47 protein-coding genes (1 of these 47 running past the window's edge) are annotated in these 51,246 nt (G+C 68.2%); 22 read left to right on the forward strand and 25 right to left on the reverse strand.

The genetic code is table 11. The features are described 5' to 3' along the window. Together PHN62_RS08155 and PHN62_RS08160 are read right to left on the reverse strand one after the other, a co-directional pair. Window positions 1-224, reverse strand: the 5' end (the start) of a protein-coding gene (locus PHN62_RS08155; RefSeq protein ID WP_300148858.1) for a branched-chain amino acid ABC transporter permease. 649 nt of this gene lie to the left of the window's left edge; 224 of the gene's 873 nt are visible here — the first part of the coding sequence; it begins with the start codon at window positions 222-224; the stop codon falls past the left edge of the window. 106 nt (window positions 225-330) lie between these two features. Further along, on the reverse strand, window positions 331-1,476 hold the full coding sequence (locus PHN62_RS08160; RefSeq protein ID WP_300148860.1) for an ABC transporter substrate-binding protein: 1,146 nt from the start codon (window positions 1,474-1,476) through the stop codon (window positions 331-333). Between the two features lie 348 nt (window positions 1,477-1,824). On the opposite strand from PHN62_RS08160, the gene paaG reads away from it, so the two are divergent. The 4 genes from paaG to PHN62_RS08180 all read left to right on the forward strand — a co-directional run bounded on the left by paaG (window position 1,825) and on the right by PHN62_RS08180 (window position 5,271). Further along, entirely contained in the window at window positions 1,825-2,619 is a 795-nt protein-coding gene (paaG, locus tag PHN62_RS08165; protein WP_300148863.1) for a 2-(1,2-epoxy-1,2-dihydrophenyl)acetyl-CoA isomerase PaaG, read from the forward strand. Window positions 2,620-2,648: 29 nt separating this feature from the next. Further along, on the forward strand, window positions 2,649-3,080 hold the full coding sequence (paaI, locus tag PHN62_RS08170) for a hydroxyphenylacetyl-CoA thioesterase PaaI (protein ID WP_300148989.1): 432 nt from the start codon (window positions 2,649-2,651) through the stop codon (window positions 3,078-3,080). Window positions 3,081-3,122: 42 nt separating this feature from the next. Beyond that, window positions 3,123-4,436 (forward strand): phenylacetate--CoA ligase PaaK, encoded by a 1,314-nt coding sequence (gene paaK / locus PHN62_RS08175; protein WP_300148867.1) that lies wholly within the window; start codon window positions 3,123-3,125, stop codon window positions 4,434-4,436. A 235-nt stretch (window positions 4,437-4,671) separates the two neighbouring features. Beyond that, entirely contained in the window at window positions 4,672-5,271 is a 600-nt protein-coding gene (locus PHN62_RS08180) for a TetR/AcrR family transcriptional regulator (RefSeq protein ID WP_300148870.1), read from the forward strand. Here the strand turns inward: PHN62_RS08180 and PHN62_RS08185 are convergent. The 12 genes from PHN62_RS08185 to PHN62_RS08240 form a co-directional block, all read right to left on the reverse strand. Next, a complete protein-coding gene (locus tag PHN62_RS08185; protein ID WP_300148873.1) occupies window positions 5,255-5,875 on the reverse strand; it encodes a transferase hexapeptide repeat family protein in 621 nt (206 codons plus the stop codon). The two genes, PHN62_RS08180 and PHN62_RS08185, sit on opposite strands and share 17 nt — an antisense overlap. Beyond that, on the reverse strand, window positions 5,875-7,944 hold the full coding sequence (paaZ, locus tag PHN62_RS08190; RefSeq protein WP_300148876.1) for a phenylacetic acid degradation bifunctional protein PaaZ: 2,070 nt from the start codon (window positions 7,942-7,944) through the stop codon (window positions 5,875-5,877). The genes PHN62_RS08185 and paaZ overlap by 1 nt, the downstream gene beginning before the upstream one ends. A gap of 64 nt (window positions 7,945-8,008) precedes the next feature. Next, window positions 8,009-8,761 carry a Phenylacetic acid catabolic protein gene (locus tag PHN62_RS08195; protein WP_300148878.1) on the reverse strand — a complete coding sequence of 251 codons (753 nt, stop codon included), beginning with the start codon at window positions 8,759-8,761 and terminating at the stop codon, window positions 8,009-8,011. 10 nt (window positions 8,762-8,771) lie between these two features. Next, window positions 8,772-9,848, reverse strand: a complete 1,077-nt coding sequence (gene paaE, locus PHN62_RS08200; protein WP_300148881.1) for a 1,2-phenylacetyl-CoA epoxidase subunit PaaE — start codon at window positions 9,846-9,848, stop codon at window positions 8,772-8,774. A 100-nt stretch (window positions 9,849-9,948) separates the two neighbouring features. Beyond that, on the reverse strand, window positions 9,949-10,476 hold the full coding sequence (gene paaD, locus PHN62_RS08205) for a 1,2-phenylacetyl-CoA epoxidase subunit PaaD (RefSeq protein ID WP_300148992.1): 528 nt from the start codon (window positions 10,474-10,476) through the stop codon (window positions 9,949-9,951). 5 nt (window positions 10,477-10,481) lie between these two features. Then, window positions 10,482-11,276 (reverse strand): 1,2-phenylacetyl-CoA epoxidase subunit PaaC, encoded by a 795-nt coding sequence (gene paaC / locus PHN62_RS08210; protein WP_300148883.1) that lies wholly within the window; start codon window positions 11,274-11,276, stop codon window positions 10,482-10,484. Beyond that, window positions 11,276-11,560 carry a 1,2-phenylacetyl-CoA epoxidase subunit PaaB gene (gene paaB, locus PHN62_RS08215; protein WP_300148884.1) on the reverse strand — a complete coding sequence of 95 codons (285 nt, stop codon included), beginning with the start codon at window positions 11,558-11,560 and terminating at the stop codon, window positions 11,276-11,278. Before paaB ends, paaC begins: the two co-directional genes overlap by 1 nt. 107 nt (window positions 11,561-11,667) lie before the next feature. Next, window positions 11,668-12,666, reverse strand: coding sequence for a 1,2-phenylacetyl-CoA epoxidase subunit PaaA (paaA, locus tag PHN62_RS08220; RefSeq protein WP_300148886.1), 999 nt, complete (start codon window positions 12,664-12,666; stop codon window positions 11,668-11,670). Between the two features lie 29 nt (window positions 12,667-12,695). Continuing rightward, the gene (gene pcaF / locus PHN62_RS08225) at window positions 12,696-13,901 is read right to left on the reverse strand and encodes a 3-oxoadipyl-CoA thiolase (protein WP_300148888.1); all 1,206 of its coding nucleotides are present in this window, start codon (window positions 13,899-13,901) and stop codon (window positions 12,696-12,698) included. A 163-nt stretch (window positions 13,902-14,064) separates the two neighbouring features. Next, window positions 14,065-14,904 (reverse strand): PaaX family transcriptional regulator C-terminal domain-containing protein, encoded by an 840-nt coding sequence (locus PHN62_RS08230; protein WP_300148891.1) that lies wholly within the window; start codon window positions 14,902-14,904, stop codon window positions 14,065-14,067. Window positions 14,905-15,011: 107 nt separating this feature from the next. Next, the gene (locus tag PHN62_RS08235; RefSeq protein ID WP_300148894.1) at window positions 15,012-15,530 is read right to left on the reverse strand and encodes a gluconokinase; all 519 of its coding nucleotides are present in this window, start codon (window positions 15,528-15,530) and stop codon (window positions 15,012-15,014) included. Continuing rightward, window positions 15,527-17,896: a PIG-L family deacetylase gene (locus tag PHN62_RS08240; RefSeq protein WP_300148897.1), complete on the reverse strand. Its 2,370-nt coding sequence runs from the start codon at window positions 17,894-17,896 to the stop codon at window positions 15,527-15,529. The genes PHN62_RS08235 and PHN62_RS08240 overlap by 4 nt, the downstream gene beginning before the upstream one ends. A gap of 183 nt (window positions 17,897-18,079) precedes the next feature. Between PHN62_RS08240 and PHN62_RS08245 the strand changes: the two genes are divergently transcribed. From PHN62_RS08245 to PHN62_RS08300, 12 genes are all read left to right on the forward strand, one after another. Continuing rightward, a complete protein-coding gene (locus PHN62_RS08245) occupies window positions 18,080-19,318 on the forward strand; it encodes an extracellular solute-binding protein (RefSeq protein ID WP_300148900.1) in 1,239 nt (412 codons plus the stop codon). Between the two features lie 10 nt (window positions 19,319-19,328). Further along, window positions 19,329-20,273, forward strand: a complete 945-nt coding sequence (locus PHN62_RS08250) for a carbohydrate ABC transporter permease (RefSeq protein ID WP_300148902.1) — start codon at window positions 19,329-19,331, stop codon at window positions 20,271-20,273. Beyond that, window positions 20,270-21,112 (forward strand): carbohydrate ABC transporter permease, encoded by an 843-nt coding sequence (locus PHN62_RS08255; protein ID WP_300148905.1) that lies wholly within the window; start codon window positions 20,270-20,272, stop codon window positions 21,110-21,112. The genes PHN62_RS08250 and PHN62_RS08255 overlap by 4 nt, the downstream gene beginning before the upstream one ends. A 5-nt stretch (window positions 21,113-21,117) precedes the next feature. Beyond that, window positions 21,118-22,626, forward strand: a complete 1,509-nt coding sequence (gene argH, locus PHN62_RS08260) for an argininosuccinate lyase (protein ID WP_300148908.1) — start codon at window positions 21,118-21,120, stop codon at window positions 22,624-22,626. Next, complete coding sequence (locus tag PHN62_RS08265; protein ID WP_300148911.1) at window positions 22,627-23,697, forward strand: ABC transporter ATP-binding protein; 1,071 nt, start codon at window positions 22,627-22,629, stop codon at window positions 23,695-23,697. Window positions 23,698-23,711: 14 nt separating this feature from the next. Continuing rightward, window positions 23,712-25,424: an adenine deaminase gene (gene ade / locus PHN62_RS08270; protein WP_300148914.1), complete on the forward strand. Its 1,713-nt coding sequence runs from the start codon at window positions 23,712-23,714 to the stop codon at window positions 25,422-25,424. Window positions 25,425-25,656: 232 nt separating this feature from the next. Continuing rightward, window positions 25,657-27,108 carry a xanthine dehydrogenase small subunit gene (gene xdhA, locus PHN62_RS08275; RefSeq protein ID WP_300148918.1) on the forward strand — a complete coding sequence of 484 codons (1,452 nt, stop codon included), beginning with the start codon at window positions 25,657-25,659 and terminating at the stop codon, window positions 27,106-27,108. Continuing rightward, window positions 27,101-29,434, forward strand: coding sequence for a xanthine dehydrogenase molybdopterin binding subunit (gene xdhB / locus PHN62_RS08280; protein ID WP_300148921.1), 2,334 nt, complete (start codon window positions 27,101-27,103; stop codon window positions 29,432-29,434). The genes xdhA and xdhB overlap by 8 nt, the downstream gene beginning before the upstream one ends. Further along, entirely contained in the window at window positions 29,431-30,357 is a 927-nt protein-coding gene (gene xdhC / locus PHN62_RS08285) for a xanthine dehydrogenase accessory protein XdhC (RefSeq protein WP_300148924.1), read from the forward strand. The genes xdhB and xdhC overlap by 4 nt, the downstream gene beginning before the upstream one ends. Next, window positions 30,354-31,583 carry an allantoinase PuuE gene (puuE, locus tag PHN62_RS08290; protein ID WP_300148929.1) on the forward strand — a complete coding sequence of 410 codons (1,230 nt, stop codon included), beginning with the start codon at window positions 30,354-30,356 and terminating at the stop codon, window positions 31,581-31,583. The genes xdhC and puuE overlap by 4 nt, the downstream gene beginning before the upstream one ends. Window positions 31,584-31,591: 8 nt before the next feature. Then, window positions 31,592-32,425 carry a bifunctional allantoicase/(S)-ureidoglycine aminohydrolase gene (locus PHN62_RS08295; RefSeq protein WP_300148932.1) on the forward strand — a complete coding sequence of 278 codons (834 nt, stop codon included), beginning with the start codon at window positions 31,592-31,594 and terminating at the stop codon, window positions 32,423-32,425. After that, window positions 32,422-32,922 (forward strand): ureidoglycolate lyase, encoded by a 501-nt coding sequence (locus PHN62_RS08300; RefSeq protein WP_300148935.1) that lies wholly within the window; start codon window positions 32,422-32,424, stop codon window positions 32,920-32,922. The genes PHN62_RS08295 and PHN62_RS08300 overlap by 4 nt, the downstream gene beginning before the upstream one ends. Here PHN62_RS08300 and guaD read toward each other — a convergent pair. Further along, a complete protein-coding gene (gene guaD, locus PHN62_RS08305) occupies window positions 32,907-34,223 on the reverse strand; it encodes a guanine deaminase (RefSeq protein ID WP_300148938.1) in 1,317 nt (438 codons plus the stop codon). The two genes, PHN62_RS08300 and guaD, sit on opposite strands and share 16 nt — an antisense overlap. A 133-nt stretch (window positions 34,224-34,356) precedes the next feature. Here guaD and PHN62_RS08310 point away from each other — a divergent pair, with 133 nt between their 5' ends. The 4 genes from PHN62_RS08310 (at window position 34,357) to PHN62_RS08325 (ending at window position 39,078) form a co-directional block, all read left to right on the forward strand. Next, window positions 34,357-35,949: an ABC transporter ATP-binding protein gene (locus tag PHN62_RS08310; RefSeq protein WP_300148941.1), complete on the forward strand. Its 1,593-nt coding sequence runs from the start codon at window positions 34,357-34,359 to the stop codon at window positions 35,947-35,949. Further along, on the forward strand, window positions 35,946-37,013 hold the full coding sequence (locus PHN62_RS08315) for an ABC transporter permease (RefSeq protein ID WP_300148943.1): 1,068 nt from the start codon (window positions 35,946-35,948) through the stop codon (window positions 37,011-37,013). Before PHN62_RS08310 ends, PHN62_RS08315 begins: the two co-directional genes overlap by 4 nt. A gap of 14 nt (window positions 37,014-37,027) precedes the next feature. After that, entirely contained in the window at window positions 37,028-37,933 is a 906-nt protein-coding gene (locus PHN62_RS08320) for an ABC transporter permease (protein WP_300148946.1), read from the forward strand. Window positions 37,934-37,995: 62 nt separating this feature from the next. Next, the gene (locus PHN62_RS08325) at window positions 37,996-39,078 is read left to right on the forward strand and encodes a BMP family ABC transporter substrate-binding protein (RefSeq protein WP_300148948.1); all 1,083 of its coding nucleotides are present in this window, start codon (window positions 37,996-37,998) and stop codon (window positions 39,076-39,078) included. 62 nt (window positions 39,079-39,140) lie between these two features. Here the strand turns inward: PHN62_RS08325 and PHN62_RS08330 are convergent, their stop codons facing one another. Next, a complete protein-coding gene (locus PHN62_RS08330) occupies window positions 39,141-40,571 on the reverse strand; it encodes a coniferyl aldehyde dehydrogenase (RefSeq protein ID WP_300148952.1) in 1,431 nt (476 codons plus the stop codon). A gap of 295 nt (window positions 40,572-40,866) precedes the next feature. Between PHN62_RS08330 and PHN62_RS08335 the strand changes: the two genes are divergently transcribed. Further along, window positions 40,867-41,673 carry a DUF6683 family protein gene (locus tag PHN62_RS08335; RefSeq protein ID WP_300148954.1) on the forward strand — a complete coding sequence of 269 codons (807 nt, stop codon included), beginning with the start codon at window positions 40,867-40,869 and terminating at the stop codon, window positions 41,671-41,673. Window positions 41,674-41,767: 94 nt separating this feature from the next. Here PHN62_RS08335 and PHN62_RS08340 read toward each other — a convergent pair whose 3' ends face one another. From PHN62_RS08340 to PHN62_RS08375, 8 genes are all read right to left on the reverse strand, one after another. Then, a complete protein-coding gene (locus PHN62_RS08340; RefSeq protein ID WP_300148956.1) occupies window positions 41,768-42,784 on the reverse strand; it encodes an NAD-dependent epimerase/dehydratase family protein in 1,017 nt (338 codons plus the stop codon). Then, window positions 42,708-44,093 carry a UDP-glucose/GDP-mannose dehydrogenase family protein gene (locus PHN62_RS08345; protein WP_300148959.1) on the reverse strand — a complete coding sequence of 462 codons (1,386 nt, stop codon included), beginning with the start codon at window positions 44,091-44,093 and terminating at the stop codon, window positions 42,708-42,710. The genes PHN62_RS08340 and PHN62_RS08345 overlap by 77 nt, the downstream gene beginning before the upstream one ends. A gap of 154 nt (window positions 44,094-44,247) precedes the next feature. Then, complete coding sequence (locus tag PHN62_RS08350) at window positions 44,248-44,655, reverse strand: thioesterase family protein (RefSeq protein WP_300148962.1); 408 nt, start codon at window positions 44,653-44,655, stop codon at window positions 44,248-44,250. A 9-nt stretch (window positions 44,656-44,664) separates the two neighbouring features. Next, window positions 44,665-45,351 (reverse strand): ABC transporter ATP-binding protein, encoded by a 687-nt coding sequence (locus PHN62_RS08355; protein WP_300148965.1) that lies wholly within the window; start codon window positions 45,349-45,351, stop codon window positions 44,665-44,667. Next, a complete protein-coding gene (locus tag PHN62_RS08360; RefSeq protein ID WP_300148968.1) occupies window positions 45,348-46,097 on the reverse strand; it encodes an ABC transporter ATP-binding protein in 750 nt (249 codons plus the stop codon). The genes PHN62_RS08355 and PHN62_RS08360 overlap by 4 nt, the downstream gene beginning before the upstream one ends. Further along, window positions 46,090-47,079, reverse strand: coding sequence for a branched-chain amino acid ABC transporter permease (locus PHN62_RS08365; protein WP_300148970.1), 990 nt, complete (start codon window positions 47,077-47,079; stop codon window positions 46,090-46,092). The genes PHN62_RS08360 and PHN62_RS08365 overlap by 8 nt, the downstream gene beginning before the upstream one ends. Further along, window positions 47,076-47,999, reverse strand: a complete 924-nt coding sequence (locus tag PHN62_RS08370; RefSeq protein ID WP_300148995.1) for a branched-chain amino acid ABC transporter permease — start codon at window positions 47,997-47,999, stop codon at window positions 47,076-47,078. Before PHN62_RS08370 ends, PHN62_RS08365 begins: the two co-directional genes overlap by 4 nt. A 64-nt stretch (window positions 48,000-48,063) precedes the next feature. Further along, entirely contained in the window at window positions 48,064-49,224 is a 1,161-nt protein-coding gene (locus PHN62_RS08375) for an ABC transporter substrate-binding protein (RefSeq protein WP_300148972.1), read from the reverse strand. 167 nt (window positions 49,225-49,391) lie between these two features. Here PHN62_RS08375 and PHN62_RS08380 point away from each other — a divergent pair, with 167 nt between their 5' ends. Continuing rightward, the gene (locus PHN62_RS08380) at window positions 49,392-50,432 is read left to right on the forward strand and encodes an MBL fold metallo-hydrolase (protein ID WP_300148974.1); all 1,041 of its coding nucleotides are present in this window, start codon (window positions 49,392-49,394) and stop codon (window positions 50,430-50,432) included. 6 nt (window positions 50,433-50,438) lie between these two features. Here PHN62_RS08380 and PHN62_RS08385 read toward each other — a convergent pair. Next, window positions 50,439-51,246: prolyl oligopeptidase family serine peptidase (locus PHN62_RS08385; protein WP_300148977.1), on the reverse strand; the 808-nt coding region annotated here is incomplete at its 5' end.

Genomic DNA, 51,246 nt, shown 5'->3' on the forward strand with positions numbered 1-51,246 from the left:
CCGATGGCGGCGGTGATCGAGATCGCGAGGAAGGCCGCCACGGGCAGGGGAATCCCCGCCTGATGAGCGAACCAGGTGATCATCCCGCCCAGCATGACGAATTCGCCTTGCGCGAAGTTCACCACGTCGGAGGCGTTGTAGATGATCGTGAATCCGAGCGCGACGAGCGCGTAGACCGCGCCGACCGTCACCCCGGAGAAAAGGAATTGCAAAAGTTCCGACATGGAGTCTCCGGCTCCTGCTCAGGCTGCGGGAGGCGCGTGGACACGCGCGCGCAAGGACGTCCTCCGCCCCGGAAGGGAAGGGCGGAGGGTCAGGCTGGAGCGGGTCTCAGTCGACCAGGGTCCAGGCGCCGTTCCTGATCTCCAGCATGCGGAAGGCGGAGAGATCGAGCCCGAGATGGTCCTCGGCGGAGAAGCTGTAGATTCCCGTCGTGCCCGCGAGGCCCGAAGTCGCCTCGATGGCGTCGCGGATGTCGTCCGGCTCGGCGGAGCCCGCGCGGGAGATGGCGTCGGTGAGGATCAGGAAGGCGTCGTGGGCGTAGCCGCCGAAGGTGCCGACGGGCGTCTTCGTCTTCTCCTCGAAGGCGTCGCGATAGGCGACCACGATTCCGCGCTGGGGATCGTCCTCGGCGAGCAGATCCGCCACCAGCAGCGCCGTGCCGGGCAGACGCACGCCCTCGGCCGCCGGAGCCCCCGCCAGCTCGATGAAGCCGTTCGAGGCCACGCCATGCGACTGATACAGCGGCAGGTCGATGGCCAGCTGACGATAATTGCGCGTCACGATGGAGGGGCCCTGGCCGAAGCCCGGATTCAGCACCGCCTGCACGCCCGAGGCGTTGCGGATCTTGGTGAGCTGGGCGGTCATGTCGGCGTCGGTGGGATTATAGGTCTCGTCGGCGACGATCTCGATTCCGTAGTCCTCGACCACGTCCTTGCACTGGGCCTGCATCGAGGCGCCGAAGCCGTCGGTTCCGGAGATCATGCCGATCTTCGTGAAGCCGCGCTTCTGCATGTCCTCGAAGATCTTCTGGCAGGCCATGCGGTCGGTGTGGGGGGTCTTGAAGACGAAGGGCCGCACGGGCTTGATGATCTCGATGGCGCCCGCCAGCGAGATGAACGGCACCTCGGCGTCTTCGGCCACGGCCAGAATCGACATGGAGGCGCCGGTGGTGGTGCCCCCGATGATCGCGACCACTTCGTCGTCCTCGATGAGGCGGGTGGCGAAGGTGCGGGCCTTGTTGGGATCGCCGCCGTCGTCGTAAAGCACGAGCTTGACCTTTTCGCCGTCGATTCCGCCTCTGGCGTTCAGCTCCTCGACGAGCAGCTCCAGCGTTTTCGCCTCGGGATCGCCCAGGAAGGCCGCCGGGCCGGTGGCCGAGATGCTGGCGCCGATCCTGATCTCGGCCATCGCCGCCGGAGCCGCGCCCAGGGCGACGAGCAGGGCCAAGGCGGTGGTGGTCATGGTGTTCTTCATTCTGGTTTCCTCCCTGAGACGTGTCTGTTCGTTATCGGTTGGTCCTGAAGGTCTGGCGGCGGTCGGCCTTCTGCGCCGGGCGCGGTCTCGCCGCGCGGCTTCGCCATGTTCTTCGCGGTCGGGAAGCGCGGAAGCGGACGACCGGAAGCTCCGCGCCCAAAGCGGCGCAAGCCTCCTCCGGCGTCGGCCGAGGGCGGTCGAAAGACATGAGCCCGAACTCCTCCCGTCCCGATTCTGATCTCTGGCGTTTCCCCCAGAGTTGTGTTTATCATTGACCGGTCGGTCGGTTTATGCAACGCAAATCTGCGAAGGCCGCAAGAATAAGCCCAACGGCTCAGGGAGGACCAGATGACCAGTTCCGAGACCGTGCTTGCGGGGCTCGCCGGAGGCGTGTTGACGCTGAGGCTGAATCGCCCCGAAAAGCTGAACTCCTTCAATGAGGAGATGCATCTCGCGCTGCGTGCGGGATTTCAGCGCGCGCAGGATGATCCCCAGGTGCGCGCGGTGCTGCTGACCGGCTCGGGCCGGGGCTTCTGCGCCGGACAGGATCTCGGCGACCGCGATCCGCGCAAGGGCGGACCCGCTCCGGATCTCGGGCGCACGCTGGAGACCTTCTACAATCCGAATCTGCGGCTGATTCGCAGCCTTGAAAAGCCGGTGGTCTGCGCGGTGAACGGCGTGGCGGCGGGAGCGGGCGCCAACATCGCCTTCGCCTGCGACATCGTTCTGGCGGCGCAGTCGGCGAAATTCATCCAGGCCTTCTCGAAGATCGGCCTGATCCCCGACGCGGGCGGAAGCTGGAGCCTGACGCGCATCCTCGGCGAGCCGCGCGCCAAGGCCCTCGCCCTGACCGCCGAGCCCCTGTCCGCCGCGAAGGCCGCCGAATGGGGCCTCATCTGGAAGGCGGTCGAGGACGAATCGCTGATGATCCAGGCCGAGGAGCTGGCGCAGTCCCTCGCCGCCGGGCCGACCCTCGGGCTCGGCCTGACCAAGCGCCTGATCCAGGCCGCCGCCGTCAACAGCCTCGACGAACAGCTCGACATGGAGCGCGATTGTCAGCGCGCCGCCGGACTCAGCGCCGATTACGCCGAGGGCGTGACCGCCTTCCTCGAAAAACGCAAGCCGGAGTTCCAGGGAAGATGACCGCAGAGCAGAAGAAGCCCGTCTCGGAGATGACCCCCCAGGAGCTCGCCGAGGCCTCCGCCCGCGCCATGTGGAACGACGATTCCGCCAGCCGTCGCCTGGACATGAGCCTCGACCGCATCGCCCCCGGAGAAGCCGACCTCTCCATGACGATCACCGGCGCCATGTCCAACGGCCACGGGAATTGTCATGGCGGCTACATGTTCACTCTGGCGGATTCCGCCTTCGCCTTCGCCTGCAACAGCTACAATCATCTGGTCGTGGCGCAGCACTGCTCCATCACCTACCTGATTCCGGGCCGCATCGGCGACCGCCTGACCGCCAGGGCGCGGGAGGTCTCGCGCAAGGGACGCTCGGGAATCTACGACATCCGCATCACCAATCAGGACGGCGAGCATGTGGCCGAATTCCGCGGCCATTCCCGCATGGTGAAGGGAACCCATCTGCCCCTCGACGCCTGAGAGCGCCGGGCATCCAAGAAGAATCCAAAGGGAGGAAAGAACGTGGAAAACCTGACTCCGAGAAAAGAAGACCTCGACCCCATCGAAACCGCCTCGCGCGACGAGATCGAGGCGCTCCAGTTCCACCGCATGAAGCGCAGCCTGCGCCACGCCTACGAGAACTCGCCCTTCTACCGCAAGCGCTTCATCGAATCCGACGCCCATCCGGACGATCTCAAGACGCTCAAGGACATCGCGAAATTCCCCTTCACCGTGAAGCAGGATCTGCGCGACACCTATCCTTTCGGCATGTTCGCCGTGCCTCAGAACAAGCTGGCGCGCATCCACGGCTCTTCGGGCACCACCGGCAAGCCGACCGTCGTCGGCTACACCCTGGGCGACATCGACAACTGGGCCAACCTCATCGCGCGCTCCATCCGGGCGGCGGGGGGGCGTCCGGGCGACATCCTGCACAACGCCTATGGCTACGGGCTCTTCACGGGGGGCGTCGGGGCCCATTACGGCGCCGAGCGGCTCGGCTGCACGGTGGTGCCGATCTCGGGCGGCATGACCGAGCGTCAGGTCACGCTGATCAACGACTTCAGGCCGCGGATCATCATGGTGACGCCTTCCTACATGCTCTCGATCCTCGACGAGTTCCGCCGTCAGGGCCTGGACCCGCGCCAGTCCTCGCTTCAGGTGGGGATCTTCGGCGCCGAGCCCTGGACCAACGCCATGCGCCAGGAGATCGAGGAGGCCTTCGACATGCACGCCGTCGACATCTACGGCCTCTCCGAGATCATGGGGCCCGGCGTGGCGCAGGAATGCGTCGAGACCAAGGACGGGCTCCACATCTGGGAGGACCACTTCTATCCCGAGATCATCGACCCGGCCACCGGCGAGGTCCTGCCCGACGGCGAGATGGGCGAACTGGTCTTCACCACCCTGACCAAGGAGGCTCTGCCGATGGTGCGCTACCGCACCCGCGATCTGACGCGCCTCCTGCCCGGCACCGCCCGCAGCATGCGCCGCATCGAGAAGATCACCGGGCGCAGCGACGACATGATCATCCTGCGCGGGGTGAACGTCTTCCCGACCCAGATCGAGGAGCAGATCCTGAAATGCGCCGGTCTGGCGCCGCATTTCCACATCGAGCTGAAGCGGGGCTCGGGCCGCATGGACGACATGACCGTCCATGTGGAATGCGCCCCCGCCCATGCCGAGGAGGCCGCCCGGGCGAAGTCGGCCAGGGAGCTGACCCATCACATCAAGTCCGTGGTCGGGGTCTCGACGAAGGTCGAGGTGCGCGATCCGAACTCCCTCGCCCGCTCCGAGGGCAAGGCGAAGCGCGTGGTGGACAATCGCCCGAAGGCGTGATTGCGCCGAATCAGCTTGTTGCACAGCAACATGGGCGTGACAGGCGCGCGCCCAGAGGCTAAAGCGGAAGGGAGGCTTCGCGCCTCCCTCCCGCTCGGGAGGGGAGGCGAGGCTTTCGCGCTCCGGAGCGTTTCCCTGTCGGCGAAAACGCCTCCCCCTCTCACGCGACGCGTTTTCGTCCGGTCGCCGGCCGCAAGCGGCCGACCGGAAGGCGCCTTAGGGAAGAACGAAGACCATGGCTCGGACGCGGGCGCAGGATTTCGAGGAGAAACGGCGGGCGATTCTCGACAACGCCGCCACGGTGTTCGCCGAGCAGGGCATGGAGAAAGCCTCCATGGCCCAGATCGCCGCGCATGCGCAGGTCTCCAAGGCGCTGCTCTACCATTATTATCCGGGCAAGGGCGCGCTGATCTTCGCGATCATCCTGACGCATCTCGAAGAGCTCGACGCCGCCATCGAGGCCGCGGACGATCCCGGACTTCAGCCCGAACAGCGCCTGCGCCGTCTGGTGGGGGCGGTGCTGGAGAGCTATCGGGGCGCCGACGACCAGCACAAGGTGCAGCTCAACGCCTCCGCCGCCCTTTCGGGAGAGCAGAGGGCCGAGATCACGGCTCTGGAGCGCCGGATCATCCGGCGCTTCTCGGCGGTGCTGGACCAGATCAACCCGGATCTCAACTCCACCGAGCGCCCCTTGCTGATGCCGGTCACCATGTCGCTCTTCGGCATGATGAACTGGGTCTACATGTGGTTCAAGGACGGCGGGCGCATCAGCCGCGAGGATTACGCCGACGTCGCCACCACCCTGATCCTCGAAGGGATCAAGGCCGTTCGGTGAATCTCCGGCGCTCCAGGATCAGGGGATCATAGACCGGGGCCTCGGCGCGGCGACGATCGGGCTCGGGGGCGCTCAGGGGCGTCGCGGGGGCGATCTTGCCCGCAGCCTCTCGGGCGAGCTGCTGATAGACTCCCGTTCCGCGCCGCTTCCAGTCGATCTCCTCGGCGGAGAGCATGCGGATGATCTTCGCCGGAGACCCCGCCAGAAGCGAATTGGGCGGAATCTTCGTCCCGGCCTTCACGAAGGCCATGGCTCCGACGATGCAGTTCTCGCCGATCTCGGCCTCGTCCATGATGACGGCGTTCATGCCGATCAGCACGTTGCGCCCGATGTGGCAGCCATGGAGCACTGCTCCATGGCCGATATGGCCCGATTCCTCGACGATCACATCCTTGCCGGGGAAGGAATGCACCACGCAGGTCTCCTGCACGTTGCAGCCTTCATGGAGGATGATCCGGCCGAAATCCCCGCGCAGCACCGCGCAGGGACCGACATAGACCGTCGGGCCGATGATCACGTCGCCGATCACCACCGCCTCCGGATGCACGAAGGCGGCGGGATCTATCGCGGGGACGATGCCGTCATAGCTGTAGACGCGGCCCATCAGGCTTCCCCGGCGGGCGGCCAGGTCTTGGCGACCATGGTCAGCACGTCATATTGCGCGACGATGGCGCCTTCCTGATTGGTCACGCGGCAATCCCAGCGGACTTCGCCGTAATCGGCGGTTTCGCGCGGATTGATCTCCTTGCAGGTCAGGCGGACCTGAAGCGTGTCGCCGAAATAGACCGGCGTCAGGAAGCGCAGGTGATCCACGCCGTAATTGGCCAGCACCGGGCCCGGATTGGGCTCGACGAAGAGTCCCGCTGCGAAGGAGGCGATCAGATAGCCATGCGCCACCCGGTCGTCGAAGAAGGGATTGGCCTTGGCCGCCTCTTCGTTCATGTGGGCGTAGAAGGTGTCTCCGGTGAATTCGGCGAAATGCTCGACGTCCTCTTTCGTCACTTCGCGGCTGGCGGTGACGAGCTGGTCGCCGATCTTCAACTCCGCGAGGGATTTGCGGAAAGGATGGACGTCCTGCGTCGCCTCGGCGCCCTCGATCCAGCGGCCCGTGACCGCCGAGAGCAGACGCGGCGAGCCCTGAACGGCGGTGCGTTGCAGATAATGCTTCACGCCCCGGATTCCGCCCATCTCCTCGCCGCCGCCCGCGCGTCCCGGCCCGCCATGGACCAGAGGCGCCAGAGGCGAGCCATGGCCCGTCGAGCTTTTCGCCGTCTCGCGGTCTCCGATCAGCACGCGGCCGTGGAAGGGCGCGACGCCCAGGACCACTTCCGCCGCCACGGCCTTGTCATGGGTGAAGACCGAGGAGACCAGCGAACCCTTGCCGAGCTTCGTCAGCTCCACCGCCTCGCCGAGGTCGTCGTAGGGCATCACCGTCGAGACGGGGCCGAAGGCCTCGACGTCATGGACCGCCCTCGCCGCGAAGGGCTTGTCGGCGTAGAGCAGCACCGGATTGAGGAAGGCGCCCTTCTCCGGATCGCCGGAGGAGAGGCGGACCTCGTCGGGGTTCCCGGCGACGATCTCGGCCACGGCCTGAAGCTCGCGGATGCGCGCCCGCACCTCCTCGCGCTGGTCGAAGCTGGCCAGAGGCCCCATGCGGGTGGCCTCCAGATCGGGCAGGCCCACCGGAGTCTTCGCCAGACGCGCCCCCAGAGCCTCGATCAGCGCCTGAACATGGGCGCGCGGCGCGATCACCCGGCGGATGGCGGTGCATTTCTGCCCGGCCTTCACGGTCATCTCGCGGGCGACCTCCTTCACGAAGAGGTCGAATTCGGGGGTTCCCGGCGCGGCGTCCGGCCCGAGGATCGAGGCGTTGAGGCTGTCGGCCTCCATGGTGAAGCGCACCGAATTCGCGACGACGGCCGGATGGGTCTTGAGCTTGCGGCCCGTCCAGGCGGAGCCGGTGAAGGTCACGGCGTCCTGTTCGGTCACATGGTCGAGGAGATCGCCCACCGAGCCGCAGATGAGTTGCAGCGCGCCTTCCGGCAGCACGCCGCTTTCAATGGCGCGGCGCACCACCAGTTCCGTGAGATAGGCCGTCTGGGAGGCGGGCTTGACGATGCAGGGCACGCCCGCCAGCAGGGTGGGGGCGATCTTCTCCAGCATGCCCCAGACAGGGAAGTTGAAGGCGTTGATGTGCACCGCCACGCCCTGGATCGGCGTGAGGACATGTTGCGCGACGAAGCTGCCGTCCTTCGAGAGGACTTCGACCTCGCCGTCGGTGAGCAGCCGCGCGTTGGGCAATTCGCGGCGGCCCTTGGAGGCGAAGGTCAGCAGGGTGCCGACGCCGCCCTCGATGTCGACCCAACCGTCGGCGCGGGTGGCGCCGGTGAGGAAGCTCTCGGCGTAGAACTCCTCCTTGTGCTTCATCAGTTCGAGGCCCAGCGCCTTGAGCATGGCCGCGCGTTCATGGAAGCTCATGGCGCGCAGCTTCGGCCCGGCCTTGCGGCGTCCATGCTCCAGCGCGGCGGCGAAGTCGACCCCGGTGGAATCGATCACCGCCAGATCCGCGCCGGTGGCGGCGTCGACCAGGGTCTGGCCTGCGTCGGTTCCGGCCACCCAGGATCCGTAGACATAGCTTTCGAGGCGTCGCGTTTCACGAAGCGGGGCGTTCATGGCGTTTCCTTCGCTGGATTTTTCCGCGCCGGGCTGGAGATTCCCCCTCCGCCCGGCGACTCCTTCAGAGGCCGAGCGGGGCCAGACGCTCGGAGACGAGGCCTTCCCAACGGGCGAGAAGCTCTTCGTTGGGCGCATGGCGCAGGCCGAACTTGCGGAGCGTGGCGTAACGCTCCGAGCCCGCCGCCCCGAAGCCCGCCGCCGCCCGCGGACGCCAGTAGGCGAGGGAGGCCAGAGCTTCGGCCTTCCCCTCCGGCGAGGAGACGACGCGCTCCAGGCCTTCGAGCCCGAGCTCGGCGTGGCGCGCCTCGCGGGGGGCGATCTCGCGGAAGACCTCCGCCAGGGGGGCGTAGGACAGGCGGGTGAGCTCGGTCATCTGGATCCCCGTCGCGAGGCCCTGAAGCACGTTCATGACCACCGCGTCGGTCCAGCCTTCGAGCGGGTAATGGAACACCGAAAGCCGCATGTCTCCGGCCCGGCGGGTCGCCCCGAGGTCGGCTTCGCGCGGAACCCGCGCCGCCCAGTCATGCTGCGACTGATAGCGGCGGGTGTCCGTGCCGAAGCCGCCCATGACGTCGAGCACGCGTTCGGCGTGATCGGCCTTCTCCAGGGTGATCCGGCTGGCGGCGATGCGCTCCTTGATCCCGGGGGCGAAGTTGATCGACAGGGCGAAGCCCGCCGAAGCGGCCAGCTCGCTGTCGACGAAGCTGGACATCAGCCGCATCAGCTCGCCGCGATAGCGGGCCGGGACGTTGCCGGGCGCGGTCAGGACGCCGCCCTGCGCGAGGTAGTCCTCGATCTTCATCACGTCGGACATGGCTTTCCCCTCACTCGTCATAGGTGACGACGATGCGGTCCGTCAGCGGCGTCGCCTGACAGGACAGCACGTAGCCCGCGCGCACTTCGTAATCTTCGAGCGCGTGGTTGACCGCCATTTCGGCTTCGCCCTCGATCACCTTGCAGCGGCAGGTCGAGCAGACTCCGGCCTTGCAGGAATAGGGGGCGTCCATCTTCGCCTCGATGGCGGCGTCGAGGATGGTCTGACCCGTGCGGGGCATGGCGAAGCTGCGCGTGGCGCCGTCGAGCGTCACGGTGGCCTCGACGCCCGTTCCCGGCGCGATGGCGGTCTTGGAGACCGCCTTCGCTCTGGCCCTTCCGGGCTGTCCGCTGGCGAAGAGCTCGAACTTGATCTGGTCGTCGCGCAGGCCATGGTCGCGCAGGCTGGCGGCGATGGCGAGCATCATGGGCTCGGGGCCGCAGATGTAGGCCGTGTCGACCGCCTTCGCGTCGAGCCAGTGGGCGAAGAGGCCCTTCATCTTCTCGGCGTCGACGCGGCCGGTGAAGAGGTCGATCTCCTGGCCCTCCTGCTCCAGCACGTGGATCACCGAGAAGCGCCCGAGATGGAGATTCTTCAGATCCTCCAGCTCCTCGCGGAACATGATCGAATTGATCTGGCGGTTCGAATAGACCAGCGTGAAGCGGCTTTTCGGCTCATGGGCCAGCACGGTCTTGATGATCGAGAGCAGCGGCGTGATCCCCGAGCCGCCCGCGAAGCCCAGATAGCCCTTCTCGGCTTCGGGATCGAGGGGGGTGAAGAACTTGCCCATGGGAGGCATGGCCTCGATCACGTCGCCGGGGGCGAGGTTCTCGTTGGCCCAGGTGCTGAAGGCGCCGCCCTCCACGCGCTTGACGCCGACCTGAAGGAATCCCTCGTCGCGTCCGGCGCAGATGGAGTAGGAGCGGCGCAGCTCCTCGCCGTCGAAATCGCGGCGGAAGGTGAGATACTGCCCCTGGGTGAAGTCGAAGAGCGCCTTGTCTTCGTCGCGGGGCCTGAGCGTGACGACCACGGCGTCGCGGGTTTCGCGGCGCACGTCCGTGACCCGGAGAGGATGGAAGCGTGCCATTGGGTGTCCTCGGCATCCTGAAGCGCGATCCGGTCCGGAGCCCTGAGGCTCCCGGAGGCGTCGCGCGATGATCCTGAAAGCTGGAGCGGCGCAGGGCGCTCTAGATGCACTTGAAATAATCGAAGGGTTCGAGGCAGTCCTTGCAGCGATAGCTCGCCTTGCAGGGCGTCGAGCCGAACTGGCTGACCTTCCCCGTGTTCGTCGAGCCGCAGCGCGGACAGGCGACCGCGAAATTCGCGCCGCCCGCGGTCAGCCGCGAGATCCGGCCCGCCAGACGTCCGTCGGCGGCGGTGCCGTCGATGGGCGGGGCCACGCCGTAGGCCCGGAGCTTCTCGCGGCCTTCCTCGGTGAGCCAGTCGGTGGTCCAGGGCGGCGAGAGGCGGCGTTCGAGGCGCAGCTTCTCGATTCCCCGGTCCCGCAGGGCCTTTTCAATGTCGAGATTGATGATCGTGGTGGCCGGACAGCCCGAATAGGTGGGCGTCACCGTCACGACGAGCGTGTCCTCGCGCCATTCGACCCCCCGGATGATCCCCAGATCCGTCAGGCTGATGACGGGGATCTCGGGATCGGGCACCTCGGAGAGCCAGCGCCAGATCTCCGGAATCTCGGGATGCGGCGTCTTCTCCATGGCGGTCACCAGACCGCGCCGGGATAGGCGCGCTGGAGGAACTGCATCTCGGCGAGGATGTAGCCCAGATGTTCGGAGTGGACGCCGCGCTTGCCGCCCTTGTGCTGCCAGACCTCGCCGGGATGGGCGAGCGTCGCCTCCTCCAGAACCGCCGAGACGGTGCTGTCCCACCCGGCCTTGAGCGAGGAGGGCAGGGGCGCGATTCCCGCCGCCGCCATGGCCTGATCCACGGCGTCGTCCGTGAAGAGCTCGCCGGTGTAGGGGAAGAGCGCCTTGAGGGCCTTCTCCATGCGGGCGCGGCTCTCCGCGGAGCCGTCGCCGAGCCGGATCACCAGATCGGCGGAGCGCTCCAGATGATAGGCGACCTCCTTCTCCGCCTTGGCGGCGATCTCGGCCACGCGCGGATCGGAGGAGGACTTCAGCTTGCGCAGGATCTCCATGTGCCAGGCGTCGAAGAGGAACTGCCTCATGAGGGTCTGGCCGAAATCGACGTTGGGGCGTTCGACGAGCAGCGCGTTGCGGAAGGCGCCGGCGTCGCGCAGATAGGCGATCTGGTCGGCCGTGCGGCCCTTCCCCTCGACCTCGGCGGCGAGGCCCAGCCAGAACTGACATTGCCCGATCAGGTCGAGGGCCTGATTGGCCAGGGCGATGTCTTCTTCGAGCGCGGGAGAATGTCCGCACCATTCGGAGGCCCGATGTCCGAGGATCAGGCAGTTGTCGCCCATGCGCTGGAGCCAGTCCACGAAGGCGTCCCGGTGGGCGGAGGGCTCTGCGGCGGGATCTTGCGTCCGGGTCGTCATCACATGTGCCCCACTTCGTCGGGGATGTCGAAGAAGGTCGGGTGCCGGTAGACCTTCGAATTCGAGGGCTCGAAGAGCGGGCCCTTCTCCGAGGGGGAGGAGGCCACGATGTCGTTGGACTTCACCGCCCAGATGGAGACGCCTTCGTTGCGGCGCGTGTAGACGTCGCGGGCGTTGCGGATCGCCATTTCGGCGTCGGGGGCGTGCAGGCTCCCGACATGGCGATGGTTCAGGCCGTGCTGGCCGCGGATGAAGATCTCCCACAGGGGCCATTCGCTGGACATGTCTGGCTTCCTCCCGAAGCTGGATGCGCGTCTGGGGTCGGGCGCGTCGAGCCGCGCCCGTGACTGGTCGTGAAGATCGGGGCCTGTTCAGGCGCGCCCGGCGCGGATCACTCTGCGGCGAGCCGGAGCGCGGCGCGGCGCTCCTCCTGCTTTCCGGCGTGGGCCATGAGGCCGTCGCGGAACCAGGCGCCGTCGTCCCAGGCCTTGACGCGGGCGCCGAGGCGCTCGGCGTTGCAGGGCCCGTTTCCGGCGATCACCTCGAAGAACTCCGCCCAGTCGGGCTCGCTGAAGTCATGGCCGCCCTTCTCCTCGTTCCACCTGAGGTTTTCGTCCGGGACGGTCAGACCCAGGTATTTCGCCTGAGGGACGGTCTGGTCGACGAACTTCTGACGCAGCTCGTCGTTGGTGTTCATCTTGATCTTCCAGGCCATGGACTGCGCCGAATGCACCGAGTCCTTGTCCGAGGGGCCGAACATCATCAGCGAGGGATACCAGAAGCGGTTCAGGGCGTCCTGAGCCATGGCCTTCTGTTCGGGGGTTCCGGCGCACATCTTCATCATGATGTCGTAGCCCTGCCGCTGATGGAAGGATTCCTCCTTGCAGATGCGGATCATGGCGCGGCTGTAGGGGCCGTAGGAGGTGCGCTGCAAGGGCACCTGGTTCATGATCGCGGCGCCGTCCACCAGCCAGCCCACCGCGCCCATGTCGGCCCAGGTGAGGGTCGGGTAGTTGAAGATGGAGGAATATTTCATCTTCCCCGAATGGAGCATCTCCATCAGCTCGTCGCGGGAGACGCCGAGGGTCTCGGCCGCCGAATAGAGATAGAGCCCGTGTCCGGCTTCGTCCTGCACCTTGGCGAGCAGGATGGCCTTGCGCTCCAGCGTGGGGGCGCGGGTGATCCAGTTGCCTTCCGGCAGCTGGCCGACGATCTCGGAATGGGCGTGCTGGCCCATCTGGCGGATGAGGGTCTTGCGGTAGCCTTCGGGCATCCATTCCTTCGGCTCGATCTTCTCGCCGCGGTCGATGCGCTCCTGGAAGGCGATCTCCCGAGGGGTCATCTCGGCGCGGGACTTCCCGCCTTCGGACTGCACGAGCTGAGCATACATGGCTGGCCTCTCCCTGTGATCTCCGGATTTCAGACGCGTTCGATGATCAGCGCGATTCCCTGGCCGACTCCGATGCACATCGTGCAGAGCGCGTAGCGCCCGCCCTTGCGCTGAAGCTGACCGGTCGCGGTCGTCACGAGCCGGGCGCCCGACATCCCGAGCGGATGGCCGATGGCGATGGCGCCGCCATTGGGGTTCACGCGGGGATCGTCGTCCGCCAGACCCAGTTCGCGCAGCACGGCCAGGCCCTGCGACGCGAAGGCTTCGTTCAGTTCTATCACATCCATCTGGTCGAGCGTCAGGCCCGCCTTCGCCAGAACCTTGCGCGTGGCGGGAGCGGGGCCGATTCCCATGATCCGGGGCTCCACGCCCGCCGCCGCCATGGCGACGACGCGGGCTCTGGGCGTCAGGCCCTGAGCCCTGGCGGCCGCCTCCGAGAGGATCGCCAGAGCCGCCGCGCCGTCGTTCACGCCCGAGGCGTTGCCCGCCGTGACGCTCAGGTCGGGGCCGTTGACGCCCTTGAGCTTCGCGAGCTGCTCTGCGGTGGTTCCGGGGCGCGGATGTTCGTCCGCGTCGAAGACGACGGGATCGCCCTTCTTCTGGGGGATGGCCACCGGCACGATCTCGTCCCGGAAGACGCCCGCCGCCTGGGCCGCCGCCCAGCGCGCCTGGGAGCGCGCCGCGAAGGCGTCCTGATCGGCGCGCGAGACGCCGAAATCGGCGGCGACGTTGTCGGCGGTCTGGGGCATGCTGTCCACGCCGAAGGCCTTCTTCATCGCCGGATTGACGAAGCGCCAGCCGATGGTCGTGTCGTGGATCGCGCTGGAGCGCGAGAAGGCGCTCTCGGCCTTGGGAACCACGAAGGGCGCGCGGCTCATGCTCTCGACGCCGCCCGCGATCACGAAGTCGCAGTCGCCCGCCCTGATCGCCCGCGCGGCCATGCCCACGGCGTCCATGCCCGAGCCGCAGAGCCGGTTGACCGTGGTCCCCGGAACCCCGACCGGCATCCCCGCCAGCAGAACCGCCATGCGGGCCACGTTGCGGTTGTCCTCTCCGGCCTGATTGGCGCATCCGAAGATGAGGTCGTCGACGGCGGACCAGTCCACGCCGGGATTGCGCGCCATCAGCGCCTTGAGCGGAAGAGCCGCCAGATCGTCGGCGCGCACCTGGGCCAGAGCCCCGCCATAGCGCCCCACGGGCGTCCTCACCGCGTCGCAGATGAACGCTTCGGACATTCGAGCCTCCCCCCTGTCTTCTTGCGGCGAACGAGTGATTCTCTGAATTCACCGACCGATTGGTCAATTTATATCATGGAGATATTACAGTTGGAATGATTATTTTTGATTCTCTGTAATGTGTTGCGGCGCAGCAAGGCCCGGATCCGCCGGGGGCGGCGGCTCAGGCCAGAGCGGCCAGACGGGCTTGGGTCTGGGGGGTGGCTTCGGGCAGGGGGCCTGCGCCGCCCTCCAGGCTGCGGGCGGCCTCGGTTTCGGCCATGGGGGTCAGAGCCTTGTAAAGGCTGCGGAACATCGCCTTCGCCTCGGCCCCGAGCCAGTCGGCGGGCAGGGCTTCGGCGGGCAGGCGCGGATCGCGCAGCAGCGCTCCGCGATGGACATGCGCCAGCAGAAGACGCGCCGCCAGAGCGTCGCCGCCGCTCAGGGAGACGCCGGCGGCCAGATCCTCGGCCAGAGGCCCGAATCGCGTCAGCAGGGCGGCGTAGCGGGCCTGAAGGGCCTCCAGATCCCAGAACCGCGCGAGGGCCGCCGGATCGGAGACCTCCGAAATCGCGAGGGTCAGGACGGCGGGCGGAGGCGGCTCGTCGGCGCGCAGGGCGAGAATCCAGAGGTCGCCGCCCAGCCGCGCCATGCGCAGACGGCGCCCCTCCTCCTCGGAGAGCCCCGGCGCGAGAAGCGCCAGCCAGCGCGCGGGCTCCTCCGCGGCGGCGTAGAGCAGCCGCGCCACGGCGGCGAATTCGGCGCGGGCCGTGGGCGCGAGGCGGTAGAAGCTGCGGCGTCCCTGACGCGCGCCCTCCAGCCGCCCGGCCGCCACCAGCCGCGAGGTCGCGGTGCGCACGAGGCTCTCGCTGATCCCCACCCGCCGACAGACGTCGATCAGGCTGCCCATCCACAGGACTTCGCCGCGCGGCGCCACGAGATCGCCGTAGACGGTCACGATGAAGGAGGCCGCCGTCAGCGGCAGTCCCTGCATCAGGCGCTCGATGCGGGCGCTTCTGACCATGGTCGCGTGAACTCCTCGCCGGTCCGCCGAAACCTTCGGCGACGTTCGATAGCGCCGCAAGGCCCTGAAGTCACGCGCGGATCGCGCAGGCCCTCCGGGAGGAGGAGTCAGGAGGCCGCCCCCAGAGCCGCAAGGGCGCGTCGGAGCGTCTCCTCCGGTCCGGCCTCCGTCGAGATCGCCGCGCCCGGCTCGTCGGGGGCGAGGGGCTCCAGAGCGGCGATCTGCGAGGCCAGAAGCGAGGCGGGCATGAAATGCCCGCGTCTGCGGGCGAGGCGCGCGCCGATCAGGGCCGGATCGGCGGTCAGCTCCAGAAAGCGGACTTCGGCCCGGGCCTCGCGCAGGAGGTCGCGGTAGCGCCGCTTCAGCGCCGAACAGGCGACGATCAGGCCCGGCGTCCGCGCGGCCTCCTGCGAGATCCGGTCGCGGAGCGCGGCGAGCCAGGGCGCGCGGTCGGCGTCGTCGAGGGGAATCCCGCGCGTCATCTTCGCGACGTTCTCCGGAGGATGCAGCGCGTCGCCTTCGAGGAAGGGCCAGCCCAGACGCGCGGCCAGAGCCTCGCCGAGGGCGGTCTTGCCCGCGCCCGAAGGCCCCATGAGGATCACGGCCCGAGGCGTGGCCCGCATCATGGCCTGTTCCGCTCGGGCTGAAGCAGGTTGGCGAAGAGCCGGAAGGCGCCTGCGTTCAGCTTCTCCATCTGGTGATGCAGCGTCAGGGCGAGATGCGTATGGCGGCCCTTCCCGAAACGCGCCGTCAGCAGGGCGCCGCGCAAGGGCGCCTCGCCGGGATCGCTCAGGGAGAGGAGGGGCTCGTAGGCCTCGTCCCAGCGGGAGGCGAAATAGAGTCCGCGCTCCTTGTCCCAGCCCTCCCAATCCTCCGGGCGGATGCGGTTCGGACCGACGAAGAAGGGATGCTCCGGCCGGAGGATCTCCACCGGGGCGGCGGGATCGGTCACGCGCCAGCGCAGGGAGGGCGTTCCGATGGTCAGCGGCAGGCCCGAGGCCTCCCAGCGATCCGAGGGGCGATGATAGAGCGTCAACAGATGGCCGCCCGCCTCCATCCAGCGCCGCAGACGCGGCCGAGCCGCCTGCAGATCCGGCCGCAGCCCATAGGCGAAGACGCCCACGACCAGCGTGTCATAGGCCGAGAGATCGCCCGCCAGATCCTCCGGCCCGAGGATCTTCGGCGCGAGGCCCATGCGCTCCAGCCAGAAGCCGACCCGATCCGCGCCGCCGCCGATATGGCCGACGCGGGTTTCCGGAAGCTCCAGCTTCAGCGCCAGAGCCTCCAGAACCAGAGGCGCGACATGCTCCGCCGCGCCGATATGCGGATAGGAGAAGGCCTTCCGGGACCAGGCCTTTTCTCCGTCGATCTTCACGCCCAGCCGCATGAGGCCTTCGGGCTGGTCGGCGAGATGCGTGAGGATCAGGCCGCCCTCGACGGCTTCGGCGGTCACGCCATGGGTGCGGTCGATCTCGACCCGCGCGCCCTCCGCCGCGGAGATCGTCAGGCGCTGCGATCCGGGGCTATTCAGCCGAAAGAGCAGGGCCTCCGGCTCCAGACGCGCCACGCGGGCGGGCGAGGCCCCGAAGCGCCTTTCGGGCGTCTGAAGAACCGAGACTTCTTCTCCGCCGATCCGGGCCTTGAGGCGCAAAGCCAGAGGCTCGCCCTCGCCCAAGGGACTCCAATGAGGGTGAAAATCATTGAGGATCGGCGCTTGCGGACGCATCCGGATGAGAAAGGCCTCGTCGCCTTCAGGCTCCGCCGCCGCGAGATGAGGATCCACCTCGACCGAAACCTGAATCTCCTCGGCGAGGCCCGGCTCCAGCCGGAAGCTCAGGCGCGCCCCGGCGCCCTGGACCGGGCGCGGCGGATCGAGCTCGATCTCCGCCCGCAGCCCCGCCGCCAGAGTCAGGGCCGCGTCGAGTTCGAGCAGCTTGCGGGTCAGCCGATGGCCATGAGCCTCCTGCTCTGCGGGCGAGGCCTCGGCCTGCGCCCGGCGCAGAGCGGATTTCGCCGCCGCCAGAGCTGCGATCAGCGGCGCTTCATGGGGGAAGGCCGCGAAGGCGCGGGCGACGGCTTCATCCGCCTCGGCCAAGGCCGGACTCGCCCCGAGATCCGCCAGACGACGCGGCAGGCCCTCGCGCAGATCGGATTCCGCCGCATCCCCCAGGGCGCCGCCGCGCAGATGCAGCGGCCATTCCAGGCGCGGCGCGCGCCATGTCCCCATCCCCTGCGTGGCGTGGAGGCTGCGCGAGACTTCGCCGAGCCGGTCATGGGCCAGCCCCGTGGCGGGCTCGGGGCCTTGCGCCCGAAGGATCAGAGTGGCGGGCGGCGGCGGCTCTTCGTCGTCATAGGCCCCGCCAGAGGCCGCCCCTGACCCCGACCAGCCCGGCAGATGGAATTTCGCGACCCGCCAGGGCTTCAGCCCGCTCAGCGCCTGATCGGGGAAGGCCTCGGGATCGGCGGCGAGCCTGACGGCCTCTTCGGCGGCCCAGGTCATCGCGCGGTGATGCCCGTGCTGGCCCGGCACGTCGAGGAAGGTCGGCAGAACCAGGTCCGGCCTGAAGCGCCGATAGGCCCGGACGAGGCGTTCGAGAATCCGCTCCCGGCCCCAGCGGGCGAGCGTGTCCTCGCCGGATTTCGAAAAGCCGAAATCCCGCACCCGATCCTCCGGGCCATGGCCGAGCCAGAGCAGATCCACGTCGAGGATCCGCGCGGCCTCCTCCATCTCCCGCGAGCGGATCACGCCGAGCGCGCCGCCGCGCTCGGGGCCGAGGGCGTTCTGTCCGCCCTCGCCGCGCGTGGAGCAGGCGAGGATCACCCGCATCCCCATCTGGTGGCGCAGGAGCGCGACGAGTCCGCTCTGTTCGTCGTCGGGATGGGCGCCCGTGTGCATCAGCGTGAGCGGAGAAGCCAGCCGTCCCAGCGCCCATCTCAGGGACACGAGGCGCGGCGCGGCGGCCTGCAGGCGAAGGCGTCGGGAGTCGGTCATGAGGCCGCCATCATAGGCCTCCCGGAGCGCGAGTCCATGGGGGGCGCGGCGTCCGGCGGGCCGAAAGCCGCGCGGAAAAACCCGTCGCGCGGTTTCCTTGACAAGCGCGCGGCTTCCGGCTCAGGCTGGCCGACGGATCAGTCAGGCCGCTGGGCGAGGCTCCGGCCAATCAGAGGTTCGCGCATGTTCAGAACGGCGAAAGCGGCGGCTCTGGCCTTTGGCGTCAGCGTCATGGCGATGGGGTCGGCCCGGGCGGTCGAGATCGAATACTGGCAATATGTCTTCGACAGCCGCGTCAAGGCGATGGACCAGCTGATCGCGAAGTTCGAGGCCGCCAATCCCGGAATCACGGTCAAGCACACGACCTTCCCTTACGCCGATTACCAGACCCGCGTCGTGGCCGCCAAGGCCGCCGGGCAGGGGCCGGACGTGGTGCAGCTGTTCTACGGCTGGCTCGACAATTTCGTGACCGGCGAGCTGATCCAGCCTCTGGACCCGGCGGTCTTCCCGCACGCCGAGATCGAAGGCGAGTTCTTCCCCATCGTCGAGGCCATGAAGCGCGGCGAGGATTACTATGGCCTGCCGACCGCCGTGCGCTCTCTGGCGCTGTTCTACAACAATGATCTTCTGGAGAAGGCGGGCGTCGAGCCCCCGGCCAATCTGGAGGAGTTCCTGAAGGTCGCCGAGGCCACCACCCAGCGCGACGGCTCGGGGAACATCCTCTCGGCGGGCGTGACGCTCGACATGGCCGGGCAGGATCATCACTGGTGGCGCGAAGTCCTGATCCGTCAGAACGGCGGCGAGCCCTATGACGCCGAAGGAAACGTCGCCTATGATTCCGAGGCGGGCGCGGCGGCGCTGAAATTCTACACGGATCTTCAGACCGAGCAGAAGGTGGGCCTGCTCGGCTTCATGGATGAAGGCCAGGCGGCCTTCCGCGCCGGACTCGCGGCCATGACCATCGACGGCACCTTCCGGCTCGGAGCCTTCGCGGCCAATCCCTTCGCCTGGGGCGTGGTCGAGCTGCCCGCCGACGCCGAGGGCGCGCGCTCGAACTACTCCAGCTATTTCGCCAACGCCATCGGCGCGACCGCTCGGGGCGAAGAGCTGGAGGCGGCTCAGAAATTCCTCGCCTACATCGCCTCGCCCGAGGCCATGGGGATCTGGCTGGAGACGGTCGGCGAATTGCCCGCCCGCCGCGCGGTCGCGCTGACCGAGGAGAACCTCAACGACCCCATCCGCGCGCCCTTCCTGAAAGGCCTCGAATACGCCCACACCACCCGCTTTTACGACGAAGCCGCCCAGCGTCAGACCGCCATCGACATGGTGAACCGCGTGCTGCTGCAGAACCAGCCCGTCGCGGAAGCGGTCGCCGAGGCGGCCAGGGCCGAACAGGCGATCATCGACGCGGCGCGCAAGTAAGCGCCGCGCCATGACGCCTGAGCGCGCGGCGGAAGGTTTGGTCCCGGAGGCGAAGAGCCTTCGCCTCTGGGATCGTCTCGGGATCAAGACGAAACAGGCGGTCTGGGCGTGGATCTTCCTCGCCCTGCCCATCGCCTTTTACGTCGGGATCCGATTCTACCCCACCGCCCAGGCCTTCTGGCTCTCGTTGACGGACTGGAACCTGCTGCGTCCGCCGAATTTCGTCGGGTTGCGGAATTACGCGAAGATGTTCGCGGATCCGGTCTTCTGGAAGGTGTTTCAGAACACTTTCCTCTACCTGATCCTCGGCACGCCGATCAGCCTCGTGCTGGCCTTCTTCATCGCCTGGAATCTGGACCGCGTGCGGTTCATGCATGGATTCATCCGGGCGCTTTACTTCCTGCCCTTCCTGACCACGGCGGCGGCGATGGGCTGGGTCTGGCGCTGGTTCTATCAGCCTCTGCCCATCGGGGCGATCAACGGCTTTCTCAGTTGGCTCGGGCTGGCTCAACAACCCTTCCTGCGCTCGACGACGCAGGCGCTTCCGGCGGTGCTGGTTCCGGCGATCTGGGCGGGGCTCGGGTTTCAGGTCATCATCTTTCTCGCGGGCTTGCGGGCGATTCCCCAGACCTATTTCGAAGCCGCCCGCATCGACGGGCTCGGCGAATGGGCGATCCTGCGCAAGATCACTCTGCCCCTGCTCAAGCCGACCACGGTGTTTCTGGTGGTCTTCTCCTCCATCGGCTTCCTGCGGATCTTCGATCAGGTCTACAACATGACCACGAATGATCCCGGCGGGCCGCTGAACGCCACCAAGCCTCTGGTTCTGATGATCTATCAGACGGCCTTCTCCTCCTATCAGATGGGCTACGCCGCCGCGCAGACGGTGGTCCTCTTCACGATCCTGCTCATCGTCTCGCTGATCCAGCTTTACGTGATGAGGGAGAAGACATGAGCGCCGGGCTTGAGGCGAGCGGACGCCTGATCCGTCCGGGGCGGATTCTGGCCTGGACTCTGCTCTTCATCGGCGGGCTGATCATGGCGACGCCGCTGCTCTACATGTTCTCGACGTCGCTGAAGACCTCCGGGCAAGTCTATGACCTGCGGCTGATCCCCACCGATCCGACGCTGAAGAACTATGTGGAGGTGCTCAAGGACGGACGCTTCCTGCGCTGGTTCCTGAACTCCCTGCTGATCGCCACGGCGGTGACGCTCTCCAATCTGATCTTCGACTCGCTGGTGGGCTATACGCTGGCGAAATTCCGCTTTCGGGGACGGGCCTTCGTCTTTATCGCGATCCTGTCCACGCTGATGATCCCCACCGAGATGCTGGTGATCCCCTGGTATCTCATGTCGAGCCAGTTCGGCTGGCTCGACAGCTATTGGGGCATCATGTTCCCCGGCATGATGAGCGCCTTCGGGGCCTTCCTCATGAAGCAGTTCTTCGAGACCGTGCCGGACGACTTCCTCGAAGCCGCCCGCGTGGACGGCCTCGGCGAATTCGCGATCTGGTGGAGGATCGCCATGCCGATGGTGACGCCGGCCTTGTCGGCCCTGGCGATCTTCAGCTTCCTCGGCAACTGGACGGCCTTCTTCTGGCCGCTGATCGTCACCACCTCGCGCGACCTCTATACGCTGCCGGTGGGGATTTCGAGCTTCTCGGCGGAATCCTCCATCCGTTGGGAGATGATCATGACCGGCGCGGCGCTCGGAACCATCCCGACGCTGGCGCTGTTCCTCGTGCTTCAACGCTATATCGTGCGCGGCGTGATGCTCGCCGGACTGAAAGGCTGACCCCGATGACGGACCCGCGCCTCGCCGATGATTCCGTCTTTCCGGATCCGGTCTACAAGCGGACGGTGCTGGCGCCGCTCTTCGACGGGGCGAAGACCCATTATGTCGAGGGTTTCCGGGCCATCGACCGCGCGCATCTGGTCATGCTGGCCGAGACGGGGATTCTGCCTCAAGATCAAGCCCGCGCCCTGGCTCTGGCGCTCGACGCCATCGACGCCGAGATCGATCCGGCGAAGCTCGTCTATACGGGCGAAGTGGAGGATTTCTTCTTCCTCATCGAACAGGAGCTGAAGAAGCGCCTCGGGCCGGATCTGGGCGGGCGGCTGCATACGGCGCGCTCGCGCAACGACATCGACCATACGCTCTTCAAGCTGGCGCTGAAGGCGCGGCTTGAGGTCTTGCTGTCTCAGGCGCTGAATCTGCTGGAGGCTATGATCGCCGCCGCCGAGCGCGAACAGGCGACGCTCATCGTGGCCTACACCCATGGCCAGCCCGCCCAGCCGACGACTTTCGGCCATTACCTCTCCGCCGCGGTGGAGATCCTCAGCCGCGACATGACCCGCATCTTCGAGGCTCTGAAGATCGTGGACCTCAGCCCCATGGGGGCGGCGGCCATCACCACCTCGGGCTTTCCCATCGACCGGGCGCGGGTGGCGGAGCTTCTGGGTTTCTCGGCGCCTCTGCGCAATTCCTACAGCTGCATCGCGGGCGTGGATTACATCACCAGCGTCTATGGCGCTCTGGAGCTGACCTTCCTGCATCTGGGGCGGCTGATCCAGGATCTGCAATTCTGGAGCAGCTTCGAGGTCGGGCAGATCTATGTTCCGAACAGCCTCGTCCAGATCTCCTCGATCATGCCCCAGAAGCGCAATCCGGTGCCCATCGAGCATCTGCGCCATCTCGCCAGCCAGAGCCGCGCCCGCGCCCGCGCCATGCTCGACGTGATGCAGAACACGCCCTTCACCGACATGAACGACAGCGAGGGCGAGACTCAGGCCATGGGCTATCAGGCCTTCGCGAGCGCCGGGCGGGTTCTGGATCTTCTGGCGGCGCTGATTTCGCAAATCCGCATTGATCCGGCGCGGGTGCGGGAGAATCTCCGCCGCTCCTGCGTGACGATCACCGAATTGGCGGACAGCCTCGTGCGCCGCGAGGGCCTCTCCTTCCGCGAGGCCCATGAGATCGCCGCCGCCGTGGCGCGGGCGGTGGTGGCCAAAGGCGGCGGGCTGGAGCAGGAGGGCTATGGGCCTTTCCGCGCCGCCTTCCGCGCCGCGACGGGCCGCGACTCGGCGCTGGATGAAGCCGCCTTCCGCGAAATCGTCTCGCCGGAGCATTTCGTCTCCCTCCGCGCCCGCTATGGCGGCCCCGCGCCCGCGCCCATGGCCGAGGCTCTGGCGGCCTACAAGGCGCAGGCGGCGGCTTTCCGCGCCGAACATGCGGCCCATGTCGCGCGCCGCGAAGAGGCCGCCCGCAAGCTTGCGGCGGCGCTCGCGGCTCTGAAGGGAGAAGCCTGAATGGCGAAAATCGAGCTTCAGGGCCTCGGCAAGCGTTACGGCTCGGCGCAGGTGGTCCATGCGCTGGATCTGACCATCGAAGACGGCGAATTCACGGTTTTCGTCGGGCCTTCGGGCTGCGGGAAATCCACCACGCTCCGCATGATCGCGGGCCTTGAAGAGATCTCCGAAGGGCGTCTGCTCATCGGCGACGAGATGGTCAATCAGCGCGAGCCCAAACAGCGCAACATCGCAATGGTCTTCCAGAATTACGCGATCTACCCGCATCTGACCGTCGGCCAGAACATCGGCTTCGGGCTCTACACCGCCAAAATCAGCAAGACCGAGAAACAGACCCGGATTCTGGAGGCCGCTCAGACCCTCGGGCTGGAGCCTCTGCTGAACCGGCGTCCGGCGGCCTTGTCGGGCGGCCAGCGTCAGCGCGTGGCGATAGGCCGGGCCATGGTGCGCGATCCGGCCGCCTTCCTCTTCGACGAACCCCTCTCCAACCTCGACGCCCAGTTGCGCGCGCAAATGCGCATGGAGATCAAGAGCCTGCATCGGCGGCTCGGCTCGACCATCGTTTACGTGACCCATGACCAGATCGAAGCCATGACCATGGCCGACAAGATCGTGGTCATGAAGGAGGGGCGGATTCTGCAAACCGGATCGCCGCTGGAGCTTTACGAAAACCCCACCGACGTCTTCACCGCGCGATTCATCGGCAGCCCCTCCATGGCCTTGCTGAAGGGCAAGGTCTCGGGCGGGGCTTTGCGCGTCGCGGGGGCGGAGATCTCAGGCCGCGCCCCCGCCCGCGTCTCGGGGCCACTTCTGGTCGGAGTTCGCCCCCATGACCTCGAAGTTGGCGAGGGCGAGCCGGGAGCGGGATTCCGCGCCATGGGCCTCGTCGAGGCTGTAGAGCCGCTCGGCGCCGAAACCCTGACCCATATCCGCATCGGCGAGGCTCAGGCCATCGCCACCGCGCCGGGCCGGGTTCTGCCGGAGGTCGGGTCTCGGGTGCCGGTCCGCGCCGCGCCGGGGACGCTTCACCTTTTCGACGCCGCGAGCGAAAAGGCTCTGGGCAGAATCTAGATCATGGGGCGAAAATGGCGGATCTCGAGCGGCGCATCCGGCAGGCGCGGGGCGAAGAGCCTGCGGATCTGGTCTTGCGGGGCGGGCGGGTCTTCGACCTGATCACGGGCGGGATGATCTCCGGCGACGTGGCGATCTGCGAGGATGTCATCATCGGCGTCGGCGAGAGCTATGAAGCCGCGCGGGTGATCGACGTGACGGGCAAGATCCTCGTTCCGGGCTTCATCGACACCCATCTGCATGTCGAATCCTCGCTGGTGACGCCCTTCGAATTCGACCGCTGCGTGGCGCCGCGCGGCGTGACCACCGCCATTTGCGACCCTCACGAGATCGCCAACGTCGTCGGGCTGGAGGGGATCCGCTATTTCCTCGAAGCCTCGGGGCGGCTGGTGATGGATCTGCGGGTTCAGCTTTCCTCCTGCGTGCCCTCGACCCATATGGAGACGGCGGGCGCGCGGCTCGAAGCGGCGGATCTGGAGCCGCTGAAGGATCATCCGCGCGTGATCGGCCTTGCTGAGTTCATGAATTATCCCGGCGTGATCCATCGAGACCCCGGCTGCATGGCCAAGCTCCGCGCCTTCGAGGGCCGCCATGTCGACGGCCATGCGCCCTTGCTCTCGGGGCGGAATCTGAACGCCTATATCTCGGCGGGCATCCGCACCGAGCATGAAGCCACCAGCCCCGAAGAAGCCATGGAGAAGCTGCGCAAGGGCATGCGCGTTCTCATCCGCGAGGGCTCGGTTTCAAAGGACATGGTCGCCCTCGCGCCGATCCTCACCGAGACCACGGCGCCTTATCTCTGCCTCTGCACCGACGACCGCAATCCGCTGGACATCGCCGAGCACGGGCATCTGGATCACATGATCCGCAGCCTGATCGCCATGGGGCGCCCGGTTCTGGCGGTCTATCGCGCGGCGAGTCTGTCCGCGGCGGAGGCCTTCGGGCTGAAGGATCGCGGCCTGATCGCGCCGGGCAAACGCGCCGACCTCGTGGTTCTCGACAGCCTTGAGGATTGCCGCGCGAGCCTCGTGCTTTGCGGCGGCGTGGTCGCCGACGAAGCCGCCTTCGCCGCCCGCGAAGAGATCGCGCCGCCCGCCCGGCGCTCGGTGAAGGCTCGGCCCGTGGCGCCGGAGTTCTTCCGCCATGCGCCCCGCGCTGCGGGGAGCAACGCGACTCCGGTGATCGGGGTGATCCCCGGCAAGATCATCACCGAGCATCTGACCGAAGCCGTCGAGGCGACGGAAGGCGATCAGCGCCCCGATCCCGCCCGCGACCTCGCGCGCATCGCGGTGATCGAGCGCCACGGCGTCAATTGGGAGTCCGGGGGCGGCGGCGCCTGCGGCTTCGTGAAGGGCTTCGGGATTCAGCGCGGCGCCGTGGCCTCGACGGTCTGCCACGACCACCACAACATCGCGGTGGTGGGCGTCGATTACGCCGACATGGCTCTTGCGGCGAACCGCCTGGCCGAGATCGAAGGCGGCTTCGTCGTGGCGGCGGGGGGCGAGATCCTCGCGGAATTGCCGCTTCCCGTGGCGGGGCTGATGAGCCTTGAGAGCTTTGAGGCCGTCCGCGATTCCCTCGTGAAGCTGCGCGTCGCCGCCAGAAGCCTTGGAATCACGCTGGAGGAGCCTTTCCTTCAACTGGCCTTTCTGGCTCTGCCGGTGATTCCCCATCTGAAGATCACGGATCTCGGTCTGGTCGATGTGGACCGCTTCCAGTTGATCTGAACCGCGAGATTCTGAGCCTTCGCACCTGCGGAAAGATGGAAAGTTGCGCGGGCTCGCTCCGGCTCCCTTATGCGCCGGATGGATTTCCTCGGGAGGCGCGCTTTTCCTCTCGCCAAGCGTGGGGATTTCCGCAAGTCTTGAGGGCTGAGGCGGATCAGCCGAAAGTCTGGCCTCATGCTCAGGAACCCAAGGGGCGGAGACTCCGCGCCGCCCCTCAGGCGGGAGGCTCCATATGTCCGACGCGATCCGCTTTCTCCTCGACGGCCGGATGGAGAAGCTCTCCGGCTTCGACCCCACGCTGACCTTGCTGGAATGGCTGCGGGGGCCGGCGGGGCGCATGGGGACCAAGGAGGGCTGCGCCGAAGGCGATTGCGGCGCCTGCACGGTTCTCGTCGGCGAGCTGGAGGGCGAAGGAGTCCTCTGGCGGGCGGTGAACGCCTGCATCTATTTCCTGCCCATGCTCGACGGCAAGGCGCTGATGACCGTGGAGTCCCTCGGCGGCGCGCATCCCGTTCAGCGCGACATGGTGGAGCTCCACGGCTCGCAATGCGGATTCTGCACGCCGGGAATCGTGATGTCTCTGGCGGGGCGGGCGATGGGCGCCGCCGGAACCCAGGAGGCCGATCCGCGCGACGTGCTGGCGGGGAATCTCTGCCGCTGCACCGGATACGGCCCGATTCTGGAGGCCGCGCGGCGCAATCCTCCGAAACCCGCCGCCGATCCTGAATTGGTCGCCCAGCTCAGGGAGCTGCGCCGCAAGGAGCGCCTTACGCTCGACTGGACCGATCCCGCGACCGGCGTCGCGCGCCGCTGGATCAAGCCCCATGACGTCGCGGATCTGGCGCGGGCGCGTCTGGAGAGCCCCGAGGCGCGGATCGTCGCCGGAGCCACGGACGTCGGGCTCTGGGTGACGAAGCGTCATCGCGTCCTGCCGGAGATCCTCCATGTCGGCGACCTCATGCGCGAGATCGAGGAGGGGCCGGAGGGCCTGAAGCTCGGGGCGGGGGTCCGCTACGCCGAGGCCCATGCGCCCATGCAGCGGATCCACGCCGATCTCGGCGAGCTGGTCCGGCGCATCGGCGCGACTCAGGTGCGCAATTCCGGCGCGGTGGGAGCGAACATCGCCAACGGCTCCCCCATCGGCGACACGCCTCCGGCGCTGATCGCCCTCGACGCGGTGTTGACCCTCCGGCGCGGCGACGAGCGCCGCAGCCTCCCGCTGGAGAGCTATTTCCTCGAATATGGCAAGCAGGACCTCCGCTCCGGGGAATTCGTGGAGTCGGTCTTCATTCCGCGCCCGACGCCGCAGGACTTCATCCGCATCGTGAAGCTCACCAAACGCTTCGATTCCGATATTTCGGCGGTCTGCATGGGGCTGCGTCTGCGCATGGAGGGCGAGGTGGTCGCTTCGGCGCGTCTGGCCTTCGGCGGCATGGCCGGGACTCCCAAACGCGCCGCCGCCGCCGAGGTCGCCCTGACCGGGCGCGCGCTGTCTCCGGAGAGCCTGGAGGCGGCGGCTCGGGCTCTGGCGCAGGATTTCGCGCCCCTCACCGACATGCGCGGCTCCAGCGCCTATCGCCTGGAGGCGGCGGGGAATCTGCTGCGGCGTCTCTGGTTCGAGCGCGAGGGCGCGGGCGGCGTGCTGCCTCAGAAACCCCTGATGGAAGGAGCTTTCCATGGCTGACTCGGCTCCTGTTTCCCCCCCGGCGTCTTCGATGCGGGTGAACGCGCCGATTCCGCATGAAAGCGCGAATCTGCATGTCTCCGGGCGGGCGCTCTACGCCGACGACGTGGCCGAGCCGCGCAATCTGCTGCATCTGGCCTTCGGGAAATCGACGCTCGCCCATGCGCGGATCAAGAGCGTCGATCTGAGCGCGGTGCGGGCGGCTCCGGGCGTGGTGGGCGTCTATACGGCGGCGGACATCCCCGGCGCCAATAACGTGGCCCCCTTCGCGGGCGACGACCGGATTCTCGCCGAAGACGAAGTGATCTTCCTCGGCCAGCCGATCTTCCTCGTGGCGGCGGAGAGCGTGACGGCGGCGCGCAAGGCGGCCCTGCTCGGGAAGATCGACTATGAGCCGCTTCCGGCTTACATCACCATCGCCGAAGCGCGGGCGGCGGGCAGCTTCATCGAGGCCTCGCAGATCATGCGCCGGGGCGACGTCAGCCGCCTTGAGTCCGCGCCGCGCCGCGTCTCGGGGCGCTTCGAGATGGGCGGACAGGATCATTTCTATCTCGAGGGCCAGATCGCCGTCGCGACTCCCATGGAGCAAGGAGGGATGCATATCCTCTCCTCGACGCAGCATCCCTCCGAGGTCCAGCATCTCGTCGCCCATGCCCTGCATGTGAACAGCGCGGATGTGGTCATCGAATTGCGCCGCATGGGCGGAGGCTTCGGCGGCAAGGAGACTCAGCCGGCGCTTTTCGCGGCGGCGGCGGCGATCGTGGCGGCGAAGACGGGGCGTCCGGCGAAATACCGCGCCGACCGCGACGAAGACATGGAGATCACCGGCAAGCGCCATGAATTCGAAATCGCCTATGAGGCGGGCGTGGACGAGACCGGGCGGCTGCTGGCTCTGAAGATGGATCTGGCCTCGCGCTGCGGCTGCTCGACGGATCTGTCTCCCGCCATCAACGACCGCGCCTTGTTCCATGCCGACAACTGCTATTTCCTCGAAAACGTCGAGCTGGTTTCTCATCGCTTCAAGACCCATACGGTCTCGAACACGGCCTTTCGCGGCTTCGGCGGGCCTCAGGGGATGCTCGCCATCGAGCGCGTGATGGACGACATCGCCCTGCATCTGGGGCTTGATCCTCTGGCGGTGCGGAAGGCCAATTTCTACGGGCCTCCGGGCTCGGGCCGGGACGTGACGCAATACAGGATGCCGGTCACGGATTTCGTCGCGGACCGCATCGTGGAGGAATTGCGCCGTCGCGCCGATTACGACGCCCGCCGCGCCGCCGTCGAGGCCTTCAACCGCGAACATCCCTATCTCAAGCGCGGAATCAGCCTGACTCCGGTGAAGTTCGGCATCTCCTTCACCACGACCCATCTCAATCAGGCGGGGGCTCTGGTGCATGTCTACGCCGACGGCTCGGTGCATCTGAACCACGGCGGAACCGAGATGGGGCAGGGGCTCAACACCAAGGTGGCCCAGATCACGGCGGACGTCTTCGGCCTCGGGCTGGAGTCCATCCGCGTGACCTCCACCCGCACGGACAAGGTGCCCAACACCTCGGCCACGGCGGCCTCCAGCGGCGCCGACATGAACGGCTGGGCCGCCTGGAACGGCGCCGAGACCATCCGGCTGCGCCTCGCCGAGGTCATGGCGAAGAAGGCGGGCGTCCCGCCGGAGGACGTGATCTTCGAGGGCGGGCGCGTGCGGGCGGGAGATCTGGATCTTCCCTTCCCGGAGCTCTGCCGTCTGGCCTATCTCGCGCGGACGCAGCTCTCGGCGGCGGGCTTCTACGCCACGCCGAAGATCCATTACGACCGCGCCACCCATAGCGGAAGGCCCTTCCTCTATTTCTGCTACGGCGCGGCGGTCTCGGAGGTGGTCCTCGACACCTTCACCGGCGAATTCAAGACCCTGCGCACGGATCTCATCCACGACGTGGGGCGCTCGCTGAATCCGGCCATCGACCTCGGGCAGGTGGAGGGCGCTTTCGTGCAGGGCGTCGGCTGGCTGACCATCGAGGAGCTGGTCTATGACGCCAAGGGCCGCCTGACCACCCACGCCCCTTCGACCTACAAGATTCCCTGCGCCTCCGACCGCCCGGAGATCCTCAACATGGAGCTCTGGCGCGGCGGCGAGAATCGCGAGCCGACCATTCATCGCTCCAAAGCGGTGGGCGAGCCGCCTTTCATGCTGGGAATCTCGGTGTTTTCGGCGCTGACTCACGCCGTGGCCTCGGCGACGGGCGCCGCCTGCGCCAGCCTGGAGGCTCCGGCCACGCCCGAGCGCATCCTGAAGGCTCTGAAGACGGGGCGCGCAGAGGCGGAGGCATGACGCCTTCTCCCTGGGCCGACTGGATCCTGGAGCGCATGGACGACCAACCCTGCGCCCTGATCTCGTTGCTCGCGGTGGAGGGCTCGACTCCGCGCGAGGCCGGGGTGCGCATGGCCCTGAGCGCCTCGGGCGAGGTCTTCGGCACCATCGGCGGAGGGAATTTCGAGTATCAGGCCATGGAGCAGGCGCGGCGCATCCTGGGCCTTCCGCCGGGAGCCTGGCGGATTCAGGATTATCCGCTCGGGCCTTTGCTCGGGCAATGCTGCGGCGGCCGGGTGCGGACGCTGATCGAGCATGTGGGCCCTGCGCAAAGGCCCTGGCTGGAGGCCATGCGCGATCCGCCGCCCTTTCCCGGTCTGCGCACCGAGCTTGCGCAGGACGGCCTGCGCCGGGCCTTCATGGATCTTGCGCCCGGGCCGCTTTCGGCGCGGGGCGCGGCGCCTCAGGTCGGAGACGTCCTGTCGGAATCCCTTGCGCCGCCCTTGCCGCCCGTGGCGCTCTTCGGGGCGGGCCATGTGGGCGAGGCTCTGGCGCGGATTCTGGAGGATCTGCCCTTCCGGCTGAGCTGGTTCGACGAGCGGGAGGATTCGCCGCCCGGCGTCTTCGTGGCCGACCGCGCGACGCTCTGCGCCGAGGCTCGGGCCGCGCGGGGCTATGTTCTGATCCTGACCCATGACCATGCTCTGGATTACGAGCTTCTGCGGGCGGCTCTGGGGTCTCGGGCGCGGTTCATCGGGTTGATCGGCTCGGCCACCAAGCGGACGCGCTTCTTCAGGCGCTTGCGCGATGAGGGGTTCCCGGATGAAGATCTCGCGCGTGTGGTCTGTCCCATCGGGCTGCCCGAGGTGAAGGGCAAGGCGCCGGCGGTCGTGGCGGTCTCGGTCGCGGCGCAGCTCTTGAGTCTGGAGTCAGGAAAGTCATGAAGGCGCCCCGGCGTTATGCGCGCGACATGCGCGGTTACGGACCCGACAAGCCCGATCCGAAATGGCCGGGCGGCGCGCGGATCTGCGTGCAGATCGTCGTCAACTACGAGGAGGGCGGCGAAAACAGCCTCCTGCATGGCGACGCCGCCTCGGAAGGCTTCCTCTCCGAGATTCCGGGCGCCCTCCCCTGGCCGGGCCAGCGTCACTGGAACATGGAGTCGATCTATGAATATGGCGCGCGGGCGGGCTTCTGGCGGGTGCATCGCCTGCTGACGGAGATGCGCGCGCCCGCCACCGTCTATGGCGTGGCGACGGCTCTGGCGCGCTCGCCCGAGCAGGTGGCGGCGATGAAGGCCGCGGGCTGGGAGATCGCGTCCCACGGGCTGAAATGGATCGACCACCGCGACATGTCCCCCGAAGAGGAAGCCCGCCAGATCCGCGAAGCCGTCCGGCTGCATCGCGAGGTCGTCGGCGAGCCTCCGCGCGGCTGGTATACCGGCCGGACCTCGGTGAACACGGTGCGTCTGACGGCGGCGGAGGGCTTCGACTACATCTCCGACACCTATGACGACGATCTGCCTTACTGGCTGGATCATGACGGCCACGGGAATCCGCTGAAGCCGCAACTCGTGATTCCCTACACCCTCGACGCCAACGACATGCGCTTCGCCACGCCGCAGGGATTCAATTCGGGCGACCAGTTCTTCGCCTACCTCCGCGACAGCTTCGACGCGCTCTACGCCGAGGGCGTCGGGGGGCGGGCCTCCATGATGAGCGTGGGGCTGCATTGCCGCCTGATCGGGCGTCCGGGACGCATCGTGGCCTTGCGGCGCTTCCTCGAACATGTCCGCAAGCATCCGGGCGTCTGGATTCCCACCCGTCTGGAGATCGCCAACCACTGGCGCGAGGTCCATCCCCATCATCCGCCGCACATGCGCCCCTCGCGGATGGACCGGGCGGAGTTCGTCGCCTGGTTCGGCGGACTCTTCGGCGCGCCCTGGGTGGCCGAACGCGCCTTCCTGCTGGAGCTGGGGCCGGCGCATGATTCTCCGGTGGGTCTGCTGAGCGCCTTCATGCGGGTGCTGCGGGCCGCTCCCGCCGTGGAGCTGCGGGCGGCTCTGGAGGGTCAGCCGGAGCTGGCGCTGATCCAGAAAGCCGATTCCGCCGCCGCCCTCGCCGAGCTCGAGGCGCGTCTCTTGCCGCGTCTGCGCGATTTCATGTCCTGAGGTCTGAAATGTCCGGTTATTTCGCTCCCACCGGGGGCCATCCGCCCCAGACGCAGCTTCTGACCGACCGCGCGGTGTTCAAGGAGGCCTACGCCGTGATTCCGCGCGGCGTGATGCGCGACATCGTGACCAGCTATCTGCCCTTCTGGGAGAAGACGCGGCTTTGGATCCTCGCGCGGCCTCTGACGGGCTTCGCCGAGACCTTTTCGCAATATGTCATGGAGGTGCAGCCCGGCGGCGGCTCGGAGCGCCCGGAGCCAGATCCCGAAGCCCAGACGGCCTTGTTCGTCATGGAGGGCGAGATCGAGATCCGCCTGAACGGCGAAGCGCGCAGGCTCGGGCCGGGGGGCTTCGCCTGGCTGCCGCCCGCCAGCGGCTGGAACCTCAGGGCCCTTGGAGAAGCTCCGGCGAAATTCCACTGGATCCGCAAGGCTTATGCGCGCGTCGAGGGGCTCGACGTTCCGGAGCCGCTTTTCCTCAACGAGCGCGACATCACCCCGACCGCCATGCCGGGCACCGAAGGCCGCTGGGCGACCACGCGTTTCGTGGATCCCGCCGATCTGCGCCACGACATGCACGTCACCATCGTGACCTTTCTGCCGGGCGGGATCATCCCCTTCGCCGAAACCCATGTCATGGAGCACGGGCTTTACGTGCTGGAGGGCCAGGCGGTCTATCGCCTCAATGATGATTGGGTGGAGGTTCAGGCCGGAGACTTCATGTGGCTGAGGGCCTTCTGTCCTCAGGCCTGTTATGCGGGCGGCCCGGCGCCTTTCCGCTATCTGCTCTACAAGGACGTGAACCGCCACGCCGCTCTGACCCTTGGGAGGCTGGGCCGATGAGCCGCCTGCTGATCCCGCGCCCCTTGACCCGCGAGAGCTTCGCGCCCTTCGGCCATGTGCTGGAGATTCCCGGCGCGCATCATTACCCGATCAACAAGGGCATGACCGAGCGCCATCACGACCTCGCCCCGGTGGAGCTGGCGGGAGAGGGCGCGCGGGCGCTGATCTCGATCTTTCGCGGCCAGCCCTACGGCTTTCCGCTGAAGCTGGCCCATCTGGAGCGCCATCCTCTGGGGAGTCAGGCCTTCATGCCGCTGAACGGGCGTCCCTGGCTGGCGGTCGTGGCGCCCGATCTGCCCGACGGCGAGCCGGGACGCCCCGAGGCCTTCCTCTGCCGGGGCGATCAGGGGGCCTCCTATCCGCGCGGGCGCTGGCACGCCGTGCTGACTCCCTTCGGCGAGGCTCAGGATTTCCTCGTCGTGGATCGTGGCGGCGAGGGCGTGAATCTCGAAGAGCGCCTGTTCTCCGAAGCCTGGGAGATTCAGGCCCCCGCCTGATCCTCGCGGGCGTGGACCAGCTGGCCGCCCGACCAGCTTTCCAGCACCGCCCGGTCGTCGCCGAGGATGATCAGCGCGAAAAGCGCCTCCTCCCAGCTTTCGGCGCGGGAGGTCCGGCGCTTGAGCAAAGGCGTGGCCTGAAGATCGAGGACCGCCACGTCGGCCTCCAGGCCGGGCCGCAGGGCGCCGATCTTGTCCTGAAGCCGCAGGGTCTCCGCCGAGCCCTGGGTCATGAGGCTCCAGATCTGGCCCGCCGTCAGAGCCAGTCCGCGCATCCAGCCGACTTCATAGGCGGCGCGCATGGTGGCGAAGGGCGAGAAGCTCGACCCGCCGCCGACGTCCGTCGCCAGGCCGACCTTCACGCCCAGAGCCTTCAGCCCCGCCACGTCGCAGGCCCCCGAGCCGATGAACAGATTCGAGGTCGGGCAATGGGCGATCCCCGCGCCCGCCTCCGCCAGACGCGCCCTTTCGCGCTCGGTGAGGTGGATGGCGTGGCCGAAAAGCGCCCCCGGTCCGAGCAGCCCATGGCGCTCATAGGCGCCGAGGTAATCCGGCGCCTCGGGATAAAGCGCGCGCATCCACGCGACTTCCGCCGTGTTTTCCGAAAGATGCGTCTGCATGGGGCAATCGGGATGCTCGCGCCAGAGCGCTCCCGCCGCCTCCATCTGCTCGGGCGTGGAGGTGGGCGCGAAACGCGGCGTCACGGCGTAGACGGCGCGGCCCTTCCCGTGCCAGCGCTCCAGCAGCGCCTTCGACTGGTCATAGCCGCTCTGGGCCGTGTCGCGGAGGTTCTCCGGGGCGTTGCGGTCCATCATGACCTTGCCGCCCACCGCCCGCAGACCCCTCCGCGCGGCGGCGCCGAAATAGGCCTCCACCGATTCCGGATGCACCGAGCAGAAAGCCGAAGTCGTCGTCACGCCATTGCGCAGGGTTTCGGCGAAGAAGGCCTCGGCGGCCTCTTCGGCGTAGGCGGAATCGCCGAAGCGGGCCTCTTCGGGAAAGGTGTAGCGGTTCAGCCAGGTCAGAAGCTGTTCGCCGAAGCTCGCGATGATCCCGATCTGAGGGTAGTGGATATGGCAATCCACGAAGCCCGGCGCGATCAGGCGGCCCTGGCCACAGGCGCGGACCTCCGCCGCAGGATGCGCCTTCAGAACGGCCTCCGCAGGCCCCGCCGCCAGGATCTTCCCGCCCGACATCGCTAACGCGCCGTCGGTCTCGACGCGCAGGCCTTCGGCTTCGGGCGCGAAGGGATCCTCGCCGAGGTGCAGCAAAGGCCCGCGCAGGATGATGGCGTCGCTCATGGATCCCCCCTCGCCGACGCCTTGCGGCGCGGCTTCTGCTCTTTTGCGATAAGATGATGACGATTGGCGTTTTGCAATGCAAAACCCATCTTGCGCGCTTCGAAAGCCCGTTGCAGGATGTTTCCTTCCTCGCATGGAAGCTCGGGAGGCCACCTTGACGGCAGATCCTTCTCCTCCTTCCTTTTCCTCCGCCGTCTCCGCCCGGCGCCCGCTTTTCGAAGCGCGAGGGATCGTCAAGCGATACGGAAGCTTCACCGCCAACGACCATGTGGACCTGACCATCCTCCCCGGCGAGCGCCATGCGCTGCTCGGCGAGAACGGCGCGGGGAAATCCACCTTCGTCAAGATGATCTACGGCGCCCTCCAGCCCACCGAGGGCGAATTCTTCTGGGAAGGCGAGCCCTTGCGGCTCTCCGGCCCCGCCGAGGCGCGGCGGCTCGGGATCGGCATGGCCTTTCAGCATTTCTCGGTCTTCGAGGGGCTGAGCGCGCTGGAGAACGTGGCCCTCGCGCTGCCGCCCGAGCCCCTGGCGGCTCTGGACCGGCGGGTGCGGGAGGTCTCTGGAGACTACGGCCTGCCGGTCGATCCCTCGAAGCCGGTGCATGCGCTCTCGGTGGGCGAGCGCCAGAGGGTCGAGCTGCTGCGCTGCCTCCTGCAGAATCCGCGCTTGCTGATCCTCGACGAACCCACCTCCGTGCTGACTCCTCAGGAGGCCGAGACGCTCTTTCGCGCCCTGGAGAAGCTCTCCGCCGAGGGCTGCGCCATCCTCTACATCTCGCATCGGCTGGAGGAGGTGCGGGCGCTCTGCTCGCGGGCGACCATCCTGCGGCGCGGCAAGGTCACGGCGGAGGTCGATCCGCGCGCCACCACGGCGCGGGCTCTGGCCGAGGCCATGGTGGGCGCCGAGATCCTCGACGTGAAGCGCCCCTCCGGCGATCAGCCGCGCGGCGAGGAGATCCTTCAGGTCGAGCGCCTGAGCCTGCCCGCCGACGGGCCTTTCGGCGTGGCGCTCAAGGAGATCTCCTTCAGCCTGCGCGGAGGCGAGATCCTCGGCGTGGCCGGGGTGGCGGGCGAGGGGCAGAACGAATTCATGGACGCCCTCACCGGAGAGCGCCGCGCGCCTGAAGCGGGGATGATCCGCATCGCGGGGGTTCCGGCGGGGCGCCTCGATCCCACCGGACGCCGCAGGCTCGGGGCGGCCTTCGCGCCCGAAGAGCGCAATGGCCATGGCGCCGTCGGCGACGCGCCCCTGAGCGAAGCGCTTTTCCTCACGCGGCGCCATGAGGCGGGCGCCATGGGGGCGGGGGGCTGGCTCTCGCGCTTCTGGGCCGCCGGAGAGACCCGCCGCATCCGCGAACGCTTCGACGTGCGGGCGGCCGGAGACGATCCCCCTGCGCGGAGTCTGTCGGGCGGCAATCTCCAGAAGTTCCTGATGGGGCGCGAGATCGTCCGGGCGCCGAAGCTGCTGATCGCGGCCCAGCCCGGCTGGGGCGTGGACGCGGGCGCCGCCGCCGCCATCCAGAGCGCCTTGCGCGCTCTGGCCGATCAGGGCGCGGCGGTTCTGGTGGTGAGCCAGGATCTGGACGAGATCTTCGCCCTGGCCGACCGCATCGCGGTGATCAGCCGGGGGCGTCTGTCGGAGGCCTATCCCGCCGTCGGCATGACTCCCGAACGCGTCGGCCTGCTGATGGGCGCAGGCCATTCCAGCCCGGAGGCCGCCGCATGATCCGACTCGAACCGCGCGCCGCCCCCTCGAAGCTCATGGCGATGCTCTCGCCGCTGATCGCCATCCTCCTGACGCTGATCGCGGGGGCTCTGCTCTTCGCGCTGCTCGGACAGGATCCCGTGGAGGCCCTGAGGGTCTATTTCCTCTCGCCCTTCGACGACGCCTACATGCGCGCCGAGGTGCTGGTGAAGGCGATTCCTCTGGCGCTGATGGGCGCGGGTCTGGCGGTCTGTTTCCGGGCCAACGTCTGGAACATCGGCGCGGCGGGACAATTCACCCTCGGGGCGATTGGCGCGGGGGCGGCGGCGCTCTTCATTCCGGCGGAGTCGCCTTTCGCGATGCTGGCGGTCCCGCTGATCGCCGGAGCCCTCTGCGGCATGGCCTGGGCCGCGATTCCGGCGGCCTTGCGCACGCGTCTGAGCGTCAACGAGATCCTCGTCAGCCTCATGCTGACCTATGTGGCGGCGCTGCTGCTCGACTGGCTGGTGCGGGGGCCCTGGCGCAATCCGCGCGGCTTCGGCTTTCCCCAGACCAACGCCTTTCCGGAATGGGCGCATGTCCCGCTCCTCGTCGAGGGCACGCGTCTGCATGTCGGGGCCTTTCTGGCCGTGGCGGCTGCGGCGGGGCTCTGGCTGATGATGTCCCGGACCCTGCGGGGCCTGCGTCTGCGGGTGACGGGCGCCGCCCCGAGGGCCGCGCGTTTCGCGGGATTCTCGGCGGCGGGCGACGTCTGGTTCGTGCTGCTGCTCTCGGGAGGGCTGGCCGGTCTGGCCGGAGCGCTCGAAGCGACCTCCATCGTGGGGCGTCTTCAGCCCGAGATCGGGGCTCAGGCGGGATTCACGGCGATCATCGTCGCCTTTCTGGGGAGGCTCAATCCCCTGGGCGCGCTGCTCGGAGCTCTGGTTCTGGCGGTGAGCGCCATCGGCGGCGAGAACGCGCAGATCCTGCTGCGTCTGCCGAAGAACGTCGCGGGGGTGTTTCAGGGGATGCTGCTGTTCTTCCTGCTCGCCTGCGACTCGTTGATCGCCTATCGCCCGCGCCTCGTCGCGCGGCGCAGAGCCTGAAGGGAGGGCGCGCCATGGAGGCTTTCGTCGCCGCGATGATCGTCGCCGCCACGCCTTTGCTCTTCGCCGCGCTCGGCGAGCTGGTGGCGGAGCGGTCCGGTGTCCTCAACCTCGGGGTGGAGGGCATGATGCTGGTGGGGGCGGTCTGCGCCTTCATCGTCGCCAAGAGCACCGGCTCGACGGCGGCGGGGGCTCTTGCGGGCGCCGGGGCGGGACTGGCCATGGCGGCGCTCTTCGCGCTGGTCGCTCTGGGCTTCTCGGCCAATCAGGCGGCGGCGGGTCTGGCGCTGACCATCTTCGGCGGCGGGCTTTCGGGTCTGCTGGGCCGCGATTACGTCGGCGTTCCCCTGCCCAAGCCGGGGCCGCTCTTTCCGGCCTCCTGGGCCGAGGCGATCCCCTATGGCAAGGCGATCTTCGGTCATGACGCCATGGTCTATCTGGCTCTGGCTTCGGCGGTGGGGATCTGGTGGTTCCTCGCCCGGGCGCGGGGCGGACTCAAGCTGCGGGCGGCCGGAGACAACGCCGAATCCGGCCATGCGCTGGGATTGCCCGTCCTGAGGATCCGCTTTCTGGCGGTCCTGTTCGGAGGCGCCATGGCGGGATTGGGCGGCGCCTATCTCTCGCTGGCCTATACGCCCATGTGGGGCGAGGGCATGACTGCGGGACGCGGCTGGATCGCTCTGGCGCTGGTGGTCTTCGCGGGCTGGCGGGTGGGCTGGGTGGCGGCGGGAGCGGTTCTCTTCGCCGCCGTGACGCAGCTTCAGTTCTACGCCCAGGGCTGGGGCTGGCGCGCGCCTTCGCAATTCTGGGCGGCGGCGCCCTATCTCGCCACGATCCTCGCGCTGGCGCTGCTGGCCGGACGCCGGACGGCGGGCTCGGCGCCGGCGGCGCTGGGCCGGATCTTCCGCCCCTCATCCTGAAATTCCTCAAGATCCGCGCGGAGGCCTTCCAGAGCCTTCGCGCTCAAGGCAAGGAGCCTCTCATGATTCTCAGACGCAGCCTGCTGATCGGCGCCGCCGCTCTGGCGATGGCCTCCGGCGCGCCCGCCGCCTTCGCTCAGGAGGAGCCGCTGAAGGTCGGCTTCATCTACGTCGGCCCCGTCGGCGACTTCGGCTGGAGCTACCAGCATGATCAGGGCCGCCTCGCCCTTGAAAAGGAGTTCGGCGATCGCGTCCAGACCACCTACGTCGAGAGCGTGCCCGAAGGCCCCGACGCCGAACGCGTCCTGCGTCAGCTGGCGACGAGCGGCCACAAGCTGATCTTCGCGACCTCCTTCGGCTTCGGCGACGCCACCGCCAAGATCGCCAAGGCCTTCCCGGACGTGAAGTTCGAACACGCCACCGGCTATATCCGCGACGTGAATCTCGCGACCTATTCGGGCCGCTTCGAGGAAGGCCGCTACATCCTCGGCGTGATCGCGGGCAAGACCACGACCTCGAACAAGATCGGCTACATCGGCGCCTTCCCCATCCCCGAGGTTCTGCGCGGCGTCAACGCCTTCACGCTGGGGCTCCAGTCGGTGAACCCGGAGGCCACGGTTTCGGTCGTCTGGGCGAACACCTGGTATGATCCCGGCAAGGAGGCCGACGCCGCCAACGCCGTGATCGCGCAGGGCGCCGACGTCATCGCCCAGCACACCGACAGCCCCGCGCCGCTCCAGGCCGCCGAGAACGCCGGAAACGTCAAGGTCTTCGGCCAGGCCTCGGACATGATCCAGTTCGCCCCGACGGCGCAGCTCACCGCCATCGTGGACGACTGGGCGCCCTATTACATCGGGCGCGTCCAGGCCGTGCTCGACGGCACCTGGGAGAGCCAGGACCATTGGGGCGGCCTCGCGGCGGGCGACGTCCACATGGCACCCTACACCAACATGCCCGACGAGGTGAAGGCGCTGGCCGAAGAGACCCAGGCGAAGATCGCCTCGGGCGAGCTGAACATCTTCTCCGGCCCGATCTCGGACCGCGACGGAACCGAGCGCGTCGCGGCGGGCGAGGCTCTCGACGACGCCGCCCAGCTGGAGATGAACTGGTTCGTCAAGGGCGTGCAGGGCGATCTGCCGAAGTGATCCTCCCGGCCTGAAGGCTTCGCGGCGGGCGCCTCCTCGGGAAGGGGGCGCCCGTCGCGCTTTCAGCGCAGCAGGAAGCCGAGGATGCGGTCGGCCGTCTCGCCGAAGGGCGGGCGCAGCAGCCGCGTTCCGTTCCAGCGATGCTGGCTGAAGACCGCCCTGGCGTGGCTCATGGCGCGGAAGCCCTCGGGGCCGTGAGAGGCTCCCATGCCGCTGGCGCCGACGCCGCCGAAGGGCAGATCATCCTGCGCGACATGCATCAGCACTCCGTTCAGCGTCACGCCGCCCGAGGTGGTGCGGGCGAGGAGCTTGCGGCGGTCGGCGTCGTCGGGGCCGAAGAAGTAGAGCGCCAGAGGCCGGGGACGGGCGTTGATCCAGGCTATGGCCTCGTCGATTCCGCGATAGGGAACCACAGGCAGCAGAGGCCCGAAGATCTCTTCGCGGAGGATCTTCATCTCGTCGGTCGCGTCGAGGATCAGCGCAGGCGCGAGCGTCCGGGGACGGCTGGCGGCCTCCTGGGCGCGGCTCCCCAGAAGCCGGATCCGCGCGCCTTTCTCCCCGGCTTCGGCGAGCATCTCCTGAAGCCTCCGGAAATGGCGGTCGTTGGCGATGGCGGCGTAATCGGGGCTGGTCGGGCCGGCGGGATAGAGCTTCGCGACCGCCGCGTCGCAGGCCGCGGCGAAGGCTTCGACCTCGCCGTGAGGGATCAGCGCGTAATCCGGCGCGACGCAGGTCTGTCCGGCGTTGGCGAGCTTGCCGTAGACGACGTCCTCGGCGATGCGCGCGAGATCGCCGCCCCGCGCCACGACGACCGGAGACTTGCCGCCCAGCTCCAGCGTGACCGGCGTGAGGTTGGCGCTGGCGGCGCGCATCGCCTCGCGCCCGACCGCCGTGCTTCCGGTGAAGAACAGATGGTCGAAGGGCAGGGCGCAGAAGGCCGCGCCCGTCCGGGCGTCGCCCTGAACCACCGCGACCTCTTCGGCGGAGAAGGCTCCTGCGAGCGTCTCCGCGAGCAGGGCGCTGGTGCGGGGCGTGAATTCGGAGGGCTTGAGCATCGCGCGGTTCCCCGCCGCCAGAGCCGTCGCCAGAGGCGTGAGCGTCAGAAAGACCGGGTAGTTCCACGGCGAGAGAATCCCCACCACCCCGAGCGGCTGATATTCCACCCGCGCCGAACCCGACTGGAAGTGGATCCCCACGCGCCGCCGCTCCGGACGCATGAAGCGGCGCAGATTCCGGCGCAGATAATCTATGAGGTTCAGGCTGGGCGCGAGCTCCATGAGGGCGGTCTCGTGACTCGGGCGATGGCCGAAATCCTCCGAGATCGCCGCCGCCAGAGCCGCGCGACGCTCGAGGAGCGCCGCCCGCAGCTTCTCCAGAGCCGCGCGGCGGGCGTCGAGATCCGGCGGGCCCTCGCGCAGGAAGGCGGCGCGCTGGCGCTCCAGAAGTCCGGCGAGGGCCGTGGTCTCCTCGAGGACGGGGGCGGGGGCGTTCATGGAGGGCTCCTTCGTCGGGGGGATTTCAGGGCTGGAACTTCGGGGGCGCGATCCCGGGAATCTGGGGCCTGAGCGGGGCGGGCGAAAGTCCGGAACCAGGGAAAATCCTCCTGCGGATTCTCCCGGGAGGCGTAAATCCTGTCAGGAAATCTCCTCCAGATGGTTGAATGATCGGCGTTCGAGGTTGCGCCCGGCCCTTGCGAAGCCCATCTGCGGCGAAGAGAGGTCTGCGAGAGACCGGATGTTCGTCATGCGGCGCGAGGCGCGAGGTCTCCGCCCCGAGAGGAGACCCGAGATGTCCGAAGATCAGAGGCCGCCCCGGATCCTGCGCCTTCACGGCTCCATGGCCGCGCTCCTGCTGGCCTGGGGGCTGGGGGTGGGGGGGGCGCTCCCGGCCAGGGCTCAGGACTGGATGGGCATGGTCGAGCTTTACGGGCAAGGCGTGGTCAACACGCTGAGCAACGAATTGCTGACTCCCCGAAGGATCCGGCCTTCCGGGACGCGCGCCGAACCCGCGACGCCCGCCCCCGCCCAGCCTCAGGGCCAGCCTCAGGCCGCGCCCGATCCGGAGGCCCTCCGCTTCGCCTCCTCGCCGGAGGTTTCGGAGGAGCTGGCCGGAGTCTTCGCCCGGACCCTCGCGCCGGCTCTTTCGCCGGGGCGCACGGCGGCGGAGCTCGAGGAGGCCATCCGCGGCGGCCAGCTTCAGGGCGCCTTCGCGCAAGCCCTGGCGGCCTACGGCTTCTCCGATCAGGACATGGGCGACGTCACGGCCGGGCATCTGGTGATGCTCTGGCAGGTGGCGAACGACAGCATCGCGGATCCGCCCCGCTCGGGCGTGCTGGCCGTCCGCAAATCCATCCATGAGGCCCTGTCTCTGGCGCCATGGCCCCGCGCGCTCGACGACGCGCAGAAGCAGACCTTCTCCGAGACCCTCGTCATCGGGACGATGCTGATCGTGGCGCGCTATCTCCACGGCAAGGAGACGCAGAACGCCGCCGTCGTCGAGATGGCGCGGCAGGACGCGAAGGAGATGCTCGCCAGCTACGGCGCGCCCGATCCGACGCGCTTCGACCTCACGGAGGCGGGGCTGGTTCCGCGCTAGAGCGTTTTCGCGTCGCGAAAACGCGACCACAAAGGAAGCTGGAGCCTTCGAACGATCCCCTGTGGCCGGATGTGATCGGAAAGGGCTCCAATCCTCAGGCGGCCTCGCTCAGGCTGCGGCGATGATCGAGCAGCCAGGACACGAACTCCCGCAGGCCGTCTTCGAGGCTGGTCTGCGGCTTGCGTCCGGTCAGCGCGAGGAGGAGAGCCGGATCGGCGAAGGTGCGGGGCACGTCGCCGGGCTGCATGGGCAGCATCCTGCGTCGGGCGCTGCGGCCCAGAAGCCGCTCCAGGGTCTCGACGAACTCCATCAGCCCGACGGGCTCGCCGCCGCCGATGTTGACCGTCCGGAAAGGCGCCTGAGCCGACAGGCTGTCGATCTCCGGGATGCGGTTGGCCTCGGCGGGAGGAATCCGCGCGAGGTCCAGGATCGACCCGACCAGATCCCCCACATGGGTGAAGTCGCGGCTCATGCGGCCCTGGCCGTAGATCTCGATCTCGCGGTCTTCGAGCATGGCCGTGGCGAATTTCAGAGGCGCCATGTCGGGGCGCCCCCAGGAGCCGTAGACCGTGAAGAAGCGGAAGGCCGTGGTCGGGATCCCGTGCAGATGGGCGCAGGCGTGAGCCATGGACTCCATGGCCTTCTTGCTGGCGGCGTAGAGGGTCAGGGGCTCTTCGGCGCGGTCGAGCTCGGCGAAGGGGATCTTCGCGTTCGCCCCGTAGACCGAGGAGGTCGAGGCGAGCAGCAGATGCGCCGGACGCGCCTCCTGCGCGGCCTCCAGCAGGTTCCACGAGCCGACGAGATTCGAATCCACATAGGCCTGCGGATTCTCCAGGCTGTAGCGCACCCCCGCCTGAGCCGCGAGATGGACCATGACCTCGGGGCGGGCCTCGGCGACGGCGGCGCGCAGCTGGTCCCGGTCCTCCAGCATGCCGAGGGTCATGTGGAACCCCGGAAAGGCGCGCAGCCGGGCGAGCCGCGCCTCCTTGAGCTTCGGATCGTAATACCGGGTCATGCCGTCATGGCCGAAGACCTCATGCCCCTCCCGCAGCAGCCGCAAGGCCAGATGATGGCCGATGAACCCCGCCGCTCCGCTGACGAACCAACGCATGATCGACCTTTCTGCCCACGCCCTCATAGGCGAAGCCATGGCGGAGGACTTCCTCCGGAGGATAGACGTTGCGCAGATCCACGAAGACCGGCGCCTTCATGAGGCTCTTGAGCCTGCGGAAGTCGAGGGCGCGGAACTCGTCCCATTCCGTGACCAGAACCAGAGCGTCGGCGCCTCGGGCGGCTTCATGGGCCTCGCCGACGAACTCCACCCCCTCGACGAGGGCGCGGGCGGCCTCCACGCCTTCGGGGTCGTAGGCGCGCACATGGGCGCCCATGTCCTGAAGCGCCTGGATGATCGGCAGGGAAGGCGAGTCGCGCATGTCGTCGGTGTCGGGCTTGAAGGTCAGCCCGAGCAGGGCCACCGTCTTGCCGCGCATGGGCAGGCCGCAGGCCGCCGCGATCTTGCGGCCCATGGCGCGCTTGCGCTGCTCGTTGACCTCGGCGGCGGCCTCGATGAGCCGCAGATGCATGTCGTGATCCTGCGCGGTCTTGATGACGGCGAGGGTGTCCTTGGGAAAGCAGGAGCCGCCGTAGCCCGGTCCGGCCTGCAGGAACCTGTCGCCGATGCGCTTGTCCATCCCGACGCCTCTGGCGAGATCCTGCACGTCGGCGCCGACGCGCTCGCAGAGGTCGGCCATCTCGTTGATGAAGCTGATCTTCATGGCGAGAAAGGCGTTGCTCGCGTATTTGATGAGCTCGGAGGTGCGCCGGTCGCAGAAGAACAGCGGCGCCGAATTCAGATGCAGCGGGCGGTAGAGCTCGCGCATGACCTCCTCGGCGCGCGGATCCTCCGCGCCCACCACGATGCGGTCGGGGCGCTTGAAGTCGGCGATGGCGGCGCCCTCGCGCAGGAATTCGGGATTGGAGGCCACCGCGAACTCCGCATCTGGCCGCGTCTCGCGGAGGATGCGCTCCACCTCGTCGCCGGTGCCGACGGGAACCGTCGATTTCACCGCCACCACCGTGAAGCCCTTCAGCGCCCTCGCCACCTCGCGGGCGGCGGCGCGCACATGGCTGAGATCGGCGTGTCCGTCGCCGCGCCGCGAGGGCGTGCCCACCGCGATGAAGACCACCTCGGCCCGCGCCACGGCGGCGGGCAGATCGGTCGTGAAGCTCAGGCGCCCGGCTCTGGCGTTGGCGGCGACCAGCTCGGCGAGGCCCGGCTCGTAGATGGGGATGACGCCCTGATTCAGGGCTTCGATCTTCTCTTGCGCGGAATCCACGCAGACGACTTCATGGCCGAAATCGGCGAAGCAGGCTCCGGAGACGAGCCCGACATAGCCTGAACCGATCATCGCGACGCGCATGGAGCCCCCTTCGCCGCCCTCGGGCCGCCCGGCGGGAGGAGCCCCGCAAGGACCGAAGGATTCCAGAGGGTTCTAGGCCCCGGGCGTTGAGGAAATGCTTCCGGACAGGGTTAACGGACGCAGGATCTCGCCGGAGGCCGCATCCGGGAGGCGTTCAGGCGGTCCGCGTCCGCTCCAGAGCGAGGCGCAGGCCCTCGGGCCAGGCCGCGCCGCGCCGGGTCTCGACGGAGGCGGGGACGAGGGTCTGCTCCGCCGCCCAGAGCAGGTCTTCGCCGCGCCGGACCTCATGGCGCAGCTCCAGCAGAGTCGCCGAGACCTTCGCCACCTTGAGCCGGAAGTCCAGGGCGTCGCGGGGGAAGCCGGGGCGCAGGAAATGGACCTCGATCCGCGCCGTGGGCAGGATCAGGCCGTGATCGCGCTCCAGATCGGCCCAGGGCCAGCCGATTTCGGCGAAGAACTCCTCCACCACCCCCACCAGCAGATGCAGATAGCTCGGGAAATAGGCCGCTCCGGAAGGATCGGCGTCGCCGAAGGCGAGCCGACGTTTCGTCTCGAAAGCCATGGCTTCCCCCTACAATCCGAGCCAACGCTTCTGAATCTCCGGCGTGACGGCCTCGGGCGGGCCCTCGAAGACGGTCGCGCCGCGTTCCAGGATCACGCAGCGATCCGCCGCCCCGAGGATCTCCGAGAGCGTCTTGTCCACCGCGAGGATCGCCAGACCCTCGGCCTTGAGGCTGCGGATCGCCGTCCAGATGTCCTGGCGCACCAGAGGCGCCAGCCCCTCCGTCGCCTCGTCGAGAATGAGCAGGCGCGGGCCGGTGGTCAAGGCGCGGCCTATGGCGAGCATCTGCTGTTCGCCGCCCGAGAGGGTCGCGGCCATCTGTTCGCGGCGCTCGCCGAGGCGGGGAAAGAGCGCCTCCACCCGCGCGAGGCTCCAGCCTTCGGGGCGGGCGGCCACGAGCAGATTCTCCCGAACGGTGAGGTTGGGGAAGCAGCGCCGCCCCTCGGGGACCAATCCCAGCCCCAGACGCGCCCTTTGCGGCGCCGAGAGCCCCTGAAGATCGCGGCCGCCGAAGGAGACCCGCCCCCGGCGCGGCGGATTGAGTCCCATCACGGCGCGGATGGTCGTGGTCTTGCCCATGCCGTTGCGGCCCATGAGCGCGAGGGTCTCGCCCTCCTCGATGCGCAGAGAGGCCCCGAAGAGCGCCTGAGAGCCGCCGTAAAAGGCCTCCAGACCCTCCGCTTCGAGCAGGCTCATGAGGAATCTCCGAGATAGGCGCGGCGGGCTCCGGCGTCGGCGCGGATTTCGGCGGGCGAGCCGCTGGCGATGACCCGCCCGGCCTCCAGCACCGAAATCCGGTCGGCGAGGGCGAAGACGGCGTCCATGTCATGCTCGACCAGCAGGATCGGAGCCTCGCGGCGCAGCTCCGAGAGGAAGCCCGTCAGCTCCCGCGAGCCCTCCGCGCCGAGGCCCGCCATGGGCTCGTCGAGGAGGAAAAGCCTGGGCTCCATGGCCAGAGCCAGCGCCAGTTCCAGCCGCCGCCTTTCGCCATGCGAGAGCAGCGCCGCCGGAACCTCCGCCCGATCCGCCAGCCCCACCCGCGCCAGAGCGGCCATGGCGGGCTCGGTCAGGCGGCGGTCGCCCCGGGTCGGGCGCAGGAAGCGGAAGCTCGTTCCCGCCCGCGCCTGAACCGCGAGCATCACATTGCGCAGGGCCGAGAACTCCCCCGCCAGCGACGAGATCTGAAAGCTCCGCGCCAGCCCCATGCGCGCCCGCGCCGGAGCGCCCAGAGCCGTCACGTCGCGCCCGAAGAGCCGCACCGAACCGGAATCCGGGCGCAGGCCTCCGGCGATCTGGGCGATGAGCGTCGATTTCCCCGCGCCGTTGGGTCCGATCAGAGCATGGATCTCGCCGGGGCGCAGATCCAGCGTCACGCCGTCCGTCGCCCTGAGCGCGCCGAAGCTCTTGCGCAGATCGCGGATCTCAAGGGCGGGATCAGCCATCGCGACGGCCTCCCGCGATCAGCCCGAGCAATCCGCCGCGCGCGAAGACCGCCACGCCCAGCACCGCCAGGCCGAGGAAGAATTGCCAGCGCTCCGTCCAGCCGCCGAGGACATGCTCCATCGCCACGAAGAGGACGGCCCCCGCCGTCGGGCCGAGCAGCCGCCCCCGCCCGCCGAGCAGGATCAGCACGATCAGTTCGCCCGACATCTGCCACGACAGCATCGACGGGCTCGCAAAGCGGTTGAGATTGGCGAAAAGCGCCCCCGCCGCGCCCACCATCATCGCCGAGAGCGCGAAAGCCGTCAGGCGCAGGCCGAAGGGCTCGATTCCCAAGGCCTCGACGCGCTGCGGATTCTGCCGCGTCGCCTCCAGAGCGGTCCCGAAGCGCGAAGCGCGGAGAATCTGGAAGAGCGCCAGTCCGATCAGCAAGGCCCCGAGGCAGATCCAGAAATAGGGCAGGGGCCGCGCCGAATTGAGTCCGGGGAAGATCCCGCGCCGGAAGGACAAGCCGTCGTCTCCGCCATAGGCGGGCCAGGAGAGCGCGAAATAATAGATCATCTGCGCGAAGGCGAGGGTGATCATCAGGAAATAGACGCCGGAGGTCCGCAGGCTGATCGCCCCGATGGGCAGAGCCGCCAGCAGCGCCAGCCCCATGGCAGCAAGGATCATCGTCAGGATCTCGCGCGAGCCCGCCCAACCGAGGATCAGCGCCTCGCCGCTTCCGGCGTGGGCCGCGAGGATGCCCGCCGCATAGCCGCCGAGGCCGAAGAAGGCCGCATGTCCGAAGGAGACCAGCCCGCCCAGGCCCAGAGCCAGATGCAGCCCCGTCGCGGCCAGAGCCAGAATCGCGGCCTTGGTCGCGAGGGTCACGTAAAAGGGATGTCCGGCGCTCAGGGCCGCCCAGGGCCCGAGGATCAGCAGCGCGAGGATCGCCAGATTGGCCGCCGCCTCGCGCGGAGAAGCTGAAGACAGGCTCTTCATCGGCTTGCGGCTCCGAACAGCCCTTGCGGGCGCAGGGCGAGGATCACCGCCATCAGCAGATAGATCAGCAGAGAAGCCACCGCCGCTCCCATGGCGCTGGCCTCCGAAGGCGGCCAGGCGAGCGCGAAGGCCTTGGGCAGCAGGAAGCGACCCATGGTGTCGACCACCCCCACCAGCACCGCCCCGACCAGAGCCCCCCAGATGGAGCCGATCCCGCCGATGACGATCACCACGAAGGCGAGGATCAGCATGGGCTCTCCCATGCCGACCTGAACCGACTGCAAGGCGCCGATCATGCCTCCGGCCAGCCCCGCGAGCGCCGCCCCCAGAGCGAAGACCAGCGTATAGAGCCGCCCGATCTCCACGCCCAGGGCGCCGATCATCTCGCGGTCGGATTCTCCGGCGCGGATGCGCATCCCGAGCCGCGTCCGCGAGATCAGCAGATGCAGCCCCAGAGCCGCCGCCGCCCCCACGCCGATGATCGCCAGACGATAGACCGGATAGGCTCCCCCGCCCGGCAGAGGCGCAGCGCCCTGCAGCAGCGGCGGAACGTCGAGGAAGAGCGGAAAGCCGCCGAAGATCCAGCGCGTCCCCTCGGAGATGATGAGGATCAGCGCGAAGGTCGCGAGCACCTGCTCCAGATGGTCGCGGCCATAGAGCCGCCGCAGGATCGTCGCCTCGATGAGCGCGCCCGCCGCCGCCGCCGCCGCCAGAGCCGCCCCCAGCCCGAGCCAGTAACTCCCGGTGGCCGCCGCCACGGCCGCGCAGGCGAAGGCGCCGATCATGTAGAGCGAGCCATGGGCGAGGTTGATCACCCCCATGACGCCGAAGATCAGCGTCAGGCCCGCCGCCATGAGGAACAACATGACGCCGAGCTGAAGGCCGTTGAGCAGTTGCTCAAGCAGAAGCGCGAAGGACAAGGGGGAGATTCCGGACAAGGCGCCTCCCTGCGGGCCCCGGGGGACGCAGGGAGGCGGGACAGGCTCAGGGCAGCTTGCAGGCCTCGGCGTAGGCGTCGCCGTGGTCGGTGAAGGCGGTCTCCACGATGCGGTTGGTGAGCGTCCCGTCGTCGAGCTTCACCACCTCGCGGACATAGATGTCCTGAATGGGGTGGTTGTTGGTGTTGAAGCCGAACTTCCCGCGCACCGAGGCGAAATCGGCCTCCTTCAGCGCGGCGCGGAAGGCTTCGGGATCCTTGACGTCCGCCTTCGCCTGAGCCGAGAGCAGCAGATTGGCCGTATCCCAGGCCTGGGCCGCGTAGATCGAGGGCAGGCGGCCGTATTCCGCCTTGAAGGCCTCGACGAAGGCGCGGCTGGCCTCGTTGTCGAGATCCGGCGCCCAGGAAGCCGAATTGCGCACGCCCAGAGCGGCGTCTCCCACGGCGGGCAGCACGTCCTGACTGAAGGAGAATCCCGGTCCGATCAGCGGAATCTCCACGCCCGATTGCGCATATTGCTTCAGGAAGGCGATGCCCATGCCGCCCGGCAGGAAGAAGAAGACCGAATCCGCGCCCGAAGCCCGGATCTGCGCGATTTCGGCGGCGTAATCGCTCTGGCCGACCTGCGTATGGATCTCGCCCGCGAGTTCGCCCGTGTAATAGCGCTTGAAGCCGGTCAGGGCGTCGAGGCCCGCCGGGTAGTTGGGTGCCATGATCAGGGTGTTTGCGTAGGTCCGGGCGGCGTATTGCCCCATGGCCTCGTGGAAATTGTCGTTCTGATAGGCGACGTTGAAATAATTCTCGTGGCAGTTCGCGCCCGCCAGAGCCGAGGGCCCCGCGTTCACGGAAAGATAGAAGATCCCCTGATCCACCGCGTTGGGCGCCACCGCCATGGCCAGATTGGACCAGATGATTCCCGTCAGCACGTCCACGCCGTCGCTCTGGATCATCTTGTCGGCGATCTGCACCGCGAGTTCCGGCTTCTGCGCGTCGTCCTCGACGATCAGCGTCACCTCGGGGTTGTCCGCCCGTTTGAGCGCCAGAGCGAAGGCGTCGCGCGCGTCCACGCCGAGTCCCGCGCCCGCGCCGGAGAGCGTGGTGATCATCCCGACCTTGAGCGGCGCCGCCTGGAGCGCCGCCGGCGAGGTCGCCAGAGCCAGCCCGAAGGCGCCGAGCGCCGCGGCGCTGGACGCGAAGCGTGAGTTCATGATGGATCTTCCTCCAGAATTCCCCGCCTTGACGCCCCGGCGCAGGACGGCTTTTAATCCTTGCGGCCATTGTTCAGCCTCGCGGGACGGAAGCCAAGCGCAAAATCTCCCGGGATCGGCGGCTCTCGCTGCCCTTCGTCTCCTCCCTCGTCAAAGGACGCCCGATCATGAGCCGTGACGCCCCGCATCTGCTCGACCTGCCGCCGCCCGCGCCCGGCGAAGCCCTGGAGGTCGCGCCGGGACTGCTCTGGATGCGCTTCCGGCTGCCCTTCGCGCTGAACCACGTGAATCTCTACGCCGTCGACGAGGGCGAAGCCGAGGGCTGGGCGCTCTTCGACGCCGGACTCGGGGTGGAGGAGACCTATGCGGCCTGGGAAGCGGCTCTGGCGGGGCCTCTGCGCGGCAGACGGGTTTCGCGGCTGATCGTCAGCCATTTCCATCCCGATCATGTGGGGGCGGCGGGCTGGCTCCTGCGGCGGCTCGGGAATCCGCCGCTGCACATGACCGAAACCGAATATCTCTTTGCGCGCTACATGATGGCGGGCGGAGAGACCACGGAGGATCCGCTCTATGCGGGCTTCTACCGACGCCATGGCGCCACGCAGGAAGAGACGCGCATCCTCATCGAGCGCGGCCACAACTACCTCCGCCGCGTGACGGGGCTTCCGGCGGCCTTCCATCCTCTGGAGCGGAAGGTCCCGCTGGTTCTGGGCGGGCGGAGCTTCCGTCTGCTGATCGGGACCGGCCATGCTCCGGCCCAGGCGATGCTCCATTGCGCCGAGGAGGGGATTCTCCTCGCGGCGGATCAGGTGCTCGGGCGGATCACGCCGAACATCTCGGTCCACGCCATGGAGCCCGAAGCCGATCCGGTGGCGCGCTTCCTCGAATCCCTGGAGGATCTGCGCGGCGAGGTTCCGGACGAGACTCTGGTCCTGCCCGGCCATGAACAGCCCCTGACGCGCCTGCACGGGCGGCTGGAGGATCTGGCGGCCCATCACGAGGCGCGATGCGTCGTGGTCCGGGAGTTCTGCGGCAGGGAGCCTCTGAGCGTGGCCGAACTGACGCCCCTGCTCTTCACGCGGCCTCTGGACCCGCATCAGAAGTCCTTCGCCTTCGCCGAGGCCCTCGCCCATGTGAACCATCTCGTCGCGCGCGGCGAGATGGCCTGGGTCGAGAAGGGCGAGGTCTGGAAGGCGAAGGCCGTCTGAGGCGCGTCACCCCATCAGGCGGCGGCTGAGATAGGCGTATTCCAGAGCCAGCCGCCGCGCCGTCTCGCGCAGGTTGGCCGCCGCGCCATGGCCGCCGTCGGTGTTTTCGTAGAACAGCGTCGGATAGCCCAGCTCCTCCAGCTTCGCGGCGGCCCGTCGGGCGTGGCCGGGATGCACGCGGTCGTCCTTGGTCGAGGTGTGGATGAAGACCTCGGGATAGGGCTGGCCCGCCCGCAGATTCTGATAGGGCGAATAGGCTTCGATCCAGGCGCGTTCCTCGGGGATCTCGGGATCGCCGTATTCCCCGACCCATGAGGGGCCCGCCAGCAGCTTGTGATAGCGCAGCATGTCGAAGAGCGGCACCTGGATCACGGCGGCGTTGATGAGGTCCGGACGCTGGGTGAGCGTCACGCCCATCAGAAGCCCGCCCTGGCTGCCGCCCATGATCCCGAGCTTCTTCGGGCTCGTGATCCTGCGCCGGATGAGGTCTTCGGCCACGGCCTGGAAATCCTCATGCGTGCGGTGGCGGTTCTCCTTGATGGCGCATTGATGCCATTTCGGCCCGAATTCGCCGCCGCCGCGGATGTTCGCCACCACATGGATTCCGCCGCGCTCCAGCCAGAGCTTGCCGATGGTCGCGGAATAGGCGGGCGCAAGCGGAATCTCGAAGCCGCCGTAGCCGTAGAGCAGGGTGGGATTCGAGCCGTCCATGGGGGCCTCGGCCCGGCGGATGACGCAATAGGGGATCAGGGTTCCATCCCTGGAGGGCGCTTCGAGCTGCTCGACGATCAGGCCCGAGGCGTCGAAGCGCTCC

The organism is Neomegalonema sp., assembly GCF_028688855.1.
Classification (GTDB): domain Bacteria; phylum Pseudomonadota; class Alphaproteobacteria; order Rhodobacterales; family Rhodobacteraceae; genus Neomegalonema.

Coding starts and splice junctions, on each gene's coding strand:
- PHN62_RS08310 (WP_300148941.1), top strand. CDS start 34,357: ATGGAAGCTCGGGAGGCCACCTTGACGGCAGATCCTTCTCCTCCTTCC.
- PHN62_RS08360 (WP_300148968.1), bottom strand. CDS start 46,097: ATGGCTGATCCCGCCCTTGAGATCCGCGATCTGCGCAAGAGCTTCGGC.
- PHN62_RS08300 (WP_300148935.1), top strand. CDS start 32,422: ATGAGCCGCCTGCTGATCCCGCGCCCCTTGACCCGCGAGAGCTTCGCG.
- paaA (WP_300148886.1), bottom strand. CDS start 12,666: ATGTATGCTCAGCTCGTGCAGTCCGAAGGCGGGAAGTCCCGCGCCGAG.
- PHN62_RS08235 (WP_300148894.1), bottom strand. CDS start 15,530: ATGATGCGGGCCACGCCTCGGGCCGTGATCCTCATGGGGCCTTCGGGC.
- PHN62_RS08375 (WP_300148972.1), bottom strand. CDS start 49,224: ATGAACTCACGCTTCGCGTCCAGCGCCGCGGCGCTCGGCGCCTTCGGG.
- PHN62_RS08365 (WP_300148970.1), bottom strand. CDS start 47,079: ATGAAGAGCCTGTCTTCAGCTTCTCCGCGCGAGGCGGCGGCCAATCTG.
- paaE (WP_300148881.1), bottom strand. CDS start 9,848: ATGGCACGCTTCCATCCTCTCCGGGTCACGGACGTGCGCCGCGAAACC.
- paaG (WP_300148863.1), top strand. CDS start 1,825: ATGACCAGTTCCGAGACCGTGCTTGCGGGGCTCGCCGGAGGCGTGTTG.
- PHN62_RS08320 (WP_300148946.1), top strand. CDS start 37,028: ATGGAGGCTTTCGTCGCCGCGATGATCGTCGCCGCCACGCCTTTGCTC.
- PHN62_RS08340 (WP_300148956.1), bottom strand. CDS start 42,784: ATGCGTTGGTTCGTCAGCGGAGCGGCGGGGTTCATCGGCCATCATCTG.
- argH (WP_300148908.1), top strand. CDS start 21,118: ATGACGGACCCGCGCCTCGCCGATGATTCCGTCTTTCCGGATCCGGTC.
- PHN62_RS08230 (WP_300148891.1), bottom strand. CDS start 14,904: ATGGTCAGAAGCGCCCGCATCGAGCGCCTGATGCAGGGACTGCCGCTG.
- PHN62_RS08180 (WP_300148870.1), top strand. CDS start 4,672: ATGGCTCGGACGCGGGCGCAGGATTTCGAGGAGAAACGGCGGGCGATT.
- PHN62_RS08380 (WP_300148974.1), top strand. CDS start 49,392: ATGAGCCGTGACGCCCCGCATCTGCTCGACCTGCCGCCGCCCGCGCCC.
- paaD (WP_300148992.1), bottom strand. CDS start 10,476: ATGGAGAAGACGCCGCATCCCGAGATTCCGGAGATCTGGCGCTGGCTC.
- PHN62_RS08160 (WP_300148860.1), bottom strand. CDS start 1,476: ATGAAGAACACCATGACCACCACCGCCTTGGCCCTGCTCGTCGCCCTG.
- xdhC (WP_300148924.1), top strand. CDS start 29,431: ATGACGCCTTCTCCCTGGGCCGACTGGATCCTGGAGCGCATGGACGAC.
- PHN62_RS08345 (WP_300148959.1), bottom strand. CDS start 44,093: ATGCGCGTCGCGATGATCGGTTCAGGCTATGTCGGGCTCGTCTCCGGA.
- PHN62_RS08325 (WP_300148948.1), top strand. CDS start 37,996: ATGATTCTCAGACGCAGCCTGCTGATCGGCGCCGCCGCTCTGGCGATG.
- xdhA (WP_300148918.1), top strand. CDS start 25,657: ATGTCCGACGCGATCCGCTTTCTCCTCGACGGCCGGATGGAGAAGCTC.
- PHN62_RS08355 (WP_300148965.1), bottom strand. CDS start 45,351: ATGAGCCTGCTCGAAGCGGAGGGTCTGGAGGCCTTTTACGGCGGCTCT.
- puuE (WP_300148929.1), top strand. CDS start 30,354: ATGAAGGCGCCCCGGCGTTATGCGCGCGACATGCGCGGTTACGGACCC.
- PHN62_RS08245 (WP_300148900.1), top strand. CDS start 18,080: ATGTTCAGAACGGCGAAAGCGGCGGCTCTGGCCTTTGGCGTCAGCGTC.
- PHN62_RS08295 (WP_300148932.1), top strand. CDS start 31,592: ATGTCCGGTTATTTCGCTCCCACCGGGGGCCATCCGCCCCAGACGCAG.
- PHN62_RS08330 (WP_300148952.1), bottom strand. CDS start 40,571: ATGAACGCCCCCGCCCCCGTCCTCGAGGAGACCACGGCCCTCGCCGGA.
- PHN62_RS08240 (WP_300148897.1), bottom strand. CDS start 17,896: ATGACCGACTCCCGACGCCTTCGCCTGCAGGCCGCCGCGCCGCGCCTC.
- paaI (WP_300148989.1), top strand. CDS start 2,649: ATGACCCCCCAGGAGCTCGCCGAGGCCTCCGCCCGCGCCATGTGGAAC.
- paaZ (WP_300148876.1), bottom strand. CDS start 7,944: ATGAACGCCCCGCTTCGTGAAACGCGACGCCTCGAAAGCTATGTCTAC.
- paaB (WP_300148884.1), bottom strand. CDS start 11,560: ATGTCCAGCGAATGGCCCCTGTGGGAGATCTTCATCCGCGGCCAGCAC.
- PHN62_RS08335 (WP_300148954.1), top strand. CDS start 40,867: ATGTCCGAAGATCAGAGGCCGCCCCGGATCCTGCGCCTTCACGGCTCC.
- PHN62_RS08350 (WP_300148962.1), bottom strand. CDS start 44,655: ATGGCTTTCGAGACGAAACGTCGGCTCGCCTTCGGCGACGCCGATCCT.
- pcaF (WP_300148888.1), bottom strand. CDS start 13,901: ATGTCCGAAGCGTTCATCTGCGACGCGGTGAGGACGCCCGTGGGGCGC.
- PHN62_RS08250 (WP_300148902.1), top strand. CDS start 19,329: ATGACGCCTGAGCGCGCGGCGGAAGGTTTGGTCCCGGAGGCGAAGAGC.
- PHN62_RS08255 (WP_300148905.1), top strand. CDS start 20,270: ATGAGCGCCGGGCTTGAGGCGAGCGGACGCCTGATCCGTCCGGGGCGG.
- paaC (WP_300148883.1), bottom strand. CDS start 11,276: ATGACGACCCGGACGCAAGATCCCGCCGCAGAGCCCTCCGCCCACCGG.
- xdhB (WP_300148921.1), top strand. CDS start 27,101: ATGGCTGACTCGGCTCCTGTTTCCCCCCCGGCGTCTTCGATGCGGGTG.
- ade (WP_300148914.1), top strand. CDS start 23,712: ATGGCGGATCTCGAGCGGCGCATCCGGCAGGCGCGGGGCGAAGAGCCT.
- guaD (WP_300148938.1), bottom strand. CDS start 34,223: ATGAGCGACGCCATCATCCTGCGCGGGCCTTTGCTGCACCTCGGCGAG.
- PHN62_RS08315 (WP_300148943.1), top strand. CDS start 35,946: ATGATCCGACTCGAACCGCGCGCCGCCCCCTCGAAGCTCATGGCGATG.
- PHN62_RS08185 (WP_300148873.1), bottom strand. CDS start 5,875: ATGGGCCGCGTCTACAGCTATGACGGCATCGTCCCCGCGATAGATCCC.
- PHN62_RS08265 (WP_300148911.1), top strand. CDS start 22,627: ATGGCGAAAATCGAGCTTCAGGGCCTCGGCAAGCGTTACGGCTCGGCG.
- PHN62_RS08195 (WP_300148878.1), bottom strand. CDS start 8,761: ATGTCCGACGTGATGAAGATCGAGGACTACCTCGCGCAGGGCGGCGTC.